This window comes from Dorea ammoniilytica (assembly GCF_025567415.1).
Lineage (GTDB): Bacteria > Bacillota > Clostridia > Lachnospirales > Lachnospiraceae > Claveliimonas > Claveliimonas ammoniilytica.
The window spans coordinates 115344-173014 of record NZ_JAOQJV010000001.1; the positions used below are offsets into that span (position 1 = coordinate 115344).

Here is a 57671-nt window from a genome sequence, read left to right on the forward strand (position 1 = left end):
GAGCAGTGCGGAGCAGGTACAGGCTCATATGAAGGAAGAAGTCAAAGGATATACATTAAGGATGAAAGAATCTGATGGCGGTACAGAGACGATTAGCGGAAGTGATATTGATATCGAGTACGTTGCAGATGATTCTGTTGAAAAACTGATCAAGAAGCAGAACCCATTACTTTGGATTACAGGACTCTGGAAGCAACAGAATATTGAATCGTCTGTAGGCGTGAAATATGATAAAGATAAGCTTACTGAAGTAATTGAGAATCTGGATTGCATGGCAGAAGAGAATCAGACACCGTCTGTATCTGCAAAGCCGGAATTTACAGGTGAGAAGTTTGAAGTAGCCGCAGAGCAGATCGGAACAGCGATCGACAAGGACAAATTTGCAGAGACCGTTACAAAAGCGATCAATGGATTTCAGTCAGAGGTTGATCTGATGAAGGAGGACTGCTATATTCTGCCAAAATATACGAAGGATTCACCGGAAGTTGCAGAGGCATGCGAGAAGATGAACAGCGAACTGGGAGCGAATATTACACTGGACTTTTCTCCGAACACAGAGGTTGTGGACAGTTCGGTAATCTCTCAGTGGATTGCAGTAGATGATAATATGCAGGTAACTTTTAATCAGGATGCGGTTAAGCAGTACATAGCAGATCTTGCTGCAAAGTATGATACAGTTGGCAAGACAAGAAATTTTACTACTGCAACAGGTAATGTCGTACAGGTAGAAGGTGGTGGTTATGGCTGGAAGATCGATCAGGATGCAGAGTACAATGCATTGATCAGCAATATCCAGAATGCAGAGACCGTGACCAGAGAACCAAATTATTCCAGCCGTGCAGCAACACATGATGCTAATGATTGGGGTACTACGTATGCAGAGGTGGATCTGACAGCACAGCATATGTATTTTATCCAGAATGGTCAGATTGCTATGCAGTGTGATATCGTGACCGGTAATCCGAATAAAGGTAATGCAACACCGCAGGGAATGTATTCTCTGTATTACAAGCAGCAGAATCAGGTGTTACGAGGAAAGAAGCTGGAAGACGGAACCTATGAGTATGAGTCTCCGGTAGATTACTGGATGCCGTTTAACGGTGGCATTGGATTTCACGATGCGTCCTGGCAGTCTGCTTTTGGAGGCGCGCGTTATCAGACATATGGTTCTCATGGATGTGTGAATATGCCTCCGGCATCAGCTGGTGAATTGTATAATCTTATTCAGGCAGGAACACCTGTAATCTGCCATTATTAATCAGAACCAGTGAAACGCGTTCCGGTGAGAACCGGGGCGCGTATTCTATGTATCGTGCAATAAGAGAATGAAAGGAATAATAGTATGTACGAATTATTGAAAAAAGACGGCAGGGCCAAGCGTGGGCGTCTGCATACCGTACACGGTGATATAGAGACACCGGTGTTTATGAATGTAGGTACAGCGGCGGCTATCAAAGGTGCGGTATCTACGGCTGATTTACAGCAGATCGGTACACAGGTAGAACTTTCTAATACTTATCATCTTCATGTAAGACCGGGCGATCAGGTAGTGAAGAAGATGGGAGGCCTGCACAAATTCATGGTGTGGGACAAGCCGATTCTTACAGATTCAGGTGGGTTTCAGGTGTTTTCGCTGGCAGGACTTCGTAAGATAAAAGAAGAAGGTGTATATTTCCAGTCACACATTGATGGTCATAAGATATTCATGGGACCGGAAGAGAGTATGCAGATCCAGTCTAATCTTGCATCTACGATCGCAATGGCATTTGATGAATGCCCATCCAGTGTTGCAGACCGTGATTATATGCAGAAGTCAGTAGATCGTACTACCAGATGGCTGAAGCGTTGTAAGGCAGAGATGGAACGCCTGAACAGTCTGCCAGATACGATCAATAAGCATCAGATGTTATTTGGTATCAATCAGGGCGGTATTTACGAAGATATCCGTGTTGCCCATGCTGATGAGATTTCCAAATTGGATCTGGACGGTTATGCGGTTGGAGGTCTGGCAGTTGGAGAATCTCATGAAGATATGTACCGAATTCTGGATGAGGTGGTGCCGCATCTGCCAGAGAATAAACCGACCTATCTGATGGGTGTTGGAACACCGGCCAATATTCTGGAAGCGGTAGACCGTGGCGTAGACTTCTTCGACTGCGTATATCCGAGCCGCAATGGACGGCATGGACATGTATATACCAAACACGGTAAACTGAATCTGTTTAATGCCAGATTTGAGCTGGATGACAGACCGATTGAGGAAGGTTGTGGCTGTCCGGCTTGTCAGATGTATTCCAGAGCATATATCCGTCATCTTCTGAAGGCAAAAGAGATGCTGGGAATGCGTCTCTGCGTACTTCATAATCTGTATTTCTATAATCACCTTATGGAAGAGATCAGAGATGCGATTGATGCAGGACGTTATAAGGAATATAAAGAAGAGACACTGAGGGGATTTGAAACGCCGGAAGATTAATTTATGTATAATAGCGGAAGATTATAAAGAGCTTATAAAGAAATAGAAAAAAACCTTGATGAATAGCAGAAAATTGTGTATGATAGCAATAGTGTTTTTTTATCAAGATGGCAGGAGGAATAGATTATGTTTACATTAGCATCAGGATTAGCTAACAGCCCACTTGGACTGATTCTTATCTATGCAGTTATTATCGGTGTGTTCTGGTGGTTCCTTATGAGACCACAGAAAAAGGAGCAGAAGAGACTTGCACAGCTGCTTTCAGAACTGGAAGTTGGAGATACTGTTCTTACAACAAGCGGATTTTATGGTGTGATCATTGATATCACAGACGATGATGTGATCGTAGAATTCGGAAGCAACAAGAACTGTCGTATCCCAATGCAGAAATCAGCAATCGTTCAGGTTGAGAAGCCAGACGCTGAATAAGAGCAAAAGGAATGGAGTGTTCTCTGTTTAAAACAGAGGACACTCCATTTTTTTGTGTTTTTAAACCATGAAGGGTTGAAAGCAATAGAAAAATACGATAATATAAAAGATAAAACAGACATAACTGTAGATATTGGGATGAAAGGAAGGATCATATGAACCTGAAAATTGGTGTGATTAAAGGGGACGGAATCGGTCCGGAGATAGTAACAGAGGCTATGAAAGTCCTGGATCAAGTAGGAGAGGTATATGGTCATACCTGTGAGTATGAACAGCTTCTGATGGGGGGAGCATCTATTGATGTACATGGAATTCCATTGACGGACGAGACAGTAGAGACAGCAAAAGCATGCGATGCAGTGTTGATGGGATCTATCGGAGGAGATGCTAAGACATCACCATGGTATAAACTGGAGCCATCAAAGCGTCCGGAAGCAGGACTTCTTAAGATCAGAAAAGCATTGAATCTTTTTGCCAATCTGAGACCGGCAGTGTTGTATGATGAACTGAAAGGAGCCTGCCCATTAAAAGAAGAGATCACAGAAGGCGGCTTTGATATGATGATCATGCGTGAACTGACTGGTGGATTGTACTTCGGTGAGCGTAAAACAGTAGAAGAAGACGGAGTACTGAAGGCATATGATTCCCTTACATATAATGAAAATGAGATCCGCCGCATTGCAAAAAGAGGTTTCGATATTGCGATGAAGCGTAGAAAGAAAGTAACAAGCGTAGACAAGGCAAACGTGCTGGATTCTTCTAGATTATGGAGAAAGGTTGTTGAAGAAGTAGCTGAGGATTACCCGGAAGTTGCGTTGGAGCATATGCTGGTAGATAACTGTGCAATGCAGCTGGTACGTGATCCGAAACAGTTTGATGTTATCCTGACAGAGAATATGTTCGGAGATATTCTTTCTGATGAAGCAAGTATGGTGACCGGTTCAATCGGAATGCTGGCAAGCGCGAGCCTGAATGAAACGAAGTTTGGTCTCTATGAGCCAAGCGGCGGTTCTGCACCGGATATTGCAGGCAAAGGCATTGCAAATCCGATTGCTACCATTCTTTCAGCAGCAATGATGCTTCGTTTCAGTTTTGATCTGGATAAGGAAGCAGATGCGATCGAACAGGCGGTATCTCAGGTATTGAAAGACGGATATCGTACGATTGATATTATGTCAGAAGGTAAAAAGCAGATCGGCACTGTGGAAATGGGCGATCTGATTGCAGGATATATCAAATAACAGGTTACAGGAGGAAGATAAAATGAGAAGTGATACAGTTACAAAGGGAAAACAGCAGGCACCGCATCGCTCACTTTTTAACGCATTAGGACTGACAAAAGAAGAGATGGAGAGACCATTGGTCGGTATCGTAAGCTCTTATAATGAGATTGTTCCGGGGCATATGAATCTGGATAAGATCGTGAACGCTGTAAAGCAGGGCGTAGCAATGGCAGGAGGAACACCAATTGTATTTCCGGCGATTGCTGTCTGTGACGGAATTGCTATGGGACACATTGGTATGAAATACTCTCTGGTAACAAGAGATCTGATTGCGGACTCTACAGAGGCTATGGCTATGGCTCATCAATTTGATGCTCTGGTTATGGTACCGAACTGCGATAAGAATGTACCGGGACTTTTGATGGCAGCGGCAAGAGTGAACGTGCCGACTGTATTTGTCAGTGGCGGACCGATGCTTGCCGGACGTGTACAGGGTAAAAAGACCAGTCTTTCCAGCATGTTTGAGGCAGTAGGAGCTAATGCGGCAGGCACACTTTCTGATGAAGGTCTGCTTGAATTTGAGAACAAGACCTGTCCTACCTGTGGATCATGTTCCGGTATGTACACAGCTAACAGCATGAACTGTCTGACAGAGGTACTTGGAATGGGACTTCGCGGAAATGGTACGATTCCTGCAGTATATTCTGAGAGAATCCGTCTTGCAAAACATGCAGGTATGAAAGTTATGGAAATGTGGGAGAAGAATATTCGCCCAAGAGATATTATGACAAAGGATGCAATCCTGAATGCGCTGACAGTAGATATGGCACTGGGATGCTCTACCAACAGTATGCTGCATCTTCCGGCAATCGCACATGAGATCGGTATGGACTTTGAGATTGATTTCGCAAATGGAATCAGCGAGAAGACTCCGAATCTTTGCCACCTTGCACCGGCAGGCCCAACCTATATGGAAGATCTGAATGAAGCCGGTGGTGTCTATGCAGTTATGAAAGAACTGGATAAGCTTGGACTGATCCATAAGGACTGTATGACAGTTACAGGTAAGACGGTAGGAGAGAATATTGAGCATGCAGCGAACCTGAATCCAGAAGTTATCCGTCCGGTTGAGAATCCGTATTCTAAGACCGGTGGACTTGCGGTTCTTAAGGGTAATCTTGCACCAGACGGAAGTGTTGTAAAGCGTTCCGCAGTTGTAGACGAGATGCTGGTACATGAAGGTCCTGCAAGAGTATTTGAATGTGAAGAAGATGCAATCGCAGCAATCAAGGGCGGTAAGATCGTAGCAGGTGATGTGGTTGTAATCCGTTACGAAGGACCAAAGGGAGGTCCTGGTATGCGTGAGATGCTGAATCCAACTTCAGCCATTGCAGGTATGGGACTTGGCTCAAGTGTGGCACTGATCACAGACGGACGATTCAGCGGAGCATCCAGAGGAGCTTCTATCGGTCACGTATCGCCGGAGGCTGCTGTAGGCGGACCAATCGCGCTGGTAGAAGAAGGAGATATTATCAAGATTAATATTCCGGAGCTTACGCTTCAGCTTGATGTATCGGATGAAGTATTGGAAGAGAGAAGAAAGAACTGGACACCTAGAGAACCTAAAGTAACAACAGGATATCTTGCAAGATATGCTGCGATGGTTACATCAGGCAATCGTGGCGCAGTACTGGAAGTACCTAAGAATAAATAGTGATATACAGAGAGGATTAAATATGCAGTTGACAGGAGCAGAAATCGTAATCGAATGCCTGAAAGAACAGGGTGTAGATACTGTGTTCGGTTATCCGGGCGGAGCGATTTTGAATGTATATGATGAATTATATAAACACAGTGATGAGATCACTCATATCCTGACATCCCATGAACAGGGAGCAGCACATGCGGCAGATGGATATGCAAGAGCTACCGGCAAAGTGGGAGTATGCTTTGCAACCAGTGGACCGGGAGCGACCAACCTGGTTACCGGTATCGCAACCGCTTATATGGATTCTATTCCGGTAGTGGCAATTACCTGTAATGTGGGTGTAGCACTTCTTGGAAAGGACAGTTTTCAGGAGATCGATATTGCCGGTATTACAATGCCGATTACCAAACACAATTATATCGTAAAGGATGTCAATGATCTGGCAGATACAATCCGTAAAGCGTTCGTAATCGCACAGACAGGACGTCCGGGTCCGGTATTGATTGATATCCCGAAGGATGTTACAGCAAATAAGACAGAATATGTACCTGAGAAGATTACACCGGTACAGCCGTCAGAAGATATCTGTAGAGAAGATCTGGATCATGCACTGGCTATGATTCGTGAATCCAGGAAGCCATACATATTTGTAGGCGGAGGTGCGGTATTATCCGGAGCTTCCAAAGAATTGTATGAGTTTGTTAAGAAAGTGGATGCGCCGGTTACCGATTCTTTGATGGGAAAAGGTGCATTTCCTGGTACGGATGATTTGTACACAGGTATGCTTGGCATGCATGGCACGAAGACTTCCAACTACGGCGTCAGTGAATGTGACCTCCTGATCGTACTTGGAGCGAGATTCAGCGATCGTGTTACAGGCAATGCTAAGAAATTTGCAAGCCATGCCAAAATCCTTCAGTTTGATGTAGATGCGGCTGAAATGAATAAAAACGTATTGATTGATGAAGGCGTGATCGGAGATCTGAAAGTGGTACTCAGTCAGATTAATAAAGAATTGGAGCAGCAGGATCATGCAGATTGGATTGCGAAAATCCGCGATTATAAAGAAAAATATCCGCTTACTTACCATCCGGAAGGATTGACAGGTCCATATGTGGTAGAAGAAATCTACCGTCAGACGGAAGGTAAAGCAATTATTGTCACAGAGGTTGGACAGAACCAGATGTGGGCAGCGCAGTTTTATAAATATACAGAGCCGCGTACATTGTTGACATCCGGTGGGCTTGGAACCATGGGATATGGACTTGGTGCATCACTTGGTGCCAAGATGGGACATCCGGACAAAGTGGTTGTCAATGTGGCAGGAGACGGATGTTTCCGTATGAATATGAATGAGATCGCAACAGCGGTCAGACATAATATCCCGATCATTCAGGTGGTTGTCAATAACCATGTACTTGGTATGGTACGTCAGTGGCAGGATCTGTTTTACGGACAGAGATATTCAGCTACGGTACTGAATGATGCAGTTGACTTTGTAAAGCTGGCAGAAGCAATGGGAGCTGCAGGATTCCGTGCAACTTCCAGAGAAGAATTTCAGGAGATATTTGCAAAGGCACTACAACTTGGTAAACCTGTGGTTATCGATTGTCAGATTGATTCGGATGAGAAGGTGTGGCCAATGGTTGCACCAGGAGCCGCAATCAGTGAAGCGTTCGATGAACACGATTTAAATAATAAGTAAAACGGAGGATACAAAGATGAGCAGAGTGTACAATTTTTCAGCAGGCCCGGCAGTACTGCCGGAAGAGGTTCTGAGCGAAGCAGCAGCAGAAATGATGGATTACAACGGAACAGGAATGTCGGTAATGGAAATGAGTCACCGCTCGCAGGCCTTCCAGGAGATTATCGACACTGCTGAGGCAGATCTGAGAGAACTTATGAATATTCCGGATAACTACAAAGTACTGTTCCTGCAGGGAGGAGCATCTCAGCAGTTTGCGATGATTCCTATGAATCTTATGAAACACGGAGAAGCAGATTATATCGTAACCGGACAGTGGGCGAAAAAAGCATGGCAGGAAGCTCAGAAGTATGGTAAGGCGAATAAGATTGCAACTTCCGAGGATAAGACATTTTCCTATATTCCGGATTGCTCTGATCTGCCAATCTCAGAGAATGCAGACTATGTGTATATCTGCGAAAATAACACAATATACGGAACGAAATACAAAGAGCTTCCAAACACCAAGGGTAAGATCCTGGTATCTGATGTATCTTCCTGTTTTCTGTCAGAGCCGGTAGATGTAAGCAAATATGGCATTATTTATGGTGGCGTGCAGAAGAATATCGGACCTGCTGGTGTTGTGATCGTGATCATCCGAGAGGATCTGATCTCTGATGATGTACTGGAAGGTACACCGACCATGTTAAAATATAAAACACATGCAGATGCCGGATCACTCTATAATACACCGCCGGCTTATGGCATTTATATCTGTGGCAAGGTGTTTAAGTGGCTGAAAAAACAGGGCGGTCTGGAAGCAATGAAAGAACGCAATGAAAAGAAAGCAAAACTTCTCTATGATTATCTGGATGAAAGTCGTCTGTTCAAAGGAACGGTTGAAAAGAAAGATCGCTCACTGATGAATGTACCATTTGTGACAGGGGATAAAGAACTGGATGCTAAATTCGTAAAAGAAGCGAAAGAAGCTGGACTGGAGAACCTGAAAGGCCACAGAACCGTAGGTGGTATGCGTGCAAGTATCTACAATGCGATGCCATATGAAGGTGTTGAATCACTGGTGACATTTATGAAGAAATTTGAGGAGGCAAATCTGTAATGTACAAATATTATTGTTTTAATGCAATTGCAGAATGTGGACTGGCAAATCTCAGTGAGGATTTTGTACCAGTCAGTGATGCTAAGGATGCGGATGGAATTCTGGTAAGAAGTGCAGCACTTCACGAACTGGAATTTGGCAAGAACCTGAAGGTCATTGCGCGAGCAGGAGCCGGTGTGAATAATATTCCGCTGGATCGCTGCGCAGAAGAGGGAATCGTAGTGTTTAATACACCAGGAGCCAATGCGAATGGTGTAAAAGAACTGGTTATTGCAGGTATGCTTCTGGCATCCAGAGATATTTTGGGTGGCATTAACTGGGTACAGGAAAATGAAGAAGACGGTAATATTGCCAAAGATGCCGAGAAAGCAAAGAAAGCTTTTGCGGGCTGTGAGCTGGAAGGAAAGAAACTCGGTGTAATCGGTCTTGGAGCCATCGGTGTGCTGGTAGCCAACGCAGCACAGCATCTGGGAATGGATGTGTATGGCTATGACCCTTATCTGTCAGTGGAATCTGCATGGAAGATTTCCAGAGGGATCCACCATGCAAGAACTGTGGATGAGATTTACAGTGAATGTGATTATATTACGATTCATGTACCGGCACTTGACAGTACAAAGGGCATGATCGATGCAGATGCTATCAGTCTGATGAAAGATGGCGTGGTTGTACTGAACTTTGCCAGAGATGTGCTGGTGAACAGTGAGGCTGTGGTAGATGGATTGGTATCCGGTAAGATTAAGCATTACGTGACTGACTTCCCGACACCAGAGATCGCAGGTGTAAAGGGAGCTATTGTCATTCCGCATCTGGGAGCTTCTACAGCAGAGGCAGAAGAAAATTGTGCGAAGATGGCGGTCAAAGAGATGCGTAATTATCTGGAATATGGTAATATTAAAAACTCTGTCAATTATCCAAACTGCGATATGGGATACCCGGGAGATAACAAGAGAATTACACTTCTTCACCACAATATTCCGAATATGATCGGTCAGATCACAGGCGTTCTGGCAAAGGATAATATGAATATTGCAGACATGTCCAATAAGAGCAAAGGCAGTTATGCATATACCATGATAGATGTGGATTCTGATATTCCGGAATCTGTGAAGAAGGATCTGGAGGCAATTGATGGTATCCTTCGTGTACGTATTCTGAATTAGTTTGTAATTATAATAAATGACGGTTTTACAGAATTGTTACGATTATTATGAATTAGTTAAGAAAGTAATACTTTAATTCTTAATTCTTGAAAAAACGACACCCCTTTCTTGTGTACACGAGAGAGGGGTGTTATACTTTCGGTAGTGTGTGTACAGAAGAATGAGGGGTTTACGGATGAATAATGACAGACTCTCTAATAGAAAGAGACGGTTAAAACAAATACAACGCAGAAGACAGATACAAAGAATCATGGCTGCAGGAATCCTGTTTTTGATGGTAATAGGTGTATTTCAGGTAGTTCGTGCAGTAGGGAAAAGTCGTATTGCACAGATTACTTTACAGGCAGATAATCAGTCGATCATGCAGGATGAAAAAGTACCGACATTAACTGCATCAGCAAGCTGTGAGAGAAAGAAGGAAAAGAAAGTTCTGGATAAAGATAAAGGGTACACAGTAAAGGATCTGTTGAAGGAACTGAACAGCGGAAAAGATTATTCTATCGAGTGTGATGCAGACGGAACAAAGGAAGGAAAATTCCCGATTAAGCTTATTCTTTCTAAGGAATTGTCTAAGAAATTAAAGTCTGACTGGGATGGAAAAGCGAATATAGTTGTTACGAAAGGATATCTGACAGTTAAGAATAAAGTCGGCAAATGGAAAGGCAACAAGTTTCAGAAGTACGATGGAAGTTATGTAGAGAATGATTTTGTAGTATCCAAAGGGAAAACTTATTATTTCGGCAGTGATAGGAAAAAAGTCAGCGGATGGCAGGAGATTAACGGTAAAAAGTACTTCTTCACAAAAAAAGGAGCAATGGAATCTTCTGCATGGAAGAAAGACGGAGATCATACATATTATCTTACCGAAAATGGCTCAGCGATGATGGGTTGGATGAAACTGGGAGACGATACTTATTATTTTGATGCAGACGGCATCATGCTTACCGGAAAGCAACGGGTAGGTTCCGATAAATGTGTATTCGGAAAGGATGGCAAATTACAGTCTAAGGAAATGAAGATCGATCCGGATAAGCCAATGATGGCATTGACTTTTGACGATGGCCCGGGAGAGCGGACGCATGAGCTTCTGGATATGCTGGAGAAATACGATGCGCATGCGACATTCTTTATGCAGGGCATTCACGTGAGCAAATATGCTGATGATGTGGAGAGAATGAAGGAGATTGGCTGTGAGATCGGTAATCATTCTTATGATCATCCGCAGCTTACTGGAGAAGCAGATGGTGGAGCATCGCAGGTGGCAAAGACCAATGAGCTTCTGAAACAGGCATGTGGTCAGCCGGCTACGGTTCTCAGACCACCATATGGAGCAGTTAATGATCAGGTGAAAGCGGCAGTCGGTATGCCGATGATTCTGTGGAACATTGATACGCTTGACTGGAAGACCAAGGATACACAGAGCACGATTGACTGTGTATTGAATACAGCGGATGATGGAGATATCATATTGATGCATGATATTCACAGTTCAACAGTAGATGCGGCTTTGCAGTTGATACCAAAGTTGATTGAGAATGGATATCAGCTTGTAACAGTATCGGAAATGGCGGAAGCTCGTGACATTATACTTGAGAATGGAAAAGTGTATACAGATTTTAATAAATAGCAGGATATGATGTCTGAGTGCAGACGATTATGCATGATAAAACGCCCGATCGGTGAATAACCGACCGGGCGTTAGTTCTTGGAATTATTGATTTTTACGTTTTTCCAACAGTGCGTGAATCTTGTCTGTAGGATTCAGTACATTACTGATGGATTTGTCGTGATTCAGTGACTCAATGATCAGTGCGATGAATTTGCTCATGTCAGCGATAGCGAAGTAAGGTTTGTCATTTACCTCCGGTGGGAGATAGGTCAGGTTGGTGGTTACAACTTTATTGATATATCCTTTTTCATAATATTCGTCAAAGTGAGCGAATCCGTCTGTAAAGAGTCCGAAAGTAGTGCATACGAACACGCGTCCTGCGCCTCGCGCTTTTAACTGTTTGGCTACGTCCAGCATACTGTCGCCGGAAGAGATCATATCGTCAATAACGATCAGATCTTTACCTTTCAGGTCAGAACCAAGGAACTCATGAGCAACGATCGGATTCTTGCCATTTACGATAGTAGAGTAATCACGGCGTTTATAGAACATGCCCATGTCTACCCCAAGTACGTTGGACAGGTATACGGCACGGTGCATAGCTCCTTCATCCGGACTTACGATCATTAGATGGTCTTTGTCAATGATCAGATCAGGTACTGCGCGGAGCAGAGCCTTCGTGAACTGATACTGTGGTGAAAAATTATCAAAGCCGATCAACGGAATTGAATTCTGTACACGGGGATCGTGAGCATCAAAGGTAATGATATTCTCTACGCCCATATCTACCAGTTCCTGCATAGCCAGTGCACAGTCCAGTGATTCACGCTTGGTACGCTTGTGCTGGCGGCTTTCATACAGGAACGGCATAATAACAGAGACACGGTGAGCTTTTCCCTGAGCTGCTGAGATGATACGCTTCAGATCCTGATAGTGATCGTCTGGTGACATGTGATTCTGAAAACCGTTAACCGTATAGGTCAGATTGTAATTGCACACATCTACCATTAAGAACAGATCAGAACCACGGATGGATTCGCCGATATAACCTTTAGCCTCGCCGCTTCCAAAACGTGGGCATTTGCAGTCAATCAGGAAATTGTCGGAATGATAATTGGCAAAAAGAGGAGAATTCAGGATCTCTGTCTGTGCCTCCTTACGGAAATTAACAATATGATTGTTTACTTTTTCTCCCAGTCCTTTGCAGCTTTCCAGTGCAGCAATCTTAAGTGGAGCTACAGGTAAAGACTGCTCAAGATATTTGATATTTGTCATTTGTGTCTCCTAACATTTGATAAGTTTATAGTGCCTACATATTACTTATATCACTTTTCTTATAAAAAGGTCAACCAATTCTGAAGAAATGTGTTATAATGAGCGATAGCTAAATTGATTTAGAGGAGGAAGTTATGGGAAAACCAGTAGTAGCCATCGTTGGAAGACCGAATGTAGGTAAGTCTACATTGTTCAATGTACTGGCAGGAGAGATGATTTCAATCGTGAAAGATACTCCGGGTGTTACAAGAGACCGCATCTATGCGGACGTGAACTGGCTGGACCGGGATTTTACACTGATAGATACCGGCGGTATTGAACCGGAGAGTAAAGATATTATTATTTCGCAGATGAGGGAGCAGGCACAGATTGCCATTGACACAGCAGATGTGATCGTTTTTATCACTGATGTGCGTCAGGGTCTGATCGATGCGGATTTTAAGGTGGCAGATCTTCTTCGCCGTTCCGGTAAGCCGGTCGTGCTGACGGTTAATAAAGTAGATAACTTTGACAAGTTCATGCCGGATGTATACGAGTTCTATAATCTGGGGATCGGGGATCCCGTGCCGATTTCTGCATCTTCAAGACTGGGTCTGGGAGATTTTCTGGATGAAGTGGTTGCACATTTTCCAGAGCATACAGGTGAGGAAGAAGAGGATGAGCGCCCACGTGTAGCCATCGTAGGTAAGCCTAACGTAGGCAAGTCTTCGATCGTGAACCGCCTGGTCGGCAAGCAGCGTGTGATCGTGTCCAATGTGGCAGGAACCACTCGTGATGCCATTGACACTGAGATTGTGCATAATGGCAAGGAATATGTGTTCATTGATACCGCAGGACTTCGCAGAAAAAATAAGATCAAAGAAGAACTGGAGCGGTACAGTATCATCCGTACCGTAACAGCGGTAGAGCGTGCCGATGTGGTGCTGGTAGTGATTGACGCTACAGAGGGTGTAACAGAACAGGATGCCAAGATTGCAGGTATTGCACATGAGCGTGGCAAGGGTATTATCATTGTGGTTAACAAGTGGGATGCCATTGAGAAAAATGACAAGACCATGCGTGAATATGAGAGTAAGATCCGTCAGGTGCTGTCATTTATTCCTTATGCAGAGATTATGTATGTATCTGCTGAGACCGGACAGCGGTTGCCGAAGATGTTCGATGTAATCGATATGGTAATAGAGAATCAGACACTTCGCATCGCAACAGGAGTATTGAATGAGATCATGACAGAAGCGGTAGCGATGCAGCAACCGCCGTCAGATAAGGGTAAGAGATTGAAGCTCTACTATATTACACAGGTAGCGATCAAGCCGCCGACATTTGTAATATTTGTGAACGACAAAGAACTGATGCATTTCTCCTATACCAGATATCTGGAGAACCGGATCAGAGAAGCATTTGGTTTCCGTGGAACTGCACTGAAATTCTTTATCCGCGAGAGAAAGGAGAAAGATCAGTAACTATGGAACGATTGATATGTTTGGTGATCGGATATGCGTTTGGTCTGATCCAGACCGGATATCTCTATGGCAAAAGCCAGCATCTGGATATCCGCAAATATGGAAGCGGTAATGCAGGAACGACGAATGTTCTGAGGACACTTGGCTGGAAAGCCGGAGTGATTACATTCTTGGGAGACTCGTTCAAATGTATCATTGCAGTAGTGTTAGTCCACTTGATTTTTGGAAAGACACATGCAGATATCATACAGGTACTTGCTATGTATACCGGTATGGGAGTCGTACTGGGTCACAATTATCCATTTTATATGAATTTTAGAGGAGGAAAAGGGATTGCAGTTACAGCAGGGCTGATTGCCAGTACGACCAATTGGTGGATCACATTGATCTGTGTAGCAGCTTTCCTAGGAGTAACAATATGCACAAAATATGTGTCTGCCGGATCACTTACACTTGTTGTGACCTACATGATCTGTGTAATCGTGTATGGACAGATGGGTGGATATCATGTGACTGGCGGACATCTCTATGAGATCTATGGGATTGCCGTATTGTTAGTGATTTCTGCATTCTATAAGCATAAGGCGAATATTGTCCGTCTGATGAATGGTACGGAGAATAAATTATCAGTAGGTAAGAAATCATAATCTGGAGTATGATCTGATAAGGAGGTATAAGATGGCAAATATCGGAGTAATCGGAGCAGGAAGTTGGGGAACTGCACTGGCATTGCTTCTGGATAAGAATGGGCATGCAGTGACAGAATGGTCGCACAGACCGGAGGAAGCGGAAGAGCTAAGCAGAACCAGAGAACATAAGTCAAAGCTTCCGGGAGTGAAGCTACCGGAGACGATGAGATTTACCGGAGATTTGGAAGAAGCAGTTACAGGTAAAGAGGTGCTGATCATGGCGGTGCCGTCTACAGCGGTACGAAGCACAGCTGCTAAGATCAGACCGTACCTTACCAAAGGACAGATTGTTGTAGATGTGGCGAAAGGTATTGAAGAGAATACACTGATGACTTTGAGCCAGCAGATTGAAGAGGAATTACCGGATGCGGATGTGGCAGTTCTTTCAGGACCAAGCCATGCAGAAGAAGTAGGAAGAGGACTTCCGACCAGCGTGGTAGTGGGTGCGAAGACACGTGAGACTGCGGAATATCTGCAGGGATTATTTATGAATGAAGTCTTTCGTGTGTATACAAGCCCGGATATGCTTGGCATGGAGCTTGGTGGATCATTGAAGAATGTGATTGCATTGGCTGCCGGTATTGCGGACGGACTTGGATATGGGGACAATGCGAAAGCTGCGCTGATCACCAGAGGAATTCATGAGATATCCAGACTGGGTGTTGAGATGGGCGGAGCAATCGAGAGCTTTACCGGTCTTACCGGTGTGGGTGATCTGATTGTAACCTGTGCCAGCGTGCACAGCCGTAATCGCAAAGCCGGATACCTGATCGGACAGGGCAGAACCATGCAGGAAGCTATGGACGAAGTCAAGATGGTGGTGGAAGGTGTTTTTTCTACCAAGGCAGCAGTTAAGCTTGGTAAGAAATATGGCGTGGATATGCCGATTGTAGAACAGGTCAATGCAGTTCTTTTTGAAGGAAAAGATGCAGCAGAGGCTGTGAATGATCTGATGATGCGAAGCGGCAAACCGGAGCATACAGCGAAGCCGTGGAGCTAACGGACTGGCTATAGTATAAAATAAGAATAATTTAGGAAGGCGTCGGGATGATCCCGGCGCTTTTTCTATGCATATTTTCCAGTGTGTCCCAATATAATGGGGTAAAGAGGTGGACAAAGGTGAATAACAAGACAAATAATCTGGAAAGTATATGGAAAATCTTGCCGCTGCGAATCAGAGATCCGTTATCTGCACAGATATCGGATGAGGATGTTTTGCAGGAGATCAGGCTTCGGGCAGGTCAGAAAGTATTATTTTATTGTGACGGACAGGAGCATACGCTTAAAACGAAGGAGAACTGTATGATAACGCCGGAGGAGGTACAGGAGACGATTCAGTATGCGACAGGCTATTCTCTGTATGCGTATGAACAGGAACTGAAGCAGGGATATATTACCATTGAAGGGGGTCATCGGATCGGGATTGCCGGACAGGTCATAATGGAACAGAATGGCGTACGTAATTTCCGATATATTTCATCGGTGAATATCCGTGTTGCACACCAGGTCAGAGGCTGTGCGGATGCTGTGATGCCATATCTGACGAGTCAGGGTAATGTATACAACACACTGATCATTGCACCGCCCGGATGTGGCAAGACGACTCTTCTCAGAGACATGATCCGACAGATTGCGAATGGATGTGACCATTTAAAAGGAAAGACAGTTGGGGTGGTGGATGAACGGTCAGAGCTTGGAGGGTGTTATCTTGGAATCAGACAGAATGATCTTGGAGTCCGAACAGATCTTCTGGATGCATGCCCGAAAGCAGATGGTATGTTGATGCTGATCCGGAGTATGGGACCAGAGGTGATCGCGGTGGATGAGATTGGAAGCGAAGAAGAAGTTGGGATTCTTCGCTATGCCATGCACTGTGGCTGCAGAACGCTTGCAACAGTACATGGAGAGAGTTATCAGGAGATTCGAGACAAACCATTATTTGAAGAATTCTTTCGGCTGAGGTTGTTTGAACGATATATTGTGCTTTGCCGTGGAGAACGGATCGGACAGCTGGAGGGAGTCTACGATCATCAGGGAACAAAAATATGTTGAAGTCTGTAGAAAGAGTGATGCTATGCTGAAGCTTACGGGAGGATTTCTCATTATTTTGGCAGGAAGCCTGCTTGGAGGCTGCCTTGCCTGGGAGCAGGACAGGATCTGTCAGGAAATGAGATATCTGCAGGGACTGATGCTACGGCTTCGGGGAGAATTGTGGTATTCGAGAACGATGCTTCCTGACATTTTCAGAAGGCTTGCGAGAGAAATGAAAGAGCCATATGACAGATGGCTTTCCGAAATGGCAGATCGGATGTGCAGAAAAGATGGAGGGAATCTGGTGGAAATATGGAGTCAGGGAGTGGAAATTCATCTGACAGAAAATATGATCCCGGAAAAGGAGAGACAGCGGCTTATGGAACTTGGCAGTTTTCTTGGACATGCGGATATAGAAATGCAGATTCGTTATCTGGATCGTTATCTGGAAGAATTTGCAGATGCCATAAAGGAAAGACAGTCGATGCTTGGTGAAAAGAAAAAGCTGTATCGTAGTCTGGGAGTGATCGGCGGTATTCTGATTGCGGTGATGCTGATATAAGAGGAGGATACATGGGGGTAAATCTGATATTTAAGATAGCGGCGGTGGGTATTCTGGTGTCAGTACTGGGACAGGTGTTGAAGCATAGTGGAAGAGAAGAACAGGCGTTTCTGACGAGTCTTGCAGGACTGATTCTGGTATTATTCTGGATCGTGCCATATATTTATGATCTGTTTGAATCCATACGGGATCTGTTTTCCCTCTGAGCAGTGTTAGACTACTACGGGAGATATGTCGATTCGAAATTTTATCTGTAATAGATGTGGAAATGGGGGATGTATATGAATATGCTGCAGGTTGCAGTACTGGGAGTGGCGGGTGTACTTCTGGCGGTGCAGTTTAAGGGCGGAAAAACAGAATACAGTACATATATTGCACTGGGAGTGAGTGTGCTGATTTTCACAGCAGTATTTGGACAGTTGGAAGTATTGGTGGATACTGTGCGTGAGATTGGAGATACCATAGGATTAGATGGAGTTTATATTCGCACAATGTTGAAAATGATCGGAATCACATATGCAGCAGAGCTTGCTTCGAGTATATGTAAGGATGCTGGATATCAGACGGTTGCAGCACAGATTGAGATATTCGGAAAACTGTTAATTATGGTATTAAGCGTTCCGATACTGTTGATGGTACTACAGGCAATCGGAGAATTCCTGACATGAAAAAACAGAGCGCATACGGGAGAATTCTTCTGGTAAGAATAAGTATGTTGGCGATGACGGTGATAGCAGCCTTGTGGTGGCAGGAAAAAGCGGAGAGTATGGGTATAGTATATGCCAGTGAGACTGAAGACGTGCAGATATCAGACAAGACGCAGAATATGGAACTGTTGGAATCAATGGATTTTACAGATATTGATCGGATGATGGAAGACCTTTTTCCACAGGAAAGGATGGAATTTGCGGATGCGGTCAGACAGATTATGATGGGAAATACGGATGTTGGCCGAGATGCTATAAAAGAAATGCTACGGGAGAGGATATTCGGAGCTTGGGAGGTGAACAGAAAAAGCATTTTATATCTGATTCTTTTGGCGATTGCATCAGCAGTATTCATCGGTTTTTCTGATATATTTCAGACCAGGCAGGTGTCACAGATTAGCTTTTATATGATCTATCTTCTTGTGATGGGAATCTGTCTGGCATCATTTCAGGCAGCATCGGAATGGATGGCAAATGGAGTGCATACGTTGACAGGTTTTATGAAGGTGTTGTATCCGGTGTACTTTGCAGCAGTTACAGTCGCGAAGGGAAGCATCAGTTCCCTTGCATTTTATCATCTTGCGATTATTCTTATTGTAGTAATTGAAGAGCTGCTGCTTCATCTGATCGTGCCGGGAATTCATATGTATGTGATAATAAGGGTGATGAACAGCTTGCAGTCAGAAGATTATCTGTCTAAATTTGCAGAGCTTCTGGAGACGGCAATCGGTTGGGGACTTAAGACTCTGATGGGTGGCATGATCGGGTTAAATGTGATACAGGGGATGCTTGGACCGGCAATTGATACTGTGAAACGAAGCGCAGTGACAAGAGGAATGGAGATGGTTCCGGGGGTAGGAGATCTGCTTGGCGGTACGGCAGAGGTTGCCCTTGGCACCGCTGTGCTGATAAAAAACAGTATCGGTATCGTTGGAATGTTCCTGTGTCTTGTACTCTGCCTTGCACCATTATTGCAGCTTGCAGTGATCACACTTGGGTACAAGCTTGCAGCAGCACTGGTTCAGCCTGTATCGGATAAAAGAATTATAGAATGCATCAGTGGTGTAGGCGAAGGCTGCAAGATGCTTATGAATTGTATCTTTGTTACCGGGATTTTATTTCTGGTGACGGTTGCTATTGTGAGCTATACAACAGGAATGTGATGAGGGATTAAATGGAAAAATTATATGAGTGGGTTCGTCAGATTGCATATGTGATGGTACTGATTTCGGTGATTATGCAGCTTGCGGCTGGAAAACAGTACCAGAAGTATATCAGGTTGTACACGGGAATCGTTTTGATTCTTTTTATGCTTGTTCCGGTGTTTCGGATATTTGGAACAGATACGACAGGATTCATGACTGAAGCTGAAAAAAAGTATACAGAGATGGTGGAGCAGATTGAGACAAAGTCAGCAGAACTTGAGGAGGAAGATGTGGAGAAAAGTCTGGAAGAATCAGAAGAGGAGCAAACAGAAGCAGGGCGGATAGAAGTGGGGGAGATTCGGATTGGAAGATAAGAAGCAGATACCGAAGATAGACTGGAAAAAGCTTGTCGGGAAATGTAAGGATCTGTGTCATAGAAAAGACCGTCTACTGATTATACTGCTTACAGGCATTCTTTTGCTGGTAATTGCAGTGCCGTTCTCTGGGGAGGGTGATGCGGAAACGGGATTAATGCATTCCGGTAAAACGAAAGATCCCTCGGATAATACTTCAAATGAAATGGCCGGAAATGGTAACGCGGAAACATATGCAGATTATTTGGAACAGAAACTGGCGAAGGTTTTGTCGGAAGTACATGGGGTAGGACAGACAGAGGTTATGATCACCATGGCATCTTCTTCAGAAAAGATTCTTGGCGCAGACAGTGAGTCGGAGAGTGAGTCAGTGAAGGAGTCAGACAGTCAGGGTGGCAGCAGAAGTACGATTCAGAGTCGGAGTTCCCAGACAGCAATCTATGATGGTGGTGGAAGCAGCCAGGGAGCGCCTTATGTGACAAAAGAACTGACACCGGAGGTGGCCGGAGTCATCGTAATAGCAGAAGGTGGTGATGACCCGGTGGCAGTAGAGAATATTATAGAAGCCGTTCAGGCATTATTCGAGATAGACACGCATAAAATAAAGGTAATGAAACGTAATTAAATTCATCGCAAGGAGGAAAGTAGTGTGAAGCATAGGGTGCGGAGAAATCAACTGGTGATCGCGGGACTTGCAATTATGATCGCAGCAGCAGGATATCTGAATTATTCCGGCAAACTGCTGGGAGGGAAGAATCAGTCTAAGGAGACCAGCAGTGACCTTGCTAATATGGAGCTTCTGGATATTTCGGAGGAAGATCTGTCGGCAGCAAATGGAGATATTAAGAGCAATGATAATGAGGAAGATGGTACCGTGGATGGAACGCCGGGTGAAGCGGTTCTGACCAGTGGCGATGCCAGCGCAGTGGTGGCAGAAGCAAAGGTAACCCGAGAACAGGTGCGGGCAAAGAACAAAGAATCCCTGATGGAAATCATTGATAATAAGAATCTCAGTGATGCGCAGAAGCAGGAGGCAGTGGATCAGCTCCTTTTGATGACAGATCTGGCGGAAAAAGAAGCGGCAGCAGAGACAATGCTGGCGTCGAAAGGGTTCAAAGAAGCAGTGGTAAGTCTTACTTCTGATGGGGCAGATGTGGTAGTCAGTGCGGCAGAACTGTCTGAGGCGAACCGGGCGCAGATTGAGGATATTGTTACCAGAAAGACGGGAGTAGCAGCAGAAAATATTGTAATTAATCCGGTTGCGGCAACAGAAAATTAAATTAAAAAACGAGTTGGAAAAGCAATGAGAAAGACCAGAAAGTCTCTGAAGATCAGAAGAGTGATGTTCAGGGACTTTTTAACGTATTTTTAACGAGAATTATGATGGAAATAATTGACAAAAAGTTTATTAGTAGTATAATCAGAATCGTGTGAAAGTTTAGTGAAAACATATTTTGGGTTTAGAAATATTGTGATTCAAAATAAAAGTTACAAAAGGAAAGAAGGAACGGTATGGAACTGGAATACGTGAATGAACATATCGGGAGAAAGATTAAAGATCTGCGCAATCAGAACGGACTGACACAACAGGAATTGGCAGACAGAACAGAGCTTACCAAGGGATTCATTTCCCAGCTTGAACGGGGACAGGTATCACCGTCAGTAGGAACGCTGCTGGATCTGATTGAATGTCTGGGAACAACGGCATCAGATTTCTTTAAAGAGACAGAAGAAGAACAGATCGTTTTTTCTGAAAATGGATTTTTTGAAAAGGTTGATGATGTCGGTAATCAGATACAATGGATCGTGCCGACAGCACAGAAGTATCAGATGGAGCCGCTTCTTGTGACGATTGCGCCGCATCAGCGACTGGATGAAGATAAACCGCACAGCGGTGAGGAATTCGGGTATCTTATTTCGGGAAGAGTGAAGCTGCATCTGGGAGAGAAGGTCTATCAGGTAAAAGCGGGAAACAGTTTTTATTATCCTGCAAAGGAGAAACACTGGATCGAGAACCCGGGCAGCAGGCCGGCAAAATTCATATGGGTTAGTACACCACCTAATTTTTAGAGAAAGCAGAATGGGGGATAAAGATGGAGAACACAAAGAATATCATTGAATTAAAACATATTACCAAAACATATGAGGATGGATTTACTGCAGTTTCCGACTTTAATCTGGAGGTAAAACAGGGTGAGTTCATTACATTTCTTGGGCCATCAGGATGCGGCAAGACAACGACGCTCCGCATGATCGCAGGATTTGATATTCCATCAGGAGGCGAGATTCTGTTAAATGGAAAGCCGATCACAGAATTGCCGCCGAATAAGCGGCCGATCAATACGGTTTTTCAGCGTTATGCATTATTTCCGCATATGAATATTTTTGACAATATCGCATTTGGATTGAAGCAGAAAAATACACCAAAGAGTAAAATTGTAAAAAAGGTTAAGAAAGCATTGGAACTTGTGGATCTGGAAGGATTTGAGAACCGGAGCGTGAGTACACTGTCCGGAGGTCAGCAGCAGCGTGTGGCAATTGCAAGAGCGGTTGTCAATGAACCGCAGATTCTGCTTTTGGATGAGCCTCTTGGCGCACTGGATCTGAAGATGCGTAAGGAGATGCAGTTAGAACTGAAAGCCATGCACAGAGAGCTTGGTATTACGTTTATCTACGTAACCCATGACCAGGAAGAGGCACTTACCATGTCAGATAAGATTGTGGTTATGTCGGAAGGTAAGATGCAACAGATCGGCACACCGGAAGACATTTATAATGAGCCGATCAATGCATTCGTAGCAGATTTTATCGGAGAGAGTAATATCTTTAACGGAATTGTAACAGGAAAGTTGAAAGCTCGTTTCTGCGGTGGCGAATTTGTCTGTGTGGATGATATGAAGGAAGGTACACACATTACAGCAGTCGTGAGACCGGAGGATGTGCAGATCGTTGCTCCTGAAAATGGAACGATCCGTGGTACGGTGACATCTGTGATCTTTAAGGGAATGCATTATGAGATTACGATCGAGTCCGGTAAAAATGAGATCGTAGCTCAGTCAGTCAATGTGGCGAAGGTAGGTCAGCGCGTAGGTATTACAGTGGAGCCTGACAATATCCATCTGATGGTAACAGAAGATCACACCAACTTCTTTAAGGTTGAGATTAATAAGAATAAAGAACTGGAATACAATGATAATGTTCTGGATGTGAGTCTGACTGATATTATTAAGGGCAGTTATTTTGATGAAGATGGTGATCTGGTAGATTCTAATGGCATAGAGATTGACACCAGAAAGATCCGTGTGACAGCAGCAATCCAGCCGAGGGATATCCGTATGACAGATGAGCAGGAGGAAGGACTGGTACAGGGATATATCAGTAATCTGATCTACGAGGGAGATCACTATAGCTATGTCATTCATACGGATCTGGAGCATGATTTTGTTGTGGATGATGAATACCTGTGGAATATGGATGACCAGGTGGGGCTGATCATGCCGGTTGACAAAATGAAATTTACAGTAAAAAGGTAGGAGGAACGCAAAATGCACAGAAGAACATTTTCCAGAAAAACACTGGGAATACCGTATGCTATATTCTTGCTGCTGTTTGTAGCAATGCCGCTGCTGGTACTTGTGTATTATGCATTTACCAATGGACAGGGCGAGTTTACGGTTATGAATCTGGTGGGATTTTTTACCAATCCTAATACACTTGGCACGTTGTTTTACAGCTTTGGCGTGGCAATCGTGACGACGGTAGTCTGTCTGCTTTTGGCTTATCCAACAGCATATATTCTGGCAATCAGCAAATGGAAGTCTAAGACGGTGATCCTGCTTTTATTTGTGATGCCGATGTGGATCAATTTCTCCCTGCGTATTACCGCGTTGAAAGAGATTCTGACATTTATCGAAGGAAATCTTGCATATCACCCATTTCTGAATACGGTTATTGGTATGACTTATGATTTTCTTCCGTTTATGATATTACCGATCTATACGACCATATCCCGTCTGGATGGCTCGCTGCTGGAAGCAGCAAGGGACCTGGGGGCGGGAGAGATGCAGGCATTCTTAAGAGTGACATTGCCATTATCCGTTCCGGGAATTATCAGCGGCGTATCAATGGTGTTTCTTCCGGCAATGACCAACTATGTAGTACTGGATATGCTGTATAACAGTGCCTATATTATGGGCAGCCTGATAGGAAGTTATTTCTCTGCATACAACTGGCATGGCGGATCGATGATCGCGCTGGTACTTCTGGCAATTATCTGTCTGTTTACACTGTTTGGCGGAGGGCAGGAAGATGAAAATGCGAGAGGAGGTTCCTTGCTGTAATGAAAAAGACTGGAAAAATGATATTTATAGGACTTGTGCTCGCATTTCTGTATCTGCCGATTCTTGTGCTGGCAGTCTACAGTTTTACGAAATCAACGAATATTGGGGCAATCCGTGGATTCTCCATGCATAACTATGTGACGTTATTTTCAACACCGGAGCTGGTGAATATGATCACAGGAACCATTGCACTGGCACTGGGAGCATCGGCACTGGCAACGATACTTGGAACAGTAGGGGCCATCGGTTCTTTCTATTCTAAGAAGAGAACCGCAGCTATGTTAAATACATTGAATCAGATTCCGGTAGTGAATGCGGATGTAGTGACCGGATTTTCTATCTGTATCTTACTGGTAGTGGTACTTGGAATCAGCAAGGACACATTTATTCCGCTGATAGCAGGACATGTGACACTTTGTGCGCCGTTTGTATTCTTGTCAGTGATCCCGAAGCTGAAGCAGATGGATTCCAGTATCTATGAGGCAGCACTGGATCTTGGGGCAACACCGTTTACGGCACTTACCAGGGTTGTGATTCCACAGATCATGCCAGGTATCGTATCCGGATTTGCATTGTCTGTAACGCTGTCGCTGGATGATTATTTTGTGGCAACTTACACGAAGCCGGCAACCTTTGATACAATCAGTACCTATGTGGTAAATGCAACCAAGGGTGCGCAGACCAATATCAAGACAGCACTATGGGCACTTTCTACAGTAATATTTGTGTGTGTTGTGTTACTGGTATTGATCATGAATATACGGTCTCACAGGGCAGAAAGGAGAGGATCATGATGGCAGGAACGAAATCAGGAATAAAGAGCGGTATTATCTTTGGGTTAATTCTGAGCCTTGGTCTTACCTTGTCTGGTGGTATGCAGGTAAAGGCTGCAGATGATAAAAAAGCAGATAAAAAAGCAACAAATGAAAAGACAGTGACACTTAGAATCAGTAACTGGGAAGAGTATCTGGATGAGGGTGACTGGGACGAAGAGGATACCATTGATCTGGAGAGTGGAGACATCATCGGTGAGAATTCTATGGTGGAGGATTTTGAGGACTGGTATTACGAGACTTATGGTATTCACGTAAAGGTGGAGTATTCGACCTATGGAACCAATGAGGATCTGTATAATATGCTGACACTGGGAGATACTTATGATCTGATATGTCCTTCCGAATATATGATCATGAAGCTGATGAAAGAGGGAAGACTGGAACCTCTGTCAGATCATTTTTTCGATACTTCCGATCCGGAGAACTACTATATTAATGGAGTATCCCCATATATTAAATCGGTATATGATAACAGCAAAGTAGATGGAGAATCCTGGAGTAAATACGCTGCAGGTTATATGTGGGGACTGACCGGTATTGTATATAATCCGGAAGAGGTGACCAGAGAAGAGGCTTCCAGCTGGAAGATTCTGGATGATCCAAAGTATAAAAGTCAGATTACGATCAAGGACAATGTGAGGGATTCTTATTTTGCGGCACTGGGAGCTTTGAAATCAGATCTTTTAACATCAGATGCATTTAAGAATGATCCGAATTACCATGATAATCTGGAAAAAGAAATGAATGATGCATCACCGGAGACCATTGCAGAAGTACAGGAATATCTTCAGGATGTGAAGAAGAATGCATTCTCCTTTGAGTCAGATTCCGGTAAGGCAGATATGATTACCGGAAAGGTAGTGGCTAATCTTCAGTGGTCAGGAGATGGGGTGTATACGCTGGATCAGGCAGACGAGGATGATTTTCCACTGGAATTTGCGGTACCGGAAGAGGCAACGAATATTTATTTTGACGGCTGGGTGATGTTAAAGAGTGGAGTTCATGATGACGCTGCAAAGCAGCAGGCAGCAGAAGCATTTATTAATTTTACATCCAGACCGGACAATGTGATCCGTAATATGAATTATGTAGGATATACATCGGTGATTGCCGGCGGTAATGACCCACGGATTTTTGAATATGCAGACTGGTGTTACGGCGCCGAGGATGATGAGACGGATGTGACGCCGTATGACCTGAGTTATTTCTTCTCAGGAGAAGGAACAGAAGGAGAATATGTGATCCATGCGCCGACCGATCAGGTGGAGCGACAGTTGTTTGCACAGTATCCGGATCAGGACGCTATTTCCAGATCATCGATCATGCTGAATTTTGATGATACACAGAATCAGGAAATCAACCAGATGTGGATCAGCGTCCGATGCTATGATGTGAGGGATATACCAATCTGGGTATGGGTGCTTGCAGGAACGGGAGTTCTGTTGCTTGTAGGTCTTATGATCCGTAAGAAAGTTCGTCAGAGAGGAAACCTGTGATTGTAGATTTTTGAATCTTATGATATACTAAAAAACAGCGTAAAATTACGAGACGGATTTTAAGGCTGAAACCAGGATAAAACTAAGATTGAAAATAAGGAAAATGCAGGAGTGTTGCAGTTATGGCAGAACTTACAAACGAGATAAAAGAACAGATAAAAAAGAGAAGGACGTTCGCGATCATATCCCATCCGGATGCCGGTAAGACGACTCTGACAGAGAAGTTTCTTCTCTACGGAGGAGCAATCAATCAGGCAGGAAGTGTTAAGGGTAAAGCGACCGCGAAGCATGCAGTATCTGACTGGATGGAGATCGAGAAGGAACGTGGTATTTCCGTAACGTCTTCCGTACTTCAGTTTAACTATGACGGATATTGCATCAATATTCTGGATACACCGGGACATCAGGACTTCTCAGAAGATACCTATCGTACATTGATGGCTGCGGATTCAGCAGTGATGGTTATCGATGCATCCAAGGGTGTTGAGGCACAGACACGTAAGCTGTTTAAGGTATGTACCATGCGTCATATTCCGATCTTTACATTTATCAATAAGATGGATCGAGAGGCAATGGATACCTTTGAACTGTTAGATGATATTGAAAATGAGCTTGGTATTGCTACCTGTCCGGTGAACTGGCCAATTGGTTCCGGTAAGAGATTCAAGGGTGTGTATGACCGTAATGAGAAAGAGATCGAGTTGTTCTCCGACACCAGAAAGGGTACAACACAGGGAACCGTGCGCAAGATCAGCCTGGACGATCCGGAAGTGGAGACATTACTGGAAGAAGGGCAGATGGAACAGTTATTGGAAGAGATTGAGCTACAGGACGGAGCAGGAGCGGAATTTGATATGGAGCTGGTAAGCAAGGGAGAACTGTCGCCGGTATTTTTCGGATCCGCACTGACCAACTTTGGTGTGGAGACATTCCTTCAGCATTTCCTGGACATGACTACATCACCGCTTCCGAGAAAATCTGATCAGGGCATTATCGATCCAATGGAGGAGCCGGACTTTTCTGCATTTGTATTTAAGATTCAGGCTAATATGAATAAAGCACACAGAGACCGTATCGCATTTATGCGTATCTGTTCCGGTGCATTTGAAGCTGGAATGGAAGTGTGGCATATCCAGGGGGGGTAAGAAAGTACGTCTGTCACAGCCACAGCAGCTGATGGCGAGTGAGCGTAAGATCATCGAGAATGCATACGGAGGAGATATTATCGGTGTCTTTGACCCTGGTATTTTCTCAATTGGAGATACACTGACAGCATCCTCTAAGAAATTTGCGTACGAAGGCATTCCGACATTTGCACCGGAGCACTTTGCAAGAGTGCGTCAGGTTGATACTATGAAGAGAAAGCAGTTTATCAAGGGAATCAACCAGATCGCACAGGAAGGTGCGATCCAGATCTTCCAGGAATACAATACCGGTATGGAAGAGATTATCGTCGGAGTAGTCGGCGTACTGCAGTTTGATGTATTGAAGTATCGTCTGGAGAATGAATATAATGTAGAGATTCGTCTGGATACACTTCCTTACGAGCATATCCGTTGGATTGAGAATGAGGATATCGACTTGGATAAGATTAAGGGAACTTCTGATATGAAGAAGATCAAAGACCTGAAAGACAGACCGCTGTTACTTTTTGTTAATGACTGGAGCATCCGCATGGTGCTGGAGCGTAACGAGGGGCTGGAGCTGTCTGAGTTCGGACGTTCTTAATCTTGCTGTAATCTGCATCGTATCTGTGAACTTATCGTTTGCATTTATGAATAAATTTGTTATAATCTTAGTGTGACATATGACATACATCCAACAGGAGGTTTATTGATATGGGAAAAGAAGAAAGAAATATATATACAATTCAGAAAGATGAGAGCATCGGTGAAGTAAAGATCGCTGATGAAGTTGTAGCTTCTATTGCAGCATTCGCAGCTATGGAGGTAGAAGGCGTAGCCTCTCTTGGCGGCATGACAAAGGAGATTATGGGCAAGCTTGGTATGAAGTCTCCCGCAAGAGGCGTAAAAGTAGAAGTGCTGGAAGGCATCGTAACAGTGACACTCACGATGAACGTGCTGTACGGATACGGTCTGGTAGAGATATGCAGTAAAGTACAGGAAAAAGTGAAGTCAGCGATTGAGAATATGACAGGACTTACAGTTGCTGATGTAAATATCCGCATTGCCGGAGTGGATGTACCGGAGGAAGTATAAGTGAGAAGAACAGAGCAGAGAGAACATATATTGAGAGTGATTTTCGGCACAGAGTTCTATCCGCCGGAAGAATTAGATGAACAGATCGATCTGTACTTTGAGCAGACAGGGATCGATGATGAGAAAGACAGAGCATACATTGGTGAGAAGGCGAAGAAGATTGCGGCGAAAGTGCCGGAGCTTGATAAATTGATCAATGAGCATACGACAGGATGGAAAACGGTCCGCATGAATAAGGCGGATCTGTCAATTCTGCGTCTTGCTGTGTATGAGATGAAGATGGATGAAGATGTGCCGGTATCCGTAGCGATCAACGAAGCAGTGGAACTGGCTAAGAGATATGGCGGTGAAGACAGTCCGTCATTTGTGAATGGTGTTCTTGCCAGAATCATAAAATGATGGGAGTATGAGCATGACGAATGTGTATACAGTCAGACAGGTAAATGCATACATCAGAAATATGTTTACCCAGGATTTCATGCTGAACCGTATCTATGTAAAAGGCGAAGTCTCGAACTGTAAGTATCACACATCGGGACATATATATTTTTCCTTGAAGGATGAGTCTGGAACGATTGCCTGCGTGATGTTCGCGGGGCAGCGCGGCGGGCTCTCTTTTCATATGCGGGATGGACAGCAGGTGGTCGTCTTTGGTGCAGTCAGCATCTATGAGCGTGCAGGAGCATATCAGCTCTATGCAAAGGAGATCCGATTGGATGGAGAGGGCGTATTGTATGAGAAATTCCAGATGTTAAAGAAAGAGCTGGAAGAGATGGGGATGTTTGCCCCGGAGTATAAGCAGGAGATTCCGGCATATGCGAAGACAATCGGCGTGGTAACGGCATCGACCGGTGCAGCAATCCGGGATATTATGAATATTACAGCCAGAAGGAATCCCTATGTGCAATTGATTCTGTACCCTGCGCAGGTGCAGGGAGAGGGCGCAAAGGAGAGTGTTGTCCGTGGAATCCATGCGCTGGAGCATTACGGTGTAGATCTGATGATCGTGGGACGCGGAGGCGGATCTATCGAGGATCTGTGGGCGTTTAATGAAGAAGAAGTGGCGAGGGCTGTGTTTGAATGTAGTGTTCCCGTGATCTCAGCGGTGGGACATGAGACGGATACGACGATCATTGATTATGTGGCTGATCTTCGTGCACCGACACCATCTGCTGCTGCGGAACTTGCAGTATGGGACTATTATCAGTTTCAGGAAAGCTTGAGGAGCTGCAGGCAGAAGATGAACCGGATTATGTATCAGCGCCTGGAGTTGTATCATATGAAAGTAGAAAAGCTTCGCACGAGGTTGAATTATCTGCATCCGGAGACAATGCTGCGAGAACGGAGACAGCATATTGCAGATGCATCTGACAGAATCAAAGCCTTGATGGATCAGAAGCTTAAGATGAGCAGACATCAGCTGGAACTTCGGAAAGAACGTCTGAAAGGTCTGTCACCGTTAGATAAGCTTAATCAGGGTTATGCATTTGCAGAGCAGGAGACAGATGGCAGAAAAGGATCGATTCGGAGCATTGGGCAGGTACAGACAGGTGATGCCATAACGATTTATGTTGCAGATGGAAGAATTGAGGCAGAAGTGACAGGAGTCCAGGAGGAACGTTATGAATAGGGAACAAGATAATCAGAATGAACAGGAGTGCACGCTTGATGAGGTGCTTATGGAACTGGATCAGATTCTGAATGATATGGAGGAAGAGAATTCTCTGGAGGAGACATTTAAGAAGTATCATAAAGGAATTGATCTGTTAAAAACCTGTAATGATAAGATAGAGAGAATAGAAAAACAGATTCAGATACTGGATGAGGAGGGGAATATACATGAGTTCTAATTACGCAGAGTTACGTGATAAAAAGGTCAAAGAGATTGAGGAGATATTAAAGTCTTATCTTCCGGAGCAGAACGGTTATCAGAGGATTATCATGGATGCTATGGAATACAGCCTGATGGCGGGAGGCAAGCGTCTGCGTCCGATGCTGATGCAGGAGACTTACCGATTGTTTGGTGGAACAGAAAAGGTAATAGAGCCGTTTATGGCAGCGCAGGAGATGATACATACTTATTCACTGGTACACGATGATCTGCCGGCCATGGATGATGATGAACTGCGCCGTGGAAGAAAGACAACCCACGTGGTCTATGGTGAGGATATGGGAATCCTTGCGGGAGATGCATTGCTCAACTATGCGTTTGAGACAGCTGCAGCAGCATTTGATAAATATCCGGAAAAGGCATTACAGATTGGTAAAGCTATGAAGATTCTTGGTAATAAAGCGGGAATCTATGGAATGCTTGGCGGTCAGGTAGTGGATGTAAAAGAGACCGGGCATGCGGTGGATAAGGATGTGCTGGATTTTATTTATGCACTGAAGACAGGTGCTTTGCTGGAAAGTTCTATGATGATCGGCGCAACACTTGCAGGTGCGGATGATGAAAGTATTACATTGATTGAAAAGGTGGCATCTAAGGTTGGACTTGCCTTTCAGGTTCAGGATGATATACTGGATGTTACAAGTACAGCAGAAGTGCTGGGCAAACCAATCCACAGTGATGAGAAGAACGAGAAGACCACGTATGTGACACTTCTCGGCATTGATAAGGCAGAAAAAATCGTAGAGAAGGAATCTGTAGAGGCAATTGAGCTCTTAAAGAGTCTGCCTGTAAGAAATGATTATTTGGAATGGCTGCTTACTCAGCTGATCCACAGAAAAAAATAAATGATCTGAGTACAGATCAGAAAGTACAGGAGTTAGTATGAAAGAACGATTGGACGTATTACTGGTAAAACGCAATTTGGCAGAGTCAAGAGAAAAGGCGAAAGCAATTATCATGTCAGGCAATGTATTTGTTGATGGAGAACGTGAAGATAAAGCAGGAACGTCATTTTCGGATGATGTATCGATTGAGATTAAGGGACACACACTTCCATATGTAAGCCGGGGCGGTCTGAAGCTTGAAAAGGCAATTCAGAACTTTGATGTATCGGTAGAAGGCAAGGTGTGTACCGATGTGGGCTCATCGACCGGAGGCTTTACAGATTGTATGCTGCAGAATGGAGCGGTCAAGGTGTTTGCCATCGATGTGGGACGTGGACAGCTTGCGTGGAAGCTCAGACAGGATGAGCGTGTGGTATGCATGGAGAAGACCAATATCCGTTATGTATTACCGGAAGATCTGGGAGAACCAATCGACTTTTCGTCTATTGATGTATCTTTCATTTCTCTGACTAAAGTACTGCTTCCGATCCATAATTATCTGCGTGCACACGGTCAGATTGTGGCACTGATCAAACCACAGTTTGAAGCTGGTCGTGAGAAGGTTGGTAAAAAAGGTGTGGTACGAGAGAAGAGTACTCATATTGAGGTAATTGAGATGGTAAAGGATTATGCACTTTCCATCGGATTTGATATTCTGAATCTGGATTTTTCACCGATACGTGGTCCGGAAGGCAATATCGAATATTTGATTCATCTGGAAAAATCAGATGCTGAGACCGGACAGATCACCGGGTATGCAGATACAGAGAAAACTGTCGATGATGCGTTTAATACGCTGGCAAAATAGAGGAAAGACAGAACAGACATGGAACGATTTTTTATAGTAACGAACGAAGGCAAAGATAAAGACGGACAGGTAACAGGGCGTGTGAAAGCACTTCTGGAAGCGCGTGGAAAGAGTTGCACTCTCTGTGAAGATGCATGGAAGGATATGACGGCGGATTCCATGCCGAAGGATATTGACTGTGCAATTGTCATCGGAGGTGATGGTACTCTGATCGGCGTGGCAAGACTTCTGAAAAAAGAAGTGCCGATTATGGGCATTAATATGGGAACGCTCGGTTATCTTACCGAAATAGAAGTAGATCGTATTGAAGAATCACTGGATCAGATTTTGTCCGGACATTATATGCTTGAGGACCGCATGATGTTAGACGGTATCTTTGATGATGGCGGGGAAAATGTGGCACTGAATGATATTGTATTATCCAGAAAAGGTAATCTCCGGATCATTCATTTTAATGTGTATGTCAATGGCACATTGCTCAATTCTTATGAGGCGGATGGTATCGTAATCTCCACTCCGACGGGGTCTACGGCATATAATCTGTCAGCAGGAGGTCCGATCGTGGAGCCGACAGCATCGCTGATCGTGATTACGCCAATTTGTTCTCATGCGCTTAATACCAGCAGTATTGTGTTGTCGGCAGAGGATGAGATAAGGATTGAGATCGGAGAAGGCAGACATGGCAGATCAGAGGAAGTGTATATATCCTTTGACGGAACGGATACCAGAGAGATTGTTACAGGGCAGACCGTTACGATCCGAAGATCTGCGATGATCACAAAGCTTATGAAACTGAGCAAAGTTGGCTTTTTAGAGATATTGCGCAGAAAAATGAAAGGAAACTAGGATATGAAGATCAACAGGCATGCGAAGATTATAGAATTGATTAACAAATATCATATAGAGACGCAGGAGGAACTGGCAGAATATCTGAATCAGGAAGGATTCAAAGTGACACAGGCAACGGTATCCAGAGATATTCGTGATCTGAAGCTTACGAAAGTTCCGTATGAGGGTGGCAGACAAAAATATGCAGTTCATCAGACTGTAGAGACAGAGATGAATGAAAAATATATACGTATCCTGCGGGATGGTTATGTGTCTATGGATATGGCACAGAATATTCTGGTGATCAAGACGGTATCAGGTATGGCGATGGCGGTATGTGCCGCAATTGATTCTTTGAAATGGAATGAAGTTGTAGGCAGTATTGCAGGTGATGATACGATCATGTGCGTGATCCGTTCAACGGATGATGCGGTAAAAATCATGGACAAAATCAGTAAAATCGTATTGTAGAACACGGCGGGATTGTAGTGGAATATTGTAGGAGGAACTATGCTGCAAAGTTTACATGTGAAGAATCTGGCTCTGATTGATGAAAGCGAAGTGGAGTTTGGCCCGGGCTTAAATATACTGACAGGTGAGACCGGTGCCGGTAAGTCGATACTTCTGGGATCGGTCAATCTGGCACTTGGGGGAAGATACAGTAAGGATATTCTGCGTAAAGGCGCGCAGTATGGATTGGTGGAATTAACTTTTCTTCCGGAAGAACGAGAGCTTACAAAGCTTGCTGCGCTTGATATTTATCCGGAAGAAGGAGCAGTCGTACTGACCAGACGGCTAATGGATGGACGCAGTACATGCAGGATCAATGGAGAGACAGTAACGATGTCACTTCTGAAACAGGCGGCAGGGATTTTGATTGATATTCATGGTCAGCATGAGCATCAGTCGCTTCTCTACAAGAAAAACCAGCTTCAGATACTGGATGCCTTTGGCGGAAAGAAAATACAGGAACTTTCGGCAGATGTAAAGACAGCATATAAGACTTACCGGGACAGTAAAAAAGAATGGGAGCGGGCGAACCTGGATGAGGGAGAACGTGCGAAAGAGGTCTCGTTTCTGGAATTTGAAATCCAGGAGATCCGGGCAGCAGAGCTTATTCCAGGCGAAGATGAGCGGTTAGAAGCTGACTATAAGCGGATGAATTCGGCACGTAATATCCTGGAAAATGCATCTGAGGCATATGAATGTACAGGTGGAATGTCCGGAGATAATGCAAGCGACATGATCAGCCGTGCAATTCGCTGTATGATTGATGCTTCCAGGTATGATGATAAGGCGGCAGAATTATCGGAGCAGCTTGTGGAACTGGATGGTCTGTTGAATGATTTTAACAGGGAGCTTGCAGAGTATCAGTCTTCACTGGAATTTTCAGATGAAGAGTATCATGAGACAGAAGAACGTCTGGATACGATCAATCATATGAAGACTCGTTATGGAAATACGATACCGGAGATTTTAGCTTATTGTGAAGAAAAGGAAGAGCGTCTGCAGAAGCTGCAGGATTATGACAGTTATCTGGCGCAGCTGCAGAAAGAATTAAAGCAGCGCAGACAGGAACTGGAGGCGGCAGCAGAGCAGCTTAGCAGTGAGCGTAAAGCACAGGCATTACAGTTAGAAAAAGCGATTGAGACGGAACTCAAGGATCTGAACTTTGCAGAGGTACAGTTCCAGATTCATTTTGATAAATTAGCAGATTATACGGCAGAAGGCGTAGATGATGTGGAATTTCTGATTTCTATGAATCCCGGACAGCCTGTGAAACCATTGGCAGAAGTGGCATCTGGAGGTGAGCTTTCCAGAACGATGCTTGCGATTAAGACAGTAATGGCGGACCGGGATGAGATTGAGACGCTGATCTTTGATGAAATCGATGTGGGTATCAGTGGACGGACAGCACAGAAGGTTTCTGAGAAGATGGCAGTGATCGGCAGGAACCATCAGGTGATCTGCATTACCCATCTGGCGCAGATAGCAGCCCAGGCAGACCAGCATTATCTGATTGAGAAGACAGTAGATGGAGGCGTGACAAGAACAGAGATCCGCAAACTATCTGAAGAAGAAAGTATAGATGAACTGGCACGTATACTTGGAGGGGCTGAGATTACAGAAACGGTACGGATGAGCGCCCGTGAAATGAAATCTATGGTAAAGTCCAATACTGTAAAGAATAAAAAATAATACAGAGACGCATAATAAGCAGGTACGAAAGTGCCTGCTTTTTTGTGCAATAAGCCGATAGGCGAGATGACATTGATTGCACATCGAGTAGGTTAATACCTACTCAATTATTCGATGATTTTTGAATGGGAGGATGGATATGCGTAAATTCTGGTACAGAAGAATTCTTATCATGATACTGGTGCTGTCAGTCAGCGTAGGTGGAAGTTACTGTCTGCTACAGTTACAACAGAGTAATCTGGAACGTGAAGTTGCTGCTGAACCGTCAGAAACCATGGTAATCCCAGGCGGAATGCCGGTGGGAATTTATCTGGAGACAGATGGGGTTATGGTGCTTGGAACAGAGGCGGTAGAAGATAAAGATGGGGAGAAACATGAGCCGGCAGCTCATCTGGTGAAAGAAGGGGATTATATTGTCGGTGTGGGAGATGATGAAATCAGAAATAAATCAGAGCTGATCGCAGCCGTGAAATCTCTGGAGCAGCCGGAGATAGTACTGAAAGTCAGACGGAAAAATCAGAAGATCAATATACGGATGAGAGCTGTTGAGTGCAGCGTGGATGATTATAAACTGGGAATATGGGTAAGAGATAATGCTCAGGGACTTGGAACAATCACTTATCTGACGGCGGACAGTACTTTTGGCGCACTGGGACATGGGATTCATGATACCGATACGGGAGAGCTGCTGAAAATATCCAGGGGCGTACTTTATTCCACCAGTATTCAGGATGTGCAGAAAGGAACAGAAGGATACCCTGGAGGTATGGAAGGGATTATTGTATATAACAGCTATAATATGCTGGGAAGTATTACAGAAAATACAGAGCAGGGCATTTATGGAGAACTGGATCGGGTGGATACACTTTTTCGTAATGCAGAGCCTGTAAAAGTAGCAGGAAAAGACGAAATCGAAGAGGGAAATGCACTGATCCGGTGTGCGGTAGATGGATGTGTGAAAGAATATCATGTACAGATCACGGAGATAGACAGAAAGGCGTCAGAGATCAATAAGCGTCTGGAGATTGCTGTGACTGATCCGGAACTTCTGGATAAAACCGGGGGAATCGTGCAGGGAATGAGTGGCAGTCCAATCCTGCAGAATGGAAAACTTGTAGGCGCAGTAACCCACGTCTTTGTCAATAGTCCGACAAAAGGTTATGGAATTATTTTGGAAGATATGTTGAAAAAACAGTGAAAATCTCGTTAGATAGATTGATTTTACGACATGAATTTCTTGAACTCCGTAAAATGTAAAATTATAATTATTTTTACAATATATGCACGATGTATTGCAATACCAGTGATAGGAGGAATAGAAGAATGGAAGCAATCAGAGTGGCGATAGCCGACGATAACGAAAGAATTCTGGAATTACTTGACGAGATTATCCGTAGTGATAATGAACTGAAACTGGTAGGAAAAGCTGACAACGGAGAAGATATATGTACCATTATCCGCGAAAAAGAGCCCGATGTGGTGCTGCTGGACCTGATCATGCCGAAAATGGACGGATTAAGTGTAATGGATCATATCAATCACGATCGGAAGATACGCAGGCGTCCGAATTTCATTGTGGTAACGGCGGTGGGACAGGATCGTATTACAGAGAGTGCATTCAGTAAAGGGGCGCAGTATTATGTGATGAAACCATTTAAAAACGAAGTGTTGCTGCATCACATTAAGGACACTGTGAAAGGGAAGCATGCACCGGTCACGGCAAAGACGGAAACTGTCATGGAATCACGGGAGATGACGGAGGAAGATCTGGAAGCGAAGGTGACAGATATGATCCATGAGATTGGAATTCCGGCACACATCAAAGGCTATCATTATCTGAGAGATGCCATCATTATGGCGGTAGAGGATATGGATGTGTTAAACGCAGTGACAAAAGTGCTGTATCCGACGGTGGCTAAGAAACATAAAACCACATCCAGCAGAGTGGAACGTGCAATCCGTCACGCGATTGAGGTGGCGTGGAGCAGAGGAAAACTGGATACGCTGGATGAACTGTTTGGGTATACGGTGAGTAATGGAAAAGGGAAGCCTACAAATTCTGAATTCATTGCTCTGATAGCAGATACGATTCGGTTGGAATACAAAAAGAGATAAAACCCTTTTCTTTTTGTTAAAAATACGGTACAATCTTACGTAAGAAGGAATGTTTGTTCAGATGGAGGAATGAGATATGAAGAAAATACTATTTGCAACTTCCGAAGCAGTACCGTTTGTCAAAACCGGAGGGCTGGCTGACGTTGCAGGTTCATTGCCAAAGTATTTTAATAAAAAAGAGTATGATGTCCGCGTGATGCTTCCAAAGTATCTGTGTATCAAGGAAGAATGGCGCAACAAGATGGAATATGTGACTCATTTTTATATGGATTGGAAATGTGACTCTACATATGTAGGCGTATTGAAGCTAGTTCACGATGGCATTACATTTTATTTTATTGATAATGAGGGATACTTTGGTGGATTCACACCATATGGAGATATATTTGGAGATGTTGAGAAATTTGCATTTTTCTCAAAGGCTGTGCTCAGTACATTGCCATTGATCGATTACCGACCGGATATCATTCACTGTCATGACTGGCAGACAGGACTTGTACCTGTATATCTGGATAATTTCCGCTTTGGCAATGAGTTCTTCCGCGGTATACATACAATTATGACCATACATAACCTGAAGTTTCAGGGAACCTGGGATACCAAGCGGATTCGTGAGATTACAGGACTTCCGGATTATTATTTTGCACCGGACAAGCTGGAAGCTTATAAGGACGCCAATTACCTGAAAGGCGGTATCGTATATGCAGACAGAGTAACCACAGTAAGTAAGACTTACGCAGAAGAAATTAAGACTCCGTTTTATGGAGAAAAGTTAGATGGATTGATGAATGCAAGATCGAACTGTCTGACAGGTATCGTGAACGGACTTGACTATAATGACTGGGATCCGGCCGAGGATGAGCGTATCGATTATAACTTCTCTGTGGAAGATTTCCGTAAGAAGAAGGTTAAGAATAAGACTGCGCTGCAGAAAGAACTGGGATTAAAAGTTGATCCGAAGGCAATGATGATCGGTATCGTATCCCGACTGACAGACCAAAAGGGACTGGATCTTGTGGCTTACGTGATGGATGAGCTGTGTCAGGATGCCATCCAGATTGTGGTACTTGGTACAGGCGAAGAACAGTATGAGAATATGTTTCGTTACTTTGCCTGGAAGTATCCGGATAAGGTATCAGCAAATATATACTATTCTGATCCGATGTCACATAAGATCTATGCAAGCTGTGATGCATTCCTGATGCCGTCACTGTTTGAACCTTGTGGACTGAGCCAGCTTATGAGCCTGCGTTATGGTACACTTCCAATCGTCCGTGAGACCGGGGGACTGAAGGATACGGTAGAGCCGTACAATGAGTATGAGAAGACAGGTACTGGCTTCAGCTTTGCTAATTATAATGCGCATGAGATGATGGCTGCAGTTCGTTATGCAGAGAAGATTTATTACGATAAGAAGAGAGATTGGAATAAGATCGTTGAAAGAGCGATGAAGAAAGATTTCTCATGGAACAATTCCGCCAGACAGTATGAGGAGTTATACGACAGCTTATAGGAGTAACGGGAGAAGGAAATGGATACAAGAACGAAAGAGGCAGTTCGTTACTTGGGATATGGCAATCATGCGGTAGATGGACAGACGCTGGAACTGATCAGAGATTCATTTGAAGAACTGGACAGAGTAGCAGACAAACGCATCATCTATCGCATTTTTGACGTGAATGTGACAGAAAACGAAAGCCTGGATATCGGCAAATTACATATAACAAGCAGAAATTTATCAAAGAATCTGCGTGGCTGTAAGGAAGCGTTTGTGTTGGGAGCAACCCTCGGAATCGGCATTGATCAGCTGCTTAGACGTTATTCGCTTACAGATATGTCGAGAGCGGTGGTGATACAGGCATCTGCGGCAGCAATGCTGGAAGAATACCTGGATACCTGGCAGAAAGAGACAGCAGCAAAGCTTGAAGCCGAAAAACAGTATCTCCGGCCGAGATTCAGTCCGGGGTATGGTGATTTCAGTATCAGCCATCAGGAGATGATCCTGCGTATGTTGAATGCAGAGAAAAGTATCGGTCTGACACTGACGAATGGCGGGATGTTGAATCCTACCAAATCTGTGACAGCGGTTGCCGGTATCAGCAGGACAAAAGAACGATGTCCTGTGCATGGATGTGAGGCGTGCAGGAAGACAGATTGTGCATATCGAAGGGAGACATAGATGTTAAGAGACAGATTAGGAAAAGAGCTGCTGTTCTTTGACGGCGGTATGGGAACACTTCTTCAGGAAAAAGGATTACAGCCGGGAGAGCTTCCTGAGGTATGGAATCTGGAACATGCAGAAGAAGTGATGGAGATACACAGAGAATATTACAAAGCGGGAAGTGACATTGTACTTGCCAATACTTTTGGAGCCAATGCATTAAAGTTTCACGATGACAGATACGGATTGAAAGAGATCATTACAGCGGCCATTACAAATGCTAGAAAAGTTGCAGACAAAATAACAGCTGAGGAACATAGAGAAGTTTATGTTGCAATGGATATGGGACCTACCGGAAAGCTCCTGAAGCCAATGGGGGACCTGTCATTTGAAGATGCGTATGAGACGTATGCGGAAGCTGCTCGATATGGAGAGGAAGCAGGCGCAGATCTCATTCATATTGAGACTATGAGTGATACCTATGAGGTAAAAGCAGCGATACTGGCAGCCAGGGAAAATACAAGTCTTCCGGTGTTTGTGACTATGATTTTCGATGAGAAGGGAAAACTTCTGACTGGCGGCGATGTGCCGGGAGTTGTGGCAATGTTGGAAGGCCTTCGGGTCGATGCGCTTGGCATGAACTGTGGCCTCGGACCAAAACAGATGATGCCGATTCTGGAAGATTTAATGAAATATACATCTCTTCCTGTTGTAGTGAAGCCGAATGCCGGACTTCCGAAGCAGAAAGATGGGGAGACATATTATGATGTAGAACCAGAAGAATTTGCAGAATATATGCGAAAGATCGTAGATATGGGGGGCTGTATCATCGGTGGATGCTGCGGTACAACTCCGGCACATATCCGAGAAATGGTGAACAGATGTCGTGATATGCAGATTCATGAGCCGGTGAAAAAGACGGATACGATCGTATCTTCTTATGGTGGTGCAGTAGTCATTGGGGATAAGCCGGTAGTGATCGGAGAACGTATTAATCCGACCGGTAAGAAGAAGTTAAAAGCAGCGCTCAAAGAACACGATATGGATTATATTCTCAAAGAAGCTATTATGCAGCAGGATAATGGAGCACACATTCTGGATGTCAATGTAGGACTTCCGGATATCGATGAGCCTGCGGTTATGGTAGAAGCAATCCGTGAGATCCAGAGTGTAACGAGCCTGCCACTGCAGATTGATACAGTAGATGAGACGGCTATGGAAGCAGCTATGCGCATCTATAATGGCAAGCCGATGGTGAACTCTGTGAATGGTAAACAGGAGATTATGGATCAGGTATTTCCGCTGATTAAAAAATACGGCGGTGTGGTAGTTGGTCTGACAATCGATGAGTCAGGAATTCCGGATACCGCAGAAGGAAGGCTTGAAGTAGCACGGAAGATTATCAAAGAGGCTGCTAAGTACGGTATCGATAAGAAAGATATCGTGATTGATGTGCTGGCAATGACAATCAGTTCAGATCCTGACAGTGCAAGAATCACACTGGATGCAGTCAAATTAGTCCGTGAGAAATGCGGCGTTCGTACGGTACTGGGAGTGTCCAATATTTCCTTTGGTCTGCCTTACCGCCCGGCGGTCAATTCTAATTTTTATACTATGGCAATGCAGAATGGACTAAGTGCAGGTATTGTAAATCCATCGTCTGAGGATATGATGCGATCTTATTATTCTTATTGTGCATTGATGGGATATGATGAGAATTTTGAAACATACATTGGAAAATACGGTAATCGTACCGCAGAAGCAACCGCGCAGTCAACATCGCAGAGTGCAGAAATTACCCTGTCTTCTGCGATTGAAAAAGGATTAAAGGAAGAGGCACACCTGATTACAGCGCGTATGATCGGAGAGGGACAGAAGCCACTTGATATTATTAATCAGGAACTGATCCCGGCACTTGATAAAGTAGGAAAAGGCTTTGAAAAAGGTACCGTATTCCTGCCACAGCTGTTGATGAGTGCGGATGCTGCAAAGATTGCATTTTCGGTGATCAAAGACAGTATGAGCGGTGACGAAGTGATGGAGGAAGCGCAGGATAAAGTCATCCTTGCGACCGTAAAAGGTGATATCCATGATATCGGCAAGAATATTGTAAAGGTATTGTTAGAAAATTACAGTTTCGATGTGCTGGATCTTGGTAAAGATGTACCGCCGGAGAAGATTGTTGAGACCGCGATCGAGGAAGACGTAAAGTTGGTCGGATTGAGTGCATTGATGACAACAACGGTAATCAGTATGGAAGAGACTATCAGACAACTTCGAGAAAAGAAGCCGGACTGCAAAGTAATGGTAGGAGGTGCCGTACTGAATCAGGAGTATGCGGATATGATCGGAGCAGATTTCTACGGTAAGGATGCAATGCAGTCGGTATATTATGCACAGTCAGTATTTGGAAGAGAAAGTTAAAAATAATATCAATATACATATGAGAATAAGGAGGCAATAATATGATCAGAGGATTGGACACAACCGTTAAACGATTGAGACACCAGGTATTTACAGAGGTAGCTAATCTCGGATTCAATGTGAATCCGGATACGCTGAATGATGATATGGAAGCAATTCCATATAAAATGGTGAATGAAGACACACCGAGATACAGAGAGAACATATACAGAGCCCGTTCTATTGTCAGAGAACGTCTGCGTCTGGCAATGGGACTGTCGCTCAGACCGGAGGATAAACCGGTGCATCTGACTGCCGGCGTGGAAGCAAGTAATATTTCTGAAAAATATTATGAGCCGCCGCTTATGCAGGTGATTCCGTCAGCCTGTGAAGCATGTGAGGCAAAGGGATACGAGGTCAGCAATATGTGTAAAGGATGTCTGGCGCATCCTTGCATGGAAGTCTGTCCGAAGGGCGCAATTTCCTTTGTGAAGGGAAAGTCCTTTATTGATCAGAGCAAATGTATTAAGTGTGGTAAATGTAAATCTGCATGTCCGTACGATGCGATTGCTAAAAAAGAGCGCCCATGTGCGATGGCATGCGGTGTAGGGGCAATCGGTTCCGATAAGATGGGACGTGCCAAGATTGATAATGACAAATGTGTATCCTGTGGCATGTGTATGGTAAATTGCCCATTTGGAGCAATTTCTGACAAGTCACAGATTTTCCAGCTTGCGCGTGCACTGTCTGAAGGAGAAGAAATTGTTGCAGAACTGGCACCGGCTTATATCGGACAGTTTGGTGACAATGTAACACAGAGAAATATGAAAGAAGCTCTGAAAAAACTTGGATTCAAGGAAATCTATGAGGTGGCGCTCGGAGCAGATATCGGTGCGATCGCAGAAGCACACCATTACGTAGAGAAAGTAGCAACCGGAGAATTACCATTCCTGCTGACTTCTTGCTGTCCATCCTGGGCAATGCTTGCAAAAAAACAGTTCCCGGATATGGTGGATCAGGTATCTCAGGAGCTGACACCGATGGTAGCAACCGCACGTACCATTAAGCAAAAGCATCCGAATGCACATGTGGTATTTATCGGACCTTGTGCTGCCAAGAAGCTGGAAGCCAGCCGCAGAACCGTGCGGAGTGATGTGGACTTTGTTATTACATTTGAAGAATTGCAGGCAATGTTTGATGCGAAGAAGATTGTACCGTCAGAATGCGGTGGCAATTCTTCCCTGCACAATGCGACTGGAGCAGGCCGTGGATATGCGGTAGCAGGCGGTGTGGCAGAAGCTATTGAAAAATGTATTAACGAATACTATCCGGGCGTTCCTGTACACATCGAGCATGCCGAAGGACTTGCAGAATGTAAGAAGGCACTGATGCTTGCCAAGGCCGGACGTATGAATGGATGTCTGATTGAGGGCATGGGCTGTCCGGGCGGTTGTGTTGCAGGAGCAGGAACGAATATTTCGATTCCGAAAGCGCAGAAAGAGGTTAAGAGTCTTGTAAAGAACTCCAGCAAAGCACTTCCGGGAAAAGAACTGGTAGAGATACAATTGGATTAGCTGCTGTTTGACAAAATACGGAGAGCTGATTATAATTAAGACTAGCGATTTTTTAGGAGGACGATATGCAGAAGTACGGAGTAAACGAACTGAGAAAGATGTTTCTGGAGTTCTTTGAGAGCAAGGGACATCTTGCAATGAAGAGTTTTTCACTGGTGCCTCATAATGATAAGAGTCTACTTCTTATCAATTCTGGTATGGCACCGCTTAAACCATATTTTACAGGACAGGAGATCCCACCGAGAACAAGAGTAACTACATGTCAGAAATGTATTCGTACCGGAGATATTGAGAATGTAGGTAAGACTGCACGACACGGTACATTTTTCGAGATGCTGGGTAACTTTTCGTTTGGTGATTACTTTAAGAATGAAGCAATCCACTGGACATGGGAATTCCTGACAGAAGTAGTAGGTCTGGATGCTGACAGACTGTATCCATCTATCTATTTAGAGGATGATGAGGCATTTGAGATCTGGAACAAGCAGATTGGTATTCCGGAGGAACGTATCTTCCGTTTTGGTAAAGAAGATAACTTCTGGGAGCACGGTTCAGGTCCATGCGGTCCGTGTTCAGAGGTATATTATGACCGTGGTGAGAAATACGGCTGCGGCAAGCCTGGATGTACGGTAGGTTGTGAATGTGACCGTTACATGGAGATCTGGAACAACGTATTTACCCAGTTCGACAATGACGGTCATGGTAATTATACAGAGTTAGAGCAGAAGAACATTGATACCGGTATGGGACTGGAGCGTCTGGCATGTATCGTGCAGGATGTAGATTCTATGTTTGATATTGATACGTTATTCGCACTGCGTCAGCATGTATGTAGTATGGCTGGTGTTGAATACGGCAAGGATGATCAGACAGATGTGTCTATTCGTGTTATTACAGACCATATCCGTTCTGTAACATTTATGATTTCAGATGGTATTCTGCCTTCCAACAGCGGACGTGGATACGTTCTTAGAAGATTGCTCAGAAGAGCATGTCGCCATGGAAGACTGCTTGGTATCAAAGGAGCATTCCTTGTGGAACTGGCAGAGACCGTTATTGAAGGTTCCAAGGATGGATATCCGGAACTGGAAGAGAAGAAAGACTTTATCTTCAAGGTAATCACCAAGGAAGAAGAGCAGTTCAATAAGACCATCGATCAGGGGCTTTCTATTCTTGCAGGAATGGAAGCAGAGATGGCAAAGAAGGGCGAGACAGTACTTGCCGGAGAAGAGGCGTTCCGTCTGTATGACACTTATGGATTCCCTGTAGATCTGACCAAGGAGATCCTGGAAGAAAAGGGAATGCAGATTGATGAAGAAGGCTTTAAGAAAGCTATGGAGGCTCAGCGTGAGACTGCCAAAGGTACGTTCGGTGAGCATAACTATATGGGAGCAGATGTGACGATTTACGAATCTATTGATCCATCTGTAACGACAGAGTTTGTGGGATATGATCATACAGAGTATGAGTCTCCGGTAACGGTTCTGACTACCGAAGATGAGATTGTAGATGCATTGTCTGATGGTGACAGGGGAACAATCTTCGTAGAGAAGACTCCATTTTACGCTACCAGCGGTGGACAGCAGGCAGATACCGGTGTAATCCGCACAGCAGATTTTGAATTCCAGGTAGAGGATGTGAAGAAACTTCTGGGTGGCAAGATCGCTCATGTCGGACATGTTGCCAGGGGTATGGTAAAAGTTGGTGATACAGTAACACTTGAGATTGACAAAGAGAAGAGAGCACTGTCTGGAAGAAACCACAGCGCTACCCATCTGTTACAGAGAGCACTGCGTAATGTGCTTGGCAACCATGTAGAACAGGCCGGTTCTTATGTGGATGAGCACAGACTGCGTTTCGACTTTACACATTTTTCAGCGATGACACCAGAAGAACTGGAGAAAGTAGAGCAGATCGTCAATGAACAGATCCGCGCACATCTTCCGGTTAAGGTTGAAAATATGCCGATCGAAGAGGCAAGAAAAACAGGGGCAGCTGCATTGTTCGGTGAGAAATATGGTGATATTGTACGTGTTGTAAGCATGGGTGATTTCTCTATCGAATTCTGTGGCGGTACTCATGTGGAGAATACAGGTGTGATCAATGCATTCAAGATCATTTCCGAAACAGGTGTAGCAGCAGGCGTGCGTCGTATTGAAGCACTGACATCTGACGGACTGCTGGCTTACTATGATGAGACAGAGAAGAAGCTTGAGGAAGCAGCTAAGATCCTGAAGACAACGCCGGATCAGTTGGCAGAGAAGCTGACTCACCTTCTTGCGGAGAATAAGTCACTGAAGTCTGAGCTGGAAAGTGCTAAGAGCCAGCTTGCAAAGAACGCTCTTGGGGATGTTATGGATCAGGTTGCCGAAGTAAATGGCGTGAAGTTCCTGGCTGCTCATATTTCAGGAGTCGATATGAATGAATTGCGTGAACAGGGCGACCAGTTGAAAGAAAAGCTTGGAGAAGGTGTACTCCTTCTGGCATCTGATGTAAATGGTAAGGTTAATCTGGTAGCTATGGCAACAGACGGAGCCATGGCTAAAGGAGCACATGCAGGCAAGCTGATCAAAGAAGTCGCAGCTGTAGTAGGCGGTGGCGGCGGTGGTCGTCCGAATATGGCACAGGCCGGTGGTAAGAATCCGGCAGGAATTACTGACGCACTTAGCAAAGCGAAGGCAGTTTTGGAGAGTCAGCTTGCATAGATTGCACAGAATGGCAAGCTTTTAGCAGAAAAATCCAGAAAGTTATTGACGAAGCGAAAATATATGCTATAATCTAATGTAGTGCAAAAAATATACCCGAACAGTCATATATTGCACAATTTACGGCTGGAGGGGAGGTTAGGTGTGAGACTATGTCAAATGTAATCGTTAAAGAAAACGAGACGTTAGATAGTGCTTTACGCAGATTCAAAAGAAACTGCGCAAAGGCTGGAATCCAGCAGGAGATTCGTAAAAGAGAGCATTACGAGAAGCCAAGCGTAAGACGTAAAAAGAAATCTGAAGCAGCTAGAAAACGTAAGTATAACTAATATGTGCAAATAAAAGCAGAGTATCGTATGGTACTCTGCTTTTTTATCCAACGATGCTTGGAATATGACTTTGAGCGAGTTTGCGTTAAGACGCGCTTAAATTTTTTTGAAAAAGTACTTGACGAATTTTAGACTGAGGTCTATAATGCAATCAAACGAAAGGCAAAGGCGCCATGCATGATATATGCGTGGTGCCTTTTTCTTTTATAAAATTATAATTATTCAGACTTGGGAAATGAAATGGAGGAATTAACATGAAGTTAAAGGACACAGGACTTACAGCACAGGAATTGAAAGATATGGTCAACAAATATATGATCGAGACCTATGCGAGATATGATTTTATTGCAGAGCGTGCAGAAGGAATGTACCTTTATGATGAGAACGGAACACCATATCTTGATTTTTACGGCGGCGTAGCAGTTAATAGCCCTGGCAACAGAAATCCAAAGGTTGTAGCAGCAGTCAAGGATCAGGTAGACGATATCATGCATACCTTTAACTATCCATATACAGTACCACAGGCATTACTTGCTAAGAAGATCTGCGATACCATCGGAATGGATAAGATCTTTTATCAGAACTCTGGTACAGAAGCAAATGAATGTATGATCAAGATGGTCCGTAAATACGGCATTGAGAAATTTGGACCAAAAAGATATGAGATCATCACAGCAAAAGAAGGATTCCATGGAAGAACAATGGGAGCTGTAGCAGCAACAGGACAGCCTGATTCAGCAATCCAGAAAGATTTTGGACCAATGCTTCCTGGATTCTCCTATGCAGAATATAATAACCTGGAAGATTTCGCTTCTAAGGTAACACCAAATACCATCGGCATTATGATTGAGCCTGTACAGGGCGAGGGTGGTGTACATCCTGCAACACAGGAATTTATCGAAGGTCTTCGCAAGCTGTGCGATGAGAAGGACATCGTGCTGATGTTTGATGAGGTACAGACCGGATGGGGACGTACCGGAGCACCAATGGCATATATGGGATACGGAGTAAAGCCTGATATCGTATCTATGGCAAAGGCTATGGGAGGCGGAATGCCGATCGCAGCATGCTGTACAACAAAAGAAATCGCAGAGGCATTTGGCTCAGGAACACATGGTTCTACATATGGCGGACATCCGGTAGCATGTGCAGCTGCACTGGCATCTATCTCAGAGATTCTTGACAAAGATCTGAGCGGCAATGCAAAGGTTGTCGGAGAGTATATGGTAGAGCAGATGGCAAAACTTCCTCATGTAAAAGAAGCAAGAGGACGCGGACTTCTGGTAGGATGCGAATATGATCTGCCGATCGCTCTGGAAGTAAAATGGGGTTGCATGAGACGCCATGCGCTGATTACAGCAATCGGTTCAAGTGTAAACCGTATGATTCCACCGCTTATTGCTACAAAAGAAGATGTAGATAAACTGATGGGAATCATGGAAGAATCTATTAACGAAGCAGTAGAAAAGTATCAGAAATTAACAAAAGCTGCATAGCATAAAACAAACTCCTAATATAAAGGATATGCCGGGTATTAAACCAGCATATCCTTTTTAAGTTCCTGATAAAGTCTTGCTACAGGAAGTCCGACTACATTATTGTAGTCGCCGTGTATTTCTTTTACATGGATAGCAAAATCTCCCTGAATACCATAAGCGCCGGCTTTGTCCATTGGATCACCGGAAGCGATATAGCGAAGCAGATCCTGGCGGTCTACCGGGTAAAATGTGACATCTGTACGCTCACAAAAAGTCTTCATAGAAGTGCCATGAATGATGGCAACGCCAGTATATACCTGATGGGTGCGGTCAGCTAACATCGACAGCATATTCAGAGCTTCTTCTTCATCCTCGGGCTTACCGAGAATTTCGTCGCGGTATACAACGATGGTATCTGCGCCGATCACTACATCGCCATTCTTGGCATGATTTTTCCAGACATCCATTGCCTTCTGGCGGGCAAGCTCCATAACGATATCGGGTGGTGCTTCGCCTGTGATTTTTTCTTCAATCCCAGATGGAATAATATCAAAGTAAATGCCGCATTTTGCAAGGAGTTCCCGGCGTCTTGGGGATGCCGAGGCAAGGATATAGTTCATGTTGATAACCTCTTTTCTTTTGGATTCTGTTGAATTATAATTGTATTATAACGGAAAAATGAACAGGAGGGAATACCAATGTACATCAGCGAAATCGTAACTACAGTTCCGGAAAATGTGAAAGAAAGAGCTTCTCTTGAACAGAAAGTGTATCAGGTGTTTCAAAAGCTGGGAATCCCATTTGAAAGGGTGGATAATGATCCGGCCGCATCTATGGAAGAGTGCAGAGGGATTGGTGAAGTATTTGGTTCACCGGTAAGAAAAGATGTTTTCTTATGCAACCAGAAAAAGACGAGCTTCTTTTTGCTAGTTATGCCGGAGGAAAAAGCATTTGATACATCAGCCTTTAGTAAAAAACTGGGAGTGTCGCATATGTCATTTGCTTCACCGGAACTTATGTGGGAGCATCTTGGTACAAGACCAGGATCAGCTAGTGTTGTAGGTTTGCTGAATGATGAAGATGACTATGTGCAGTTAATCCTGGATAAAGAAGTAGCAGAATCAGAGTATTTTGTATGCAATACCGGGATTAATACGACACATCTGAAGATTCGGACACAGGATCTGATTAAGAAGTTTCTTCCGTACACACATCACAGACCGAGAATTGTAGATTTGTAGACTACATAATATAGATTTGGGGATATGGTAAGGGATGTGGTTTTGTGCGGAAAATGGAGTATGAAGAACTGGAACAAATACTAAATGAACGCAAAGATAATGAGAAACTGGAACTTAGAGATCTGGAATTTGATGATATGGATCTGTCAGACAGAGATCTTCACAATATAGACTTTGAGGTATGCATGTTCTGCAATGTCAAGTTAGATGGAGCAGATCTGTCAGAGTCCAGTGTGAAGAATGCACAGTTGGACGGATGCTCGTTACGTAGTGTTAATTTTCAAAATGCTGAGATGTGGGGAGCCTGTATGCGTGGGTGTGATATGACAGGTTGCAATATCTGTGGCGCAAATCTGTATGCAGCAGTATTGGAGAATGCAATTCTGACAGATGTTAAGTCAGATGAGAATACCAAGTGGTATCGTCTGCGATGTCCGGAGACAGGAGCATTTGTTGCATACAAAAAATGTGTATATGACCGGATTGTGCAATTGCTGGTTCCGGCGGACGCCAAACGCACTTCATCTACGTATCCGGCTTGCCGGTGTAATAAGGCGAAAGTGCTTACGATCAAAAGCTTTGATGAAACGGAAGAATTTGATGAAGCGTGGTCTTTGGTAGATGAGAATTTTGTCTATCGTAAAGGTCAGTGGGTAGAGGTGAAAGATTTTAACGAAGATCGGTGGTTCGATTCTACTACAGGAATTCATTTCTGGATGAACAGGGAAGAAGCAATGAAATATTAAAAGAAAAGCCAGAGCTTTCAAGATGTATATCAAAAATCACCTGAAAGTTCTGGCTCATTTATTATGTGAGATCCATTATTTTGCATTTACAGCGATACCGTTGACTTCGACCTCTTCATCGATTGGAATGACCAGACATTTTCTGCCGTCAATGACCTGAATATCCACCAGATCAGCACGATCCGGGTTGACATTTACCACAATCTCAGGTGTTTTGACGCTGAACTTGCGGGTTTCGGCAATGTTCGATGCAAGCAGGGTGGTCTGTCTGCCGATGGTTTCATCGTAATCTTTGTCAAAGCTTTCCATCTTTTCTTCCGGTACGCCGCTGGCGGTGAAGAGGCGTTTGACTTCCTGCTTGCCAAGAGTCAGCGGTTCCGGTGCATCCTTGGTCTCCTCGATCATCTCATTCAGATTTTCGTGAATTGTGCGGACAACCGAATAATCACAGTCATCCTTTAAGGTGCTGACGAGAATATCCTGGAAAGATTCTTTCTGCGTGCCGGCACTTATGGCTTCGCTGCAGCCTAAGACATTTGCCACAAAGTAATCCTGCAGTTCTTCAGGCTTCTTAGAATAGAACATCAGGTGATGCAGGTCGGTGCTGCGGTCATTAAACGCCGGGAAGAGGAATGCATTGGCAGGCATGCCCACTACCCAGTCGCGGACACGGTCCTCGATACTATTATTGACGGCGTTGTAGCAGAGTCCAGGCTTAGACATGGCTACCGGACAGATGCAGCAGAGAATGTGCTCATAGACCTCATCGGAAGCGTCAAACATTTCCATGCCGTCAGTAGACTTGCCAGGGATATCATATACCGCATGGATCAGCAGGATCAGATAATGTTCGCCAAAATCATAGAATTCAATGACCTTATCATAGAATTCTTCCAACAGAATATCATCTTGTAATTTACTTTCTTTCAGGCGAAGCAGAGACTCCTGTGTACCGCCTGCAAGCTCCTGCTCCAGGGGAAATTCCATGTGGATCAGGTTCTTGCCAATCGTGCCGGACAGGGTCTTTTTGAAAATGTCAAAGTATTTGAAGGATTCTTCTTCCGGAAGTGACAGGAACGCTTCTTTAAATTCCATTTTTTTCTCCTTGTCACCATCTACATAACAGCCGCAGATGCGGGTGATCGCACAGTTCTCCGGGGAAAACTGTTTGCGTATTTCAAGTATTTCTTTCTTATTCATATTGATCTCTCCATTCCGCCGCAGAGTACGGCACAAAGTAAAATCTATTTTAGCACAAAAGAAGAGAAGAGTGCAAATAATCTGGATTAAGATATGAGTGAATAAATCACAAGTTCTATTTATGACATTTGCGGCTTACAATAGTAATAAATACTCAGGGTGTGGTATATAATGCGTAAGATTCTGATTTATCCACTAACTATATTATTACTATTGCCGGGAGTTCTGATGTATCCGGCAAATGTACTGACCTTACAGGCAGAAGAACCACAGAGAGAGAACACAGAGGAGGATACAGCAGAAGAACAGCAGACATCCGGACCGGAGATTACTTCTCCCTCTGCGATATTAATGGAAGCTGCTGGTGGTAATGTGATCTGGGAGAAAGATGCGGATACCAGACGTGCTCCTGCAAGTGTGACGAAAGTTATGACGTTACTGTTGATCTTTGATGCACTGGAGGAAGGGAAGATTACATTAGAGGATGACGTGCAGACGTCGGAGTATGCGGCGTCCATGGGGGGATCACAGGTGTTTTTGGAGCCGGGTGAGACACAGACGGTAGATACGTTGATTAAATGCATTGCCGTGGCAAGTGCGAATGACGCTTGTGTTGCCATGGCTGAGTATATCAGTGGCAGTGAGGAAGCATTTGTGGAGCAGATGAATCAGCGGGCTGAGGGACTTGGTATGGTGAATACGCATTTTGTAAATTGTAATGGTCTGGACACAGATGGACATGAGACGACAGCCAGAGACATTGCACTGATGTCAAGAGAACTGATCATTCATTATCCGAAGATTCATGAGTATTCCATGATATGGATGGATACAATCACACATGTGACCAGAAAAGGGACATCAGAATTCGGGCTTACAAATACCAACAAGCTGATCAGACAGTATGCTTATGCAACCGGACTTAAGACAGGATCTACAAGCAATGCGGGATTCTGCGTGTCGGCTACGGCTGAAAAAGATGGTGTGGAATTGATTGCAGTGATCATGGGGGCGGACAATTCCAAAGACCGCTTTCAGGATGCTGTAAAGCTTCTGGATTATGGATTTGGGAAATGTACTTTTTACGTGGATGATGCGGTAAAAAATGTGGCGGAAGTTCCAGTGACAGGGGGTATACAGGAAGAAGTGTCCGCACATATGGCTGGGAAGTTCCATTACGTGGATACCACAGGAGCAGATCTGAGTCAGATACGCCGGAAGGTGGAAGTCAGGAAAGGACTTCGGGCACCGGTTGGAAAAGGTGATCCGGCAGGAGAGATGGTCTACTATCTGAACGGCAAGGAGATTGGCAGGCAGAAGCTTGTAGCGTCAGAAAATGTGGGACGTATGCGGTATACCGATGCACTGGAACGGACCATGGATCGGTTTTTCCTTGAAAATGCAAAACATCAATGATAAGCTGAAAGTATCTGTAATAAACATATCGGAGGAATATCAGTGAAAAAGTTGAAGAGGAAATCTTTGAAAATACGAAAGAATATCAAAGAGGCTGCTCTTGCTGCAATTACAGCGGGCAGTCTTTCTGTTGTTATGGAACTTCGCCGGGAGTTGAGAGAATTTTTAATAAGGAGATATCGGATCTGTGTGCCTGACCCAAGAGGGACGGGGCTGGATAGCCAGACGACAGTGAAACTTGTCTTTTTATCAGACCTTCATGGCAAACGCTATGGAACAGGTAATCAGGAGCTGATTCGCGCAGTGAAGCATGAGAAGCCTGATTATATCCTGGTCGGCGGTGATCTGGTGACCAGGTCGAACCCGAAGACAGATGCGATAGCACTGGAACTCATCAGGCAACTGGTAAAGATCTGCCCAGTCTATCTCGCTAATGGCAACCATGAACAGAAGATGCGCATTTGCACAGAAGAATACGGAGACCGGTATGAGAAATATATGGCTGCAGTGCAGGAAGCAGGTGTCCATGTGCTGGAAAGTGCATCCGAAGAAGTGTCTATGAAGGGCGTGCCGGTGCAGATAAGCGGACTGGAGCTCCCAGTCAAATGTTACGCCCGATTCTTTGCACAGAAATTGCAGATTCAGGATGTGAGAGATGCAATCGGAGAACCGAAAGAAGGATGTTATCAGATCCTGCTTGCACACACGCCGGTATTTATGCCGGTATATCAGAAGTGGGGGGCGGATATGACATTATCCGGGCATCTGCATGGAGGGATAATCGGACTTCCCGGAATCGGAGGACTGATTACACCGCAGGCAGTACTATTTCCTAAATATGCGGGCGGTATTTACAGAGAAGGAAAGCATGTTGGTATTGTCAGCCGTGGACTTGGAACCCATACGGTGAATCTCAGATTCTGTAATCCGGCAGAACTGGTGTCTGTATCATTAGAATTCCACTCTTGTGAAAATGTGGATAATCCAGTATAATAGTAGAGTTAATGACTATGAAGAGAGGATAAGCTATGGGAATACCGGTAAAGCTTCAGGTGTTTGAGGGACCGCTGGATCTGCTCTTGCATCTGATTGATAAAAATAAAATAGATATCTACGATATTCCTATTGTGGAGATCACCAGCCAGTATATGGATTATATCCGGGCAATGGAAGAGGAAGATCTGAACATTATGAGTGAATTTCTCCTGATGGCGGCTACACTGTTGGATATTAAGTGCCGGATGCTTCTTCCGAAAGAAGTGAATGAAGATGGCGAGGAAGAAGACCCAAGACAGGAACTGGTGGAACAGCTGCTTCAATATAAGATGTACAAGTATATGTCTTATGAACTGAAGGACCGTCAGCTTGATGGGGAACGCTATCTGTACCGCGGACCAGACATTCCGGATGAAGTGGCAGATTACGTGGAGCCAGTGAACCTGGACGAGCTTCTTGGCGATCTGACACTTGGCAAGCTTCATAGTATTTTTAAAGAAGTAATGAAACGGCAGACAGATAAGATCGATCCTGTGCGAAGTAAGTTTGGTAAGATCGAGAAGGAAGAGATAACGGTCGAGGTGAAGATGACCGAAGTAGAGGCATATGCGCTGATGCATGAGAGATTCAGCTTCCGGGATCTTCTGACCAGCCAGAGCTCCAAGACACAGATCGTGGTAACATTTCTGGTAATCCTGGAAATGATGAAAGCAGGTAAGATTTCAATCGAACAGGAACAGCCGTTTGACGATATTGTTATTACATCGCAGATGTAATACAGGAGGATATATAGTGGAAATCAACAGATTAGAAGGAATTATTGAGTCCATTTTATTTACCATGGGTGATTCAGTGGAACTGTCTAAGATCGCACTGGCGATAGGACATGATGAGGACACCACAAGAAGGATCATCCATTGCATGATGGATAAGATCAATGGCGCAGAAGAGCGTGGCGTGAAGATCATCGAACTGGAAGACTCCTTTCAAATGTGTACCAAGGCAGAAAGTTATGAATATCTGATACGCATTGCAAAACAGCCTCGCAAATACACGCTGACAGACGTACAGCTAGAGACACTTTCGATTATTGCATACAAACAACCGGTAACAAAGCTTGAGATTGAGAAGATCCGTGGTGTGAAGTCTGACCACGCAGTGAACCGCCTTGTGGAGTATAATCTGGTCTGTGAGGTTGGCAGGATGAATGTGCCGGGAAAGCCAATTTTGTTTGGTACGACAGAAGAATTCCTGCGCAGATTTGGCATCCAGTCGCTGGATGATCTGCCGAGCATGAATCCAGAGCAGATTGAGAACTTCAAAACAGAAGCGGAGGAAGAAGCACAGTTAAAGCTGGATATTTAAATCAGTCAGGTATTTCATGGAATGGATATCGCAGTGGATACATACATATAGATTGAGAATCGGCTGCGGAGGAACATATGAAGCATTTCCGGAAGAACAGATATAAGAGACATATCGCAGTGATGGTAATGTTCATAAACAGTGTTGTATTTTTTATAGCTGGAACCGTAACGCATGGAGCAGAATCAGTGAAAGCGGAGCAGACTGCGGAATTGTCAGAACCTGAGAAAGCGGAACAGAATGTACTTGCAGGACTTCATGCGGGATATGCGGTATTGCTGGATGGTGACAGTGGAAGAGTATTGCTTGAAAAGGATGGAGATGTAAAACGCCCTATGGCAAGCACTACGAAGATTATGACCTGTATTCTGGCTTTGGAACATATGAAGAGTGAACAGGAAATAGTGACAGCGTCAGCTGAAGCTGCATCGCAGCCAAAGGTCAGGCTGGGAGTCCGGGAAGGACAGCAGTTTTATCTGCGAGACCTTCTCTATTCCCTGATGCTGGAATCACACAATGACAGTGCAGTTATGATAGCGGAGCATATCGGAGGAAGTGTCCGAGGCTTCGCTTCTCTTATGAATAAAAAAGCGGCAGAGATTGGTTGTGAAGATACTTATTATATTACGCCTAACGGACTGGATGCATCGGATGAACAGGGAACACATTCGACTACGGCAAGAGAATTGGCGCTTGTGATGAGGTATTGTCTGATGGAGTCGCCGAAGAGTCGGGAGTTTCGGGAGATTACCGGCGCAGCAACGCAACAGTTCCGGGATGTGGAGGGCAGACAGTCATTTTCCTGCACCAATCATAATGCATTTCTGACTATGATGAATGGGGCGGTGTCGGGGAAAACCGGATTTACCGCAGATGCCGGATACTGCTATGTGGGTGCACTTCAACGGGACAGCAGAACATTTATTGTTGCACTTCTGGCATGTGGCTGGCCAAATCACAAGACGTATAAATGGCAGGACACCAGAGCACTAATGGAGTATGGTCTGAAGTATTATAAGAAACAGAGATATGATGGCAATGTGGGCCTGCCACAGCTAAGTGTGGCAGACGGTATTCCGGAAAATGGTGCACTGAGCGGTGTGTCTACGGTGAAGCTTCAGATCAGAGACAGAGAGAAAACAGATATTCTTCTTCGAGAGGATGAAGAACCGGTATACCGCACTCTGTTGACAGATACATTAAAAGCAGCAGTAAAGGCGGGAACAGATGCCGGGACAGTGCAGCTTGTACTGGATAATCAGGTTCTGGCAGAATGGAAAGTGGAGGCAGCAGAGAGTATTGCAAAACGTGATTACATATGGTGTTTGCGCCAATTGATGATGCAATTTACACATATGAATAAAATAAATCAATAAAAGTGATTAAAAACGTCACTATTATTTTTGGTAAACCTGTGATAGACTAAGTGACAGTTAAAAAAGGACAAAGAAATTGATGATTATTTATCTGAGTCCTATGAAAAACAATATGGTTTTCTAAGTGTTCAGATTGCTTTGGATTACATAGAAGGGAAGGGTATTATGAAGAACAGCAGTAAATATGAGAGACAGTATTTTATGCCGTCAGAGGTCACCTATGACTGGGTAAAGAAGGAATATATTCAGGCACCGCCAGTATGGTGCAGCGTAGACTTGCGTGATGGTAATCAGTCACTGATCGAGCCTATGAGTCTGGAGGAGAAGCTGGAGTTCTTTCAGTTGTTAGTAGATGTTGGATTCAAGGAGATTGAGGTTGGATTCCCGGCTGCTTCTGAGACAGAGTATCAGTTTATGCGTACATTGATCGAGAAGGATATGATTCCGGACGATGTAACCGTTCAGGTGCTGACACAGGCCAGAGAGCATATCATTAAGAAGACATTTGAAGCTGTAAAGGGTGCTCCGCATGCAGTTGTCCATCTGTACAACTCAACATCTGTTGCGCAGAGAGAGCAGGTGTTTAAGAAAGATAAAGAGCAGATCCTGAAGATTGCTGTAGATGGTGCGAAGCTGTTGAAGACACTGGCAGATGAGACAGAAGGTAACTTTACATTTGAATACAGTCCGGAGAGCTTCTCGGGAACTGAAGTAGAATACGCAGTAGAGGTATGTAATGCAGTGTTAAATGTGTGGGAGCCAACCGCTGACAATAAGGCAATCATTAATATTCCTACAACGGTTGAAAATGCAATGCCGCATGTATTTGCCACACAGCTTGAATATGTACATAAGCATCTGGCACACAGAGACAATGTAGTGCTCAGCCTTCACCCGCATAATGACCGTGGATGTGGTGTGGCTACAGCAGAGCTTGGTATGCTGGCAGGAGCAGACCGTATCGAAGGTACACTGTTCGGTAACGGTGAGCGTACCGGTAACGTAGATATTATTACACTTGCTATGAACATGTTCTCTCATGGCGTAGATCCGAAGCTTGACTTCTCTGACATGAAGAAGATCCGTGAGACATACGAGCGCCTTACAAGAATGCATGTATATGAAAGACAGCCATATTCAGGAGATCTGGTATTTACTGCATTCTCCGGTTCTCACCAGGATGCGATCGCCAAAGGTATGGCATGGAGAGACGCAGGTAAGAGCGAGAAATGGACCGTTCCGTATCTGCCGATCGATCCACAGGATGTGGGAAGACAGTATGATTCGGATGTTATCCGTATCAACAGCCAGTCTGGTAAGGGCGGCGTAAACTACATTCTGAAACAGAGCTATGGTATCAACCTTCCAGAGAAGATGCGTGAGGAAGTAGGATATCTTGTTAAAGGT

Annotated in this window: 54 protein-coding genes and 1 pseudogene (2 of these 55 cut by a window edge); 52 read left to right on the forward strand and 3 right to left on the reverse strand. The window is 44.4% G+C overall.

Annotated elements, in window-relative coordinates:
* The 9 genes from OCV65_RS00545 to OCV65_RS00585 form a co-directional block, all read left to right on the forward strand.
* A protein-coding gene (locus OCV65_RS00545) for a L,D-transpeptidase family protein (RefSeq protein ID WP_262580552.1) crosses the window boundary here: on the forward strand, window positions 1-1258 show its 3' portion. 428 nt of this gene lie to the left of the window's left edge; 1258 of the gene's 1686 nt are visible here — the last part of the coding sequence; its start codon lies beyond the left edge, outside the window; it ends in the stop codon at window positions 1256-1258.
* An 84-nt stretch (window positions 1259-1342) separates the two neighbouring features.
* The gene (gene tgt, locus OCV65_RS00550; RefSeq protein WP_262580553.1) at window positions 1343-2476 is read left to right on the forward strand and encodes a tRNA guanosine(34) transglycosylase Tgt; all 1134 of its coding nucleotides are present in this window, start codon (window positions 1343-1345) and stop codon (window positions 2474-2476) included.
* A 126-nt stretch (window positions 2477-2602) separates the two neighbouring features.
* Window positions 2603-2905, forward strand: coding sequence for a preprotein translocase subunit YajC (gene yajC / locus OCV65_RS00555; RefSeq protein ID WP_262580554.1), 303 nt, complete (start codon window positions 2603-2605; stop codon window positions 2903-2905).
* Between the two features lie 155 nt (window positions 2906-3060).
* Window positions 3061-4146 (forward strand): 3-isopropylmalate dehydrogenase, encoded by a 1086-nt coding sequence (gene leuB / locus OCV65_RS00560; RefSeq protein ID WP_262580555.1) that lies wholly within the window; start codon window positions 3061-3063, stop codon window positions 4144-4146.
* Window positions 4147-4168: 22 nt separating this feature from the next.
* Window positions 4169-5842: a dihydroxy-acid dehydratase gene (gene ilvD, locus OCV65_RS00565; protein ID WP_118384241.1), complete on the forward strand. Its 1674-nt coding sequence runs from the start codon at window positions 4169-4171 to the stop codon at window positions 5840-5842.
* Between the two features lie 22 nt (window positions 5843-5864).
* Complete coding sequence (gene ilvB, locus OCV65_RS00570; RefSeq protein WP_262580556.1) at window positions 5865-7541, forward strand: biosynthetic-type acetolactate synthase large subunit; 1677 nt, start codon at window positions 5865-5867, stop codon at window positions 7539-7541.
* A 16-nt stretch (window positions 7542-7557) separates the two neighbouring features.
* Entirely contained in the window at window positions 7558-8640 is a 1083-nt protein-coding gene (gene serC, locus OCV65_RS00575; protein ID WP_262580557.1) for a 3-phosphoserine/phosphohydroxythreonine transaminase, read from the forward strand.
* Entirely contained in the window at window positions 8640-9803 is a 1164-nt protein-coding gene (locus OCV65_RS00580; RefSeq protein WP_262580558.1) for a phosphoglycerate dehydrogenase, read from the forward strand. The genes serC and OCV65_RS00580 overlap by 1 nt, the downstream gene beginning before the upstream one ends.
* Before the next feature lie 175 nt (window positions 9804-9978).
* A complete protein-coding gene (locus OCV65_RS00585; RefSeq protein WP_262580559.1) occupies window positions 9979-11430 on the forward strand; it encodes a polysaccharide deacetylase family protein in 1452 nt (483 codons plus the stop codon).
* An 84-nt stretch (window positions 11431-11514) separates the two neighbouring features.
* Here the strand turns inward: OCV65_RS00585 and OCV65_RS00590 are convergent, their stop codons facing one another.
* Entirely contained in the window at window positions 11515-12687 is a 1173-nt protein-coding gene (locus OCV65_RS00590) for a ribose-phosphate pyrophosphokinase (protein ID WP_262580560.1), read from the reverse strand.
* 134 nt (window positions 12688-12821) lie between these two features.
* On the opposite strand from OCV65_RS00590, the gene der reads away from it, so the two are divergent.
* The 35 genes and pseudogenes from der to OCV65_RS00765 all read left to right on the forward strand — a co-directional run bounded on the left by der (window position 12822) and on the right by OCV65_RS00765 (window position 47942).
* Window positions 12822-14150: a ribosome biogenesis GTPase Der gene (gene der, locus OCV65_RS00595; RefSeq protein WP_118384312.1), complete on the forward strand. Its 1329-nt coding sequence runs from the start codon at window positions 12822-12824 to the stop codon at window positions 14148-14150.
* A 2-nt stretch (window positions 14151-14152) separates the two neighbouring features.
* Window positions 14153-14797 (forward strand): glycerol-3-phosphate 1-O-acyltransferase PlsY, encoded by a 645-nt coding sequence (plsY, locus tag OCV65_RS00600; RefSeq protein ID WP_262580561.1) that lies wholly within the window; start codon window positions 14153-14155, stop codon window positions 14795-14797.
* Between the two features lie 31 nt (window positions 14798-14828).
* Window positions 14829-15839, forward strand: coding sequence for an NAD(P)H-dependent glycerol-3-phosphate dehydrogenase (locus tag OCV65_RS00605; protein WP_118384310.1), 1011 nt, complete (start codon window positions 14829-14831; stop codon window positions 15837-15839).
* Between the two features lie 119 nt (window positions 15840-15958).
* Window positions 15959-16891, forward strand: a complete 933-nt coding sequence (gene spoIIIAA, locus OCV65_RS00610) for a stage III sporulation protein AA (protein WP_262580562.1) — start codon at window positions 15959-15961, stop codon at window positions 16889-16891.
* A 22-nt stretch (window positions 16892-16913) separates the two neighbouring features.
* Window positions 16914-17432 carry a stage III sporulation protein AB gene (locus OCV65_RS00615; protein WP_158567143.1) on the forward strand — a complete coding sequence of 173 codons (519 nt, stop codon included), beginning with the start codon at window positions 16914-16916 and terminating at the stop codon, window positions 17430-17432.
* An 11-nt stretch (window positions 17433-17443) separates the two neighbouring features.
* On the forward strand, window positions 17444-17638 hold the full coding sequence (spoIIIAC, locus tag OCV65_RS00620; protein ID WP_118384307.1) for a stage III sporulation protein AC: 195 nt from the start codon (window positions 17444-17446) through the stop codon (window positions 17636-17638).
* 75 nt (window positions 17639-17713) lie between these two features.
* Complete coding sequence (gene spoIIIAD / locus OCV65_RS00625; RefSeq protein ID WP_262580563.1) at window positions 17714-18100, forward strand: stage III sporulation protein AD; 387 nt, start codon at window positions 17714-17716, stop codon at window positions 18098-18100.
* Window positions 18097-19302, forward strand: a complete 1206-nt coding sequence (locus OCV65_RS00630) for a stage III sporulation protein AE (RefSeq protein ID WP_262580564.1) — start codon at window positions 18097-18099, stop codon at window positions 19300-19302. Before spoIIIAD ends, OCV65_RS00630 begins: the two co-directional genes overlap by 4 nt.
* A gap of 11 nt (window positions 19303-19313) precedes the next feature.
* Window positions 19314-19658 carry a stage III sporulation protein AF gene (locus OCV65_RS00635; protein ID WP_118384305.1) on the forward strand — a complete coding sequence of 115 codons (345 nt, stop codon included), beginning with the start codon at window positions 19314-19316 and terminating at the stop codon, window positions 19656-19658.
* Window positions 19648-20283 carry a stage III sporulation protein AG gene (locus OCV65_RS00640; RefSeq protein WP_262580565.1) on the forward strand — a complete coding sequence of 212 codons (636 nt, stop codon included), beginning with the start codon at window positions 19648-19650 and terminating at the stop codon, window positions 20281-20283. The genes OCV65_RS00635 and OCV65_RS00640 overlap by 11 nt, the downstream gene beginning before the upstream one ends.
* A gap of 24 nt (window positions 20284-20307) precedes the next feature.
* Window positions 20308-20937 (forward strand): SpoIIIAH-like family protein, encoded by a 630-nt coding sequence (locus OCV65_RS00645; RefSeq protein ID WP_118384304.1) that lies wholly within the window; start codon window positions 20308-20310, stop codon window positions 20935-20937.
* 233 nt (window positions 20938-21170) lie between these two features.
* Window positions 21171-21728 (forward strand): cupin domain-containing protein, encoded by a 558-nt coding sequence (locus OCV65_RS00650; RefSeq protein WP_118384303.1) that lies wholly within the window; start codon window positions 21171-21173, stop codon window positions 21726-21728.
* 23 nt (window positions 21729-21751) lie between these two features.
* Entirely contained in the window at window positions 21752-23191 is a 1440-nt protein-coding gene (locus tag OCV65_RS00655; RefSeq protein WP_262580567.1) for an ABC transporter ATP-binding protein, read from the forward strand.
* Between the two features lie 12 nt (window positions 23192-23203).
* Window positions 23204-23998: an ABC transporter permease gene (locus OCV65_RS00660; protein ID WP_262580568.1), complete on the forward strand. Its 795-nt coding sequence runs from the start codon at window positions 23204-23206 to the stop codon at window positions 23996-23998.
* Entirely contained in the window at window positions 23998-24792 is a 795-nt protein-coding gene (locus tag OCV65_RS00665) for an ABC transporter permease (RefSeq protein ID WP_262580569.1), read from the forward strand. Before OCV65_RS00660 ends, OCV65_RS00665 begins: the two co-directional genes overlap by 1 nt.
* Window positions 24789-26330, forward strand: a complete 1542-nt coding sequence (locus tag OCV65_RS00670) for an extracellular solute-binding protein (protein WP_330666847.1) — start codon at window positions 24789-24791, stop codon at window positions 26328-26330. The genes OCV65_RS00665 and OCV65_RS00670 overlap by 4 nt, the downstream gene beginning before the upstream one ends.
* 122 nt (window positions 26331-26452) lie before the next feature.
* Window positions 26453-28058 (forward strand): annotated as a pseudogene (locus tag OCV65_RS13385) (peptide chain release factor 3).
* A gap of 110 nt (window positions 28059-28168) precedes the next feature.
* Window positions 28169-28549, forward strand: coding sequence for an Asp23/Gls24 family envelope stress response protein (locus OCV65_RS00680; RefSeq protein ID WP_262580571.1), 381 nt, complete (start codon window positions 28169-28171; stop codon window positions 28547-28549).
* Window positions 28550-28948, forward strand: coding sequence for a transcription antitermination factor NusB (gene nusB, locus OCV65_RS00685; protein WP_118384298.1), 399 nt, complete (start codon window positions 28550-28552; stop codon window positions 28946-28948).
* A 13-nt stretch (window positions 28949-28961) separates the two neighbouring features.
* Entirely contained in the window at window positions 28962-30179 is a 1218-nt protein-coding gene (gene xseA, locus OCV65_RS00690) for an exodeoxyribonuclease VII large subunit (protein ID WP_118451828.1), read from the forward strand.
* Entirely contained in the window at window positions 30172-30399 is a 228-nt protein-coding gene (xseB, locus tag OCV65_RS00695) for an exodeoxyribonuclease VII small subunit (protein ID WP_118384296.1), read from the forward strand. Before xseA ends, xseB begins: the two co-directional genes overlap by 8 nt.
* On the forward strand, window positions 30389-31285 hold the full coding sequence (locus OCV65_RS00700) for a polyprenyl synthetase family protein (RefSeq protein WP_262580572.1): 897 nt from the start codon (window positions 30389-30391) through the stop codon (window positions 31283-31285). Before xseB ends, OCV65_RS00700 begins: the two co-directional genes overlap by 11 nt.
* 37 nt (window positions 31286-31322) lie before the next feature.
* Window positions 31323-32132 (forward strand): TlyA family RNA methyltransferase, encoded by an 810-nt coding sequence (locus OCV65_RS00705; protein ID WP_118384294.1) that lies wholly within the window; start codon window positions 31323-31325, stop codon window positions 32130-32132.
* 18 nt (window positions 32133-32150) lie between these two features.
* Window positions 32151-32978: an NAD(+)/NADH kinase gene (locus OCV65_RS00710; RefSeq protein WP_262580573.1), complete on the forward strand. Its 828-nt coding sequence runs from the start codon at window positions 32151-32153 to the stop codon at window positions 32976-32978.
* A gap of 3 nt (window positions 32979-32981) precedes the next feature.
* Window positions 32982-33431, forward strand: coding sequence for an arginine repressor (gene argR / locus OCV65_RS00715; protein ID WP_118384293.1), 450 nt, complete (start codon window positions 32982-32984; stop codon window positions 33429-33431).
* A gap of 39 nt (window positions 33432-33470) precedes the next feature.
* The gene (gene recN / locus OCV65_RS00720; RefSeq protein ID WP_262580574.1) at window positions 33471-35159 is read left to right on the forward strand and encodes a DNA repair protein RecN; all 1689 of its coding nucleotides are present in this window, start codon (window positions 33471-33473) and stop codon (window positions 35157-35159) included.
* Window positions 35160-35298: 139 nt separating this feature from the next.
* Window positions 35299-36357, forward strand: coding sequence for a SpoIVB peptidase (gene spoIVB / locus OCV65_RS00725; protein ID WP_118451834.1), 1059 nt, complete (start codon window positions 35299-35301; stop codon window positions 36355-36357).
* Between the two features lie 125 nt (window positions 36358-36482).
* The gene (gene spo0A / locus OCV65_RS00730) at window positions 36483-37274 is read left to right on the forward strand and encodes a sporulation transcription factor Spo0A (protein WP_262580575.1); all 792 of its coding nucleotides are present in this window, start codon (window positions 36483-36485) and stop codon (window positions 37272-37274) included.
* A gap of 76 nt (window positions 37275-37350) precedes the next feature.
* Window positions 37351-38787: a glycogen synthase GlgA gene (gene glgA / locus OCV65_RS00735; protein WP_118451836.1), complete on the forward strand. Its 1437-nt coding sequence runs from the start codon at window positions 37351-37353 to the stop codon at window positions 38785-38787.
* 18 nt (window positions 38788-38805) lie between these two features.
* Entirely contained in the window at window positions 38806-39453 is a 648-nt protein-coding gene (locus tag OCV65_RS00740; protein WP_262580576.1) for a vitamin B12 dependent-methionine synthase activation domain-containing protein, read from the forward strand.
* Complete coding sequence (locus OCV65_RS00745; protein ID WP_262580577.1) at window positions 39454-41859, forward strand: homocysteine S-methyltransferase family protein; 2406 nt, start codon at window positions 39454-39456, stop codon at window positions 41857-41859. It abuts the gene before it with no gap.
* 41 nt (window positions 41860-41900) lie between these two features.
* The gene (locus OCV65_RS00750; protein WP_262580578.1) at window positions 41901-43412 is read left to right on the forward strand and encodes a 4Fe-4S dicluster domain-containing protein; all 1512 of its coding nucleotides are present in this window, start codon (window positions 41901-41903) and stop codon (window positions 43410-43412) included.
* A 65-nt stretch (window positions 43413-43477) separates the two neighbouring features.
* Complete coding sequence (gene alaS, locus OCV65_RS00755) at window positions 43478-46117, forward strand: alanine--tRNA ligase (protein ID WP_262580579.1); 2640 nt, start codon at window positions 43478-43480, stop codon at window positions 46115-46117.
* A 152-nt stretch (window positions 46118-46269) separates the two neighbouring features.
* Window positions 46270-46446, forward strand: a complete 177-nt coding sequence (gene rpsU, locus OCV65_RS00760; protein WP_004054229.1) for a 30S ribosomal protein S21 — start codon at window positions 46270-46272, stop codon at window positions 46444-46446.
* 254 nt (window positions 46447-46700) lie between these two features.
* Window positions 46701-47942, forward strand: coding sequence for an aspartate aminotransferase family protein (locus OCV65_RS00765; RefSeq protein WP_262580580.1), 1242 nt, complete (start codon window positions 46701-46703; stop codon window positions 47940-47942).
* Window positions 47943-47980: 38 nt separating this feature from the next.
* On the opposite strand, the gene OCV65_RS00770 is transcribed toward OCV65_RS00765, so the two are convergent.
* Entirely contained in the window at window positions 47981-48544 is a 564-nt protein-coding gene (locus OCV65_RS00770) for a Maf family protein (protein ID WP_118384284.1), read from the reverse strand.
* 78 nt (window positions 48545-48622) lie between these two features.
* On the opposite strand from OCV65_RS00770, the gene OCV65_RS00775 reads away from it, so the two are divergent.
* Window positions 48623-49165, forward strand: a complete 543-nt coding sequence (locus OCV65_RS00775; protein WP_118384283.1) for a prolyl-tRNA synthetase associated domain-containing protein — start codon at window positions 48623-48625, stop codon at window positions 49163-49165.
* A 53-nt stretch (window positions 49166-49218) separates the two neighbouring features.
* Window positions 49219-49911, forward strand: coding sequence for a pentapeptide repeat-containing protein (locus OCV65_RS00780; protein ID WP_330666862.1), 693 nt, complete (start codon window positions 49219-49221; stop codon window positions 49909-49911).
* 75 nt (window positions 49912-49986) lie between these two features.
* On the opposite strand, the gene OCV65_RS00785 is transcribed toward OCV65_RS00780, so the two are convergent.
* Complete coding sequence (locus OCV65_RS00785; RefSeq protein ID WP_262580582.1) at window positions 49987-51111, reverse strand: DUF4317 domain-containing protein; 1125 nt, start codon at window positions 51109-51111, stop codon at window positions 49987-49989.
* 171 nt (window positions 51112-51282) lie between these two features.
* On the opposite strand from OCV65_RS00785, the gene OCV65_RS00790 reads away from it, so the two are divergent.
* The 6 genes from OCV65_RS00790 to OCV65_RS00815 form a co-directional block, all read left to right on the forward strand.
* On the forward strand, window positions 51283-52527 hold the full coding sequence (locus OCV65_RS00790; protein ID WP_262580583.1) for a D-alanyl-D-alanine carboxypeptidase family protein: 1245 nt from the start codon (window positions 51283-51285) through the stop codon (window positions 52525-52527).
* A gap of 42 nt (window positions 52528-52569) precedes the next feature.
* Window positions 52570-53520 carry a metallophosphoesterase gene (locus OCV65_RS00795; protein ID WP_262580584.1) on the forward strand — a complete coding sequence of 317 codons (951 nt, stop codon included), beginning with the start codon at window positions 52570-52572 and terminating at the stop codon, window positions 53518-53520.
* Window positions 53521-53555: 35 nt separating this feature from the next.
* Complete coding sequence (locus tag OCV65_RS00800; protein WP_118382622.1) at window positions 53556-54299, forward strand: segregation and condensation protein A; 744 nt, start codon at window positions 53556-53558, stop codon at window positions 54297-54299.
* Window positions 54300-54315: 16 nt separating this feature from the next.
* Window positions 54316-54888, forward strand: coding sequence for an SMC-Scp complex subunit ScpB (gene scpB, locus OCV65_RS00805; protein ID WP_118382623.1), 573 nt, complete (start codon window positions 54316-54318; stop codon window positions 54886-54888).
* Between the two features lie 77 nt (window positions 54889-54965).
* On the forward strand, window positions 54966-56264 hold the full coding sequence (locus OCV65_RS00810) for a D-alanyl-D-alanine carboxypeptidase family protein (RefSeq protein WP_262580585.1): 1299 nt from the start codon (window positions 54966-54968) through the stop codon (window positions 56262-56264).
* 165 nt (window positions 56265-56429) lie between these two features.
* Window positions 56430-57671, forward strand: partial view of a 2-isopropylmalate synthase gene (locus OCV65_RS00815; RefSeq protein WP_262580587.1) — the 5' portion only. 747 nt of this gene lie beyond the right edge of the window; 1242 of the gene's 1989 nt are visible here — the first part of the coding sequence; the start codon lies at window positions 56430-56432; the stop codon falls past the right edge of the window.

Coding starts and splice junctions, on each gene's coding strand:
- argR (WP_118384293.1), top strand. CDS start 32,982: ATGAAGATCAACAGGCATGCGAAGATTATAGAATTGATTAACAAATAT.
- rpsU (WP_004054229.1), top strand. CDS start 46,270: ATGTCAAATGTAATCGTTAAAGAAAACGAGACGTTAGATAGTGCTTTA.
- OCV65_RS00635 (WP_118384305.1), top strand. CDS start 19,314: ATGGAAAAATTATATGAGTGGGTTCGTCAGATTGCATATGTGATGGTA.
- OCV65_RS00605 (WP_118384310.1), top strand. CDS start 14,829: ATGGCAAATATCGGAGTAATCGGAGCAGGAAGTTGGGGAACTGCACTG.
- serC (WP_262580557.1), top strand. CDS start 7,558: ATGAGCAGAGTGTACAATTTTTCAGCAGGCCCGGCAGTACTGCCGGAA.
- ilvD (WP_118384241.1), top strand. CDS start 4,169: ATGAGAAGTGATACAGTTACAAAGGGAAAACAGCAGGCACCGCATCGC.
- OCV65_RS00710 (WP_262580573.1), top strand. CDS start 32,151: ATGGAACGATTTTTTATAGTAACGAACGAAGGCAAAGATAAAGACGGA.
- plsY (WP_262580561.1), top strand. CDS start 14,153: ATGGAACGATTGATATGTTTGGTGATCGGATATGCGTTTGGTCTGATC.
- yajC (WP_262580554.1), top strand. CDS start 2,603: ATGTTTACATTAGCATCAGGATTAGCTAACAGCCCACTTGGACTGATT.
- leuB (WP_262580555.1), top strand. CDS start 3,061: ATGAACCTGAAAATTGGTGTGATTAAAGGGGACGGAATCGGTCCGGAG.
- spoIVB (WP_118451834.1), top strand. CDS start 35,299: ATGCGTAAATTCTGGTACAGAAGAATTCTTATCATGATACTGGTGCTG.
- OCV65_RS00585 (WP_262580559.1), top strand. CDS start 9,979: ATGAATAATGACAGACTCTCTAATAGAAAGAGACGGTTAAAACAAATA.
- OCV65_RS00790 (WP_262580583.1), top strand. CDS start 51,283: ATGCGTAAGATTCTGATTTATCCACTAACTATATTATTACTATTGCCG.
- OCV65_RS00810 (WP_262580585.1), top strand. CDS start 54,966: ATGAAGCATTTCCGGAAGAACAGATATAAGAGACATATCGCAGTGATG.
- tgt (WP_262580553.1), top strand. CDS start 1,343: ATGTACGAATTATTGAAAAAAGACGGCAGGGCCAAGCGTGGGCGTCTG.
- spoIIIAC (WP_118384307.1), top strand. CDS start 17,444: ATGGGGGTAAATCTGATATTTAAGATAGCGGCGGTGGGTATTCTGGTG.
- OCV65_RS00580 (WP_262580558.1), top strand. CDS start 8,640: ATGTACAAATATTATTGTTTTAATGCAATTGCAGAATGTGGACTGGCA.
- spo0A (WP_262580575.1), top strand. CDS start 36,483: ATGGAAGCAATCAGAGTGGCGATAGCCGACGATAACGAAAGAATTCTG.
- OCV65_RS00765 (WP_262580580.1), top strand. CDS start 46,701: ATGAAGTTAAAGGACACAGGACTTACAGCACAGGAATTGAAAGATATG.
- OCV65_RS00705 (WP_118384294.1), top strand. CDS start 31,323: ATGAAAGAACGATTGGACGTATTACTGGTAAAACGCAATTTGGCAGAG.
- OCV65_RS00740 (WP_262580576.1), top strand. CDS start 38,806: ATGGATACAAGAACGAAAGAGGCAGTTCGTTACTTGGGATATGGCAAT.
- OCV65_RS00700 (WP_262580572.1), top strand. CDS start 30,389: ATGAGTTCTAATTACGCAGAGTTACGTGATAAAAAGGTCAAAGAGATT.
- OCV65_RS00800 (WP_118382622.1), top strand. CDS start 53,556: ATGGGAATACCGGTAAAGCTTCAGGTGTTTGAGGGACCGCTGGATCTG.
- xseB (WP_118384296.1), top strand. CDS start 30,172: ATGAATAGGGAACAAGATAATCAGAATGAACAGGAGTGCACGCTTGAT.
- OCV65_RS00680 (WP_262580571.1), top strand. CDS start 28,169: ATGGGAAAAGAAGAAAGAAATATATATACAATTCAGAAAGATGAGAGC.
- OCV65_RS00745 (WP_262580577.1), top strand. CDS start 39,454: ATGTTAAGAGACAGATTAGGAAAAGAGCTGCTGTTCTTTGACGGCGGT.
- spoIIIAD (WP_262580563.1), top strand. CDS start 17,714: ATGAATATGCTGCAGGTTGCAGTACTGGGAGTGGCGGGTGTACTTCTG.
- alaS (WP_262580579.1), top strand. CDS start 43,478: ATGCAGAAGTACGGAGTAAACGAACTGAGAAAGATGTTTCTGGAGTTC.
- OCV65_RS00770 (WP_118384284.1), bottom strand. CDS start 48,544: ATGAACTATATCCTTGCCTCGGCATCCCCAAGACGCCGGGAACTCCTT.
- xseA (WP_118451828.1), top strand. CDS start 28,962: ATGACGAATGTGTATACAGTCAGACAGGTAAATGCATACATCAGAAAT.
- OCV65_RS00590 (WP_262580560.1), bottom strand. CDS start 12,687: ATGACAAATATCAAATATCTTGAGCAGTCTTTACCTGTAGCTCCACTT.
- OCV65_RS00780 (WP_330666862.1), top strand. CDS start 49,219: ATGGAGTATGAAGAACTGGAACAAATACTAAATGAACGCAAAGATAAT.
- OCV65_RS00650 (WP_118384303.1), top strand. CDS start 21,171: ATGGAACTGGAATACGTGAATGAACATATCGGGAGAAAGATTAAAGAT.
- OCV65_RS00660 (WP_262580568.1), top strand. CDS start 23,204: ATGCACAGAAGAACATTTTCCAGAAAAACACTGGGAATACCGTATGCT.
- ilvB (WP_262580556.1), top strand. CDS start 5,865: ATGCAGTTGACAGGAGCAGAAATCGTAATCGAATGCCTGAAAGAACAG.
- OCV65_RS00775 (WP_118384283.1), top strand. CDS start 48,623: ATGTACATCAGCGAAATCGTAACTACAGTTCCGGAAAATGTGAAAGAA.
- OCV65_RS00665 (WP_262580569.1), top strand. CDS start 23,998: ATGAAAAAGACTGGAAAAATGATATTTATAGGACTTGTGCTCGCATTT.
- OCV65_RS00630 (WP_262580564.1), top strand. CDS start 18,097: ATGAAAAAACAGAGCGCATACGGGAGAATTCTTCTGGTAAGAATAAGT.
- der (WP_118384312.1), top strand. CDS start 12,822: ATGGGAAAACCAGTAGTAGCCATCGTTGGAAGACCGAATGTAGGTAAG.
- OCV65_RS00750 (WP_262580578.1), top strand. CDS start 41,901: ATGATCAGAGGATTGGACACAACCGTTAAACGATTGAGACACCAGGTA.
- OCV65_RS00615 (WP_158567143.1), top strand. CDS start 16,914: ATGCTGAAGCTTACGGGAGGATTTCTCATTATTTTGGCAGGAAGCCTG.
- OCV65_RS00785 (WP_262580582.1), bottom strand. CDS start 51,111: ATGAATAAGAAAGAAATACTTGAAATACGCAAACAGTTTTCCCCGGAG.
- OCV65_RS00655 (WP_262580567.1), top strand. CDS start 21,752: ATGGAGAACACAAAGAATATCATTGAATTAAAACATATTACCAAAACA.
- recN (WP_262580574.1), top strand. CDS start 33,471: ATGCTGCAAAGTTTACATGTGAAGAATCTGGCTCTGATTGATGAAAGC.
- OCV65_RS00670 (WP_330666847.1), top strand. CDS start 24,789: ATGATGGCAGGAACGAAATCAGGAATAAAGAGCGGTATTATCTTTGGG.
- glgA (WP_118451836.1), top strand. CDS start 37,351: ATGAAGAAAATACTATTTGCAACTTCCGAAGCAGTACCGTTTGTCAAA.